Source organism: Longimicrobium sp., assembly GCF_035474595.1.
Classification (GTDB): domain Bacteria; phylum Gemmatimonadota; class Gemmatimonadetes; order Longimicrobiales; family Longimicrobiaceae; genus Longimicrobium.
The window spans coordinates 1-57671 of sequence record NZ_DATIND010000009.1 but is presented as its reverse complement, the minus strand read 5'-3'; the positions used below and the strand labels follow the sequence as shown (position 1 = coordinate 57671).

Sequence of the window (57671 nt, the reverse complement as noted above, 5' to 3'; positions counted from 1 at the left end):
CTGGCCGGGGTGCGCGAGCGCTTCGGGCGGCTGGTGCGCGAGCCGGGGAGCACGGCGGAAGCCGAGTTCCGCATGCGCCACCGCAACGGGCGCTACTGCGTGGTCGAGGTGGTCGCCCGCAACCTGCTGAACGACGCCTCGGTCAACGGCATCGTCTACAACACCCGCGACGTCACCGCGCGCCGCGAGAGCGAGGAGGCGCTGCGCCGCCGCGAGCGCCACTTCCGCTCGCTCATCGAGAACGCGCACGACATCATCACCGTGCTGGAAGGCGACGGCGACGTGCGCTTCGCCAGCCCGTCGGTAGAGCGCACGCTGGGGTACGACCGCCAGGAGCTGGCGGGAACGTACCTGTTCGAGCTGGTGCACCCCGACGACGTGCCCGCGGTGCTGGAGGTGTTCGACCGCGCCATCCGCGCGCCGGGCGAGCCGCAGTGGCTGGAGTTCCGCATGCGCGCGGCCGACGGCTCGTACCGCACGCTGGAGTCGATCGGCACCTCGCTGCTGCACGACCCGGCGGTCACGGGGATCGTGGTGAACTCGCGCGACGTGACCGAGCGGCGCGAGGCCGAGGAGGCGCTCCTGGCCTCGCAGCAGCAGCTGCTGCAGGCGCAGAAGATGGACGCGGTGGGGCGGCTGGCCGGGGGCGTGGCGCACGACTTCAACAACCTGCTCACCGCCATCCGCGGCAACGCCGAGCTCCTCCTCTTCGACATCCCCCCGGGCGACCCGCGGCGCGAGGACGTGGAGGAGATCCGCAAGGCATCGGACCGCGCGGCCACGCTCACGCGGCAGCTGCTGGCCTTCAGCCGGCGCCAGGTGCTGCAGCCGCGGGTGCTGGGGCTGAACGGCGTGGTGCGCGAGATGGAGCGCATGCTGCGCCGCCTGATCGGCGAGGACGTGGAGCTGGCCACGCGGCTGGACCCCGAGCTGGGGCAGGTGCGCGCCGACCCCGGGCAGGTGGAGCAGGTGATCCTGAACCTGGCCGTGAACGGGCGCGACGCCATGCCCGCCGGCGGGCGGCTGACGGTGGAGACGCGCAACGAGGAGCTGGGCGAGGACCTGAAGCGCGCCTATCCCTACGTGGTCCCCGGCCCGTACGTGCTGCTGGCGGTGAGCGACACCGGGCAGGGAATGGACGCCGAGACACGGGAGCGCGCCTTCGAGCCCTTCTTCACCACCAAGCCGGCGGGGCGCGGCACGGGGCTGGGGCTCTCCACCGTCTACGGGATCGTGAAGCAGAGCGGCGGCTTCATCTGGATCGACTCGGAGCTGGGGCGCGGCACCACCATCCGCATCTACCTCCCCCCCGTGGCCGAGCCCGCCACTTTGACGGCGGAGGCGGCGGCGCCCGCCCTGGCCGCGCGGGGGGCGGGGACGGTGCTGCTGGCCGAGGACGAGGTGACGGTGCGGCGGCTGGCGGTGCGCGTCCTGAGCCGTGCCGGCTATACCGTGCTCGAGGCCGCCGACGGCGAGGAGGCGCTGCGCGTCGCCTCCGCTCATTCGGGCCGCATCGACGTGCTGGTGACGGACGTGGTGATGCCGCGCCTCGGCGGGCGGCTGCTGGCCTCGCGCCTCCGCGAGGCGCGCGCGGGCGTCCCCGTGATCTACATGTCCGGCTACACCGAGGAGGCGGTGCAGCGCCACGGCGTGCTGGACCCCGGCACCGGCTTCCTGGGCAAGCCCTTCACCGCCGAGCAGCTCCTCGGCGCGGTCGCCAGTGCGCTGGGGAATGGGAAGGACTGACGGACGAGAAGTGCGGAAGTGCGTGAGTGCGGAAGTGCGGAAGTGCGTGAGTGCGTTGGACCCGCGTGGACCCAACACACTCACGCACTGTTCGTTTTCGCGATGTGGCCGAAGATGGGTCCGATCTCGCGCGTCACCGCCGCTCCGGCGCGGGCTGCAGCACCGTCAACTGCGTCATCAGAATGATGGTTGGTGCTCCTCCAACCATCCGTGCGTAACCGCGCCTGAGGCCGGCGACTGCGTAAGATGAGATGCGTTCCCGCGCGACGAAGACATCGATGCGGGTATGCGGATCGATATGTCGGAAATTCCCGACATATCACTTCGCGATTCAGGAGAGAGGGCAGACTCAACCCGTCCGCGGCACGATGGCGGCGGGTGGACGCGGAAGCCCGTCCAGCGCGACACCATCTTCCGATGACGCAGTTTGGGATCTCGCGGCTGCGCGGATGCCGTGGGCTCGCCCGGAAGCGGACGCGGGGCGGACCCGGAGGCCCAACCCCGCACAGACGCTCGTGGCGTGGATGCGCCTCGTCAGCCGATCGGCACGTGGCCGAAGATGCGCCCCATCTGGCGAACGACGGCGGCCTCGGCCTCGGCGAGGGTGACGGGGCGGCCAATCTCCTCGGAGATGGAGCCGACGCCGTGGTCGCGGATGCCGCAGGGCACGATCGCGCCGAAGAAGCTCAGGTCGGTGCTCACGTTCAGCGCAAAGCCGTGGCTGGTGATCCACCCGCTCGACACGCGCACGCCGATCGCGGCCACCTTCCGGTCGCCCACCCACGCGCCCGTCAGCCCCTCCTTCCGCCCGCCCACGAGCCCGAACTCGCCCAGCACGCCGATCAGCATCTCCTCCAGGTCGCGGAGGTAGCGGTGCAGGTCCTGGCGGTCGGGCTTCAGGTCCAGGATCGGGTAGCCGACGAGCTGGCCGGGGCCGTGGTAGGTCACGTCGCCGCCGCGGCCGGTCTCGAACAGCTCGATCCCGCGCGCCGCCCGCTCCTCGGGCGACACCAGCACGTTCTCGTCGTGCGCGCCGCTCCCCAGGGTGATGACGTGCGGGTGCTCCAGCAGCAGCAGCGTGTCGGGGATCTCGCCCGCGCGGCGCTGGGCGACGAGGTCGGCCTGCAGCGCCAGGGCGTCGGCGTACGAGATCAGCCCCAGCCGGCGCACGTCCAGCGCGCGCGGCGGGGCAGCGGGTTCAGTGATGACTGTGCTCATGCGGTGAAATGAAGAAAGAGCGGGCCCCGGGCGCAACCCCGGGTCCCGCTCTTCGGTTTCGCGCGACGATACGGAAAGTGCGCGAGTGCCTGGATCCGCGCGAGCCTAGCGCACTTCCGCACTCCCGCACTTCCGCACTTTCTTCCTACCGGCGCGAGAAGATGCGCAGGATGTACCAGAACATCAGCGCCACCGACGCGAACAGCTCCAGCGCCGCGGAGACGTAGCGGTCTTCCGGGTAGGTGCGCAGGATGCGGCTGGTGGTGAAGAGGATCGTGGCGCCCGCGAACACCACCATCGCGAACGAGAACAGCATTCCCAGCTGGAAGCCGAAGAGCACGCTGCCGGTGATCAGCATCAGCGCCGCCACGCCGATCCACCGCAGCATGGCGCCCATGAAGGTGAAGTCCTTCCCCGTGCTCATCGCGATCCCGGTCAGCCCGCCGAAGCCCACCAGCGTCAGCAGCCCCGCGCTGGCGATGGCGCCCGGCGCCTGGATCTCGGCGATCACCAGGATGGGGACGAAGATCACGGCCTCGGCCAGCACGTACCCCGCCAGCGCGCCGTACTGCGCGCCCTTCCCCTGCGCCCGCGCGGCGATCCCGCTGAACAGCCAACCCGCGACCATGAAGCCGCCCAGCACCAGCAGCCAGCTGGTGCCGAGCATCGCCTGCGCCATGGGGTACGCGATCCCGCTCTTGAAGATCGCCATCTCCACCAGCACGAAGCCCAGGATCGCGAAGAACAGGTGCTGGTAGGTGCGCGTGACGAACTGCGCCCGCCGTGCGCTGTCGATCTCGATGACCGGCCGCGGGCCGGCGTAGCCGTAGGCCTGCTGCTGCTCGTACATGGATTCGTCTCTGGATGGGGAGAAGGGCGAAGGAGCCTTGATGGAGAGGTATTACACGCCGGGAGCATAAACGAGCCACGCGGTAAACGCAAGCGACGGCGCCGCATCGCCATCATCCCCCAATCCCCCACACCTTACAAACGGTCATGCGGAGGAGCGAGAAGCAGAGACACCTCCTCATCGAGCCTCATGCCGTTGCGGTGAAGAACGAAGTGCGCCGGATCCGCTCCGGACCCGGCGCACTCACGCACTCACGCACTTCCGCACTTCGTCACGCCGTCTCGGGGAAGGTCTCCATCAGCTGCTTCACCCGGGCCAGGAACTGGTCGCCGTCGGCGCCGTTCACCAGGCGGTGGTCGTAGCCCAGCGAGATGTACCCGCGCTTGCGGGGGACGATGGCGTGGTTGCCGTACTCGTCGCTGATCACCGCCGGCCGCATCTCCACCCCGCCCACGCCCAGGATGGCCACCTGCGGCTGGGAGATGATGGGGAAGCCGATCGTCGTCCCGAAGATCCCCGGGTTGGTGATGGTGAAGGTTCCGCCCTGGATGTCGTCGGGCTTCAGCTGCCGGTTGCGCGCACGGGTCCCCACGTCGTTCACCCGCTTGGCCAGCCCCACCAGCGAAAGCTCGTCGGCGCCCTTCACCACCGGCACGATCAGCCCGTTGTCGATGGCCACCGCGATGCCCAGGTTCACGTCGGCGCGGTAGATGATCTCGTTGTTGCCGAAGCTGGCGTTCAGCTTGGGGTGCTCGCGCAGCGCCCGCGCCACCGCCCACGCGATGAAGTGCGTGTAGGTGACCTTCACCCCCTGCTCGTCCCACATCCGCTTGTTCTTCTTCCGCACCCCGTCGATGCGCGTGTAGTCGACCTCGAAATACGAGTGCACGTGCGGCGAGATGCGCCGCGACAGCACCATGTTCTGCGCGATGATCTGGGTGATGCGGTCGGCCGATTCGACGCGGTCGTTCGGCCCCGCCTTCACCTCGGGGTGATGGACGTGCGAGTAGAACTCGTCCCAGTCGAACGGCCCCTCGTCGCCCGACGGCGCCTTGGCGGGCGCGGCGGGGCGCTGCGCGGGCGGAGCCCCCGTCCCCGCGGAGGCCCCGGCGGTGGTCGGAGCGGCGGCGGGCGCGGCCTTCTGCTCCTCCACGTACTTGAGGATGTCTTCCTTGGTCACCCGCCCGGCGCGCCCGGTCCCCTGCACCGCCGCGACTTCGACCCCGTGCTCCGCGGCGATCTTGCGGACCAGCGGCGTGGAGCGCGTGCGCAGGCGCTCCTCGGCCGTCTGCGGCCCGCCGTTGCTCGACGCGCCGCCCGCCTGCGCCTGCTTGGATGCGGTCACGGCCTGCGCCGGCGCACCACCGGCGTTCGCCACCTCGCGCGCCTCCGGCTGCCCGGCGGCGGCCTCGGGAAGCGTGGTGGGCTGCTCGCCGGGAACGCCGGCGGCGGGATCCGACGGCGCCGCGGCGGAAACCGTGGCCATCGCGCCGGCCTCGGTCTCGATGAAGGCGACCACGGTGCCGACCTCCACGGTCTGCCCCTCGCTCACCACGATCTCGGCCAGCACGCCGGCTACGGGCGACGGGATCTCGGCGTCCACCTTGTCGGTGGAGATCTCCATGATCGGCTCGTCGCGCTCCACGCGGTCGCCCACCTTCTTGCGCCAGACGGAGACGGTCCCCTCGGCGATCGACTCGCCCATCTGGGGCATCGGGACTTCGACTCGGGCCATGATAGAACCAGGTTACAGGGTACAGGGGACAGGGTACAGCAAGAAAACCCGATCGGAGACGAGGATCAGGAGATGGACGAGTCTTCGTCCCTGTCCCCTGTACCCTGTCCCCTGTCCCCTAGTAGTTCGCCAGCCAGCGCGCCGCCTTCACGATGTCGTCGGTCTGCGGCAGGAAGTAGTCCTCCAGCGGCGGCGAGTAGGGGATCGGCGCGTCGATCGCGGTCACCCGCTGGATCGGCGCGTCCAGCCACTCGAACGCCTTCTCGCTCACGCGCATGGCGATCTCGCCCGCGATCCCGCCGGTGCGCGTGTCCTCGTGCACGATCAGCAGCCGGTTCGTCTTCTTCACCGACGCCACGATGGCCTCGTCGTCCAGCGGCAGGAGGGTGCGCAGGTCGATGATCTCCACCGAGAGCCCGTCCTCCTTCTCCAGCACCTCGGCCGCCTCGGCGCTCTTGTGCACCAGCGCCGCGTAGGTCACGATCGTCAGGTCCGTACCCTCGCGGTGCGTCCGGGCCTTGCCGATGGGAACCACGTAGTCCTCCTCCGGCAGCACCTCGCGCAGCTGCGGGCGGCGGTACAGCCACTTGTGCTCGAAGAAGAGCACCGGGTCGTCGTCGCGGATGGCCGCCTTGATCAGCCCCTTGGCGTCGTACGCGGTGGCCGGATAGACGATCTTGAGGCCGGGCGTGTGGAAGAACGCCGCCTCGGGGTTCTGCGAGTGGAAGGGCCCGCCGCGCACGTAGCCGCCGCTGGGGCCGCGGATCACCATCGGCACCGCGCCGCTGCCGCGGTAACGGCTGGTAGCCACGTAGTTGGTGATCATGTCGTAGGCGCAGGCGATGAAGTCGATGAACTGCATCTCCACCACCGGACGCATCCCCATGTGCGCCGCCCCCGCCGCCGCGCCGGTGAAGCCGATCTCGCTGATCGGCGTGTCCACCACGCGCAAGCTGCCGAAGGCGTCCAGCATCCCCTCGGTGACCTTGAAGGCGCCGCCGTACGCGCCGATGTCCTCGCCCATCAGGAACACGCTGGGGTCGCGCTCCATCTCCTCCCACAGCCCCTCGCGGATGGCCTCCAGCAGGGTGACGGGCTTGCGCTGCGTGGTGAGGCTCACGTGCTCGGGCTTGCTTCGGGTCGCGGTCGCCATCAGGCCTTCGTGGGGTCGGGTGGGGATAGGCGGTACCAGGGCGCGGCCACGGGGCCGCCGGAGACCACGTCGGTGCGCGCCTCCTCCGCGTCGGGCAGCGGCGAGGGCTCCACCCCGGCGATCATCTCGTCCAGCTCGCGGTCGATGCGGGCGTCGATGGTCGCCAGCTCCTTCGCCTGCGCCCAGCCGTTCTCGGTCAACGTCGCGACGTAGCGGTCGATCGGGTCGTTCGAGGTGGCCCAGCGATCGATCTCGGCCGGGTCCATGTAGCCGTGCGCGTCGTGCTGCGCGTGGCCCTTGCGGCGGTAGGTGTCCACCTGGATGAGGGTGACGCCGCCGCCCTGCCGCGCCCGGTCGACCGCGGCCTTCGCGGCGCCGTACACGGCCAGCATGTCGTTGCCGTCCACGCGGTCGGCCGCGACGCCGTACCCCGCCGCCTTGTCGGTGAAGCTCTTCGCGGCCGTCTGCATCCGCGTGGGCGTGGAGTAGGCCCAGCCGTTGTTCTCGACGATGACGACGAGCGGGCACTTCTGCACCGCGGCGAGGTTGATCCCCTCGTGGAAGGCGCCGGTGCTGGTGGCCCCGTCGCCGATGTACACCATTCCCACGCGGTCCTCGCCGCGCTGCTTGAACGTCAGCGTGACCCCCGCCATCACCGGCACCAGGTCGCCCAGCGGGCTGATCTGCCCGATGAAGCCGCGCTGGTAGTCGGTGAAGTGGATGTTCAGCTCCTTGCCGCGCGCGGGGCTGTCGCCCTTGGCCATGTACTGCCGCACCACCTCGTCGGGGCGCGCGCCAACGGTGAGCATGGAGCCCAGGTTGCGGATCAGCGGCGAGAGCACGTCGCCCGTCCCGTCGTCTCGCCGGCGCAGCGCGTAGGCGCTGGCCACCGACTCGCCCTCCTGCCCCAGGGAGCGGAAAAGGCCGCCGATCACCTTGGACTGCTTGAAGAGAAGCTCCAGCTTCTCCTCGAGCGCGCGGGTGAGCCGCACCAGCCTGTACATGTCCAGAAGCTGCTCGCGGTCCAGCCCGTGGGGGATGGCCGCGGCGCGCTTCGTGGGTGTCCGGTTCGCCATTCGTCCGCCGAATTCGCGTGGCCCGCGCGGGCGTCCTGCCCGGGCGGGTGGAAGCGTGACAACTTGGGTTTCCGCGCCGGACGCGTCAAGCAGGGATAGGGGACAGGGAACAGGGTACAGGGGCGGCAAGAACCAGAACAACGGCGGGGACAGAGACGGCAGCGCACATCCGCCGGTCGTCCCTGTCCCCATATCCCCTGTAACCTGTCCCCTGTTCTTCCTCAGCTCTTGGCGCCCGGGCGCTCCTGGCGCTGCGGCTCGGCCGCCGACGCGTTGCGGATTCCCGCGGGGACCAGGATGCGGCCCGCCGGGTCGAAGCCCTGCACCTTGCCGGCGCGCATCCGCTCGCCCCAGGTGGGGATCGGGTCGAACGGGTGGTGGTGCACGCGGTCCAGGTAGAAGTTCACGATCTTCGATCCCAGCGGCGCCGCGGCGTCGCCGTGAAGGCCGTGCTCCACGATCACCGCCACCACGATCTCCGGCGTCCCGTTCGGCACCCCGGCGAAGCCCACGAACCACCCGTGGTCGGGGCCCTGCGGGTTCTGCGCGGTCCCCGTCTTCCCGTACAGCTTGTAGCGGGCGAGCGACGACTGCACCGCCGTCCCGTCCTCCTCCGTCACCAACTGCAGCCCCGCCCAGATGTTGGTGAGCTGCTGCGGGTTCAGCCCCGTGGCGATGTTGGGGGTGCGGTTCTTCAGCGAGTCCAGGTCCACCAGGTGCGGCGGAACCCCCGAGCCATTGCCGGCGATGGCCGCGTAGAAGCTGGCCATGTTCAGCACCGTCTGCGAGTTGGGCCCCTGCCCGATGGCCAGCGACATCACGTCCGACGGCTGCGCCGGGACGCCGAAGTGCGGCTTGTACCACGCCTGGCTGGCCGGGAACACCGGGCTGATCTCGCCCGGGAGGTCCACCCCCGTGCGGTGCCCGAAGCCGATGCGGGTGGCCAGCTTGGCCAGGTTGTCCAGCCCGATGCGGATCCCCAGCTGGTAGAAGTACACGTTGCACGACTTCTCGATGGCGTGCGCCAGGTCCAGCGAGCCGTGCCCCGCGTGCCACCAGCACTTGGCGTAGCGCCCCGCGTACGCCATCCCCCCCGTGCAGGGGATGGGCATGTGCGAGTCCTTGGTCACCAGCCCCAGCCGCACCCCCATCACCGCCGTGGCCACCTTGAAGGTCGAGGCGGGGGGATACTGCGCCGTGATGGTGCGGTTCAGCAGCGGCTTGTTGGGGTCGGTGTTCAGCGCCCGCCACAGGTCCGGCGGAATGCGCCCCACGAAGGCGTTGGGGTCGAAGGTGGGATGGCTGTACATCGCCAGGATCTCGCCGGTCGACGGCGCCATCGCCACCACGGCCCCCTTCATGGTGTCGGGGAAGATGCTGTGGATGTACTCCTGCAGCCGCACGTCGATGGTCAGCCGCAGCGGCTTCCCCGGCTGCGGGTCGAGCGCGGGAACGGAGGCGCGCGGGTTCACCACGCGCCCCTTGGCGTCCACCTCCACGTACCGCGCGCCGTCGCGGCCGCGCAGGATGTCCTCGTACGCCTTCTCGATGCCGAACTGGCCGACCAGCTGCCCCTGCTTGTAGCCGTTGTTCTTGAAGCGCGGCTGGTTCAGCTGCTCGCGGGTGATCTCGGTCACGTATCCGGCGATGTGGCCGATGGCCGCGCCCGCCGGGTAGTAGCGCATCGGGCGCTCCACCACCATCAGGTTGGGGAACGCGGCGCGGCGCTCCTCGATGGCCGCGGCCTGCGAGTAGGTGGCCCGGTCGGTCACCTCCAGCAGGTCGTGCGGGCGGCGGTTGCGCGCGGCCATCAGCCGGTCCACGTCGCTCTGGGCCAGCCCGATGAACGGCCCCAGGTCCCGCAGCGTCTGCAGCACGGTCATGCTGTCGCCGGGGAGGAGCTGCATGGTGTACGAGGTGATGCTGGTGGCCACCACCTCGCCGTTGCGGTCCAGGATGGTCCCGCGCGGGGCGGGGATCACCACCGGGCGCAGGCGGTTCTCGCGCGCCTTGGCCTCGTAGGTGTGGCCGGCCACCACCTGCGTGGCGAAGAACGCGGTCAGCAGCACCGACATCACGAAGGTGATGGCGAACGTGAGCACGTGCATCCGGCGCTGCCGCCGGTCGGTCTGGAAGAGCTTCATTCTCGTAGCGGCGAAGTCGCCGGATGCTCGGGTAACGCGGACGTGGGACGGACCACGGAGGTGCAAGTCTCGCGCCCTTCACGGAGTGCGGAAGTGCGTGAGTGCGGAAGTGCGCTGGGCTCCGCGAGACTCACTACGTTCGCCGCAACTCGACATCAGCGCTGGAGATCCAGCGCCTCCCGAAGCTCCCGTCCGCGCGCGGCGACCCGCCAGCGCAGCGCCTCGACCGCCGATGCGGCGGCGGCGAGGCCGCCGGGGGGCGGGGGGACGGGTCCGTCGCCGTCGCGGCCGCCGGGGCCGAACGAGGCGGCGGCCCAGCGCAGCACCGGCGCCATCTCCCGCGGCGGCGCGTGGCGCGCGGCGAAGGCGGCGACGGCCTCGGAGCGGCGGGGGCGCGTGATGCCGTCCAGAAGCAGCATCGCCGTGCACATCCGCACCAGGTCGTCGCGGATGCGGCGGGCGGCCACCTGCGGCTCTCCGGCGTCCCACGCCTCCTCCACCTCGGCGCTTCCCTCCTCCACCCGGTCCAGCAGCGCGGCGGCGCAGAAGAGCGCGTCGTCGGGCGTGTAGTCGATCGCGACGGGCGGCGCGTCCGGCGGCCAGAGGGGGACGCCGTCGTCCAGCGAATCCACCAGCATCGGCGTGCGGTTGCCGCGCTCCAGGTCGATCCTCGACACCGACCAGACGGTGACGGGCACGCCCGTGTCCTCCGCCACCTCGTCGGCGATCCACTCCGCGATCCCCGCCTGCGGCTCGCGGTCCGGCGGCAGCGCGTGGAAGACGAGCAGGACGTCAAGATCCGAATCCGGGCGTCCTTCCCCCCGCGCCCGCGACCCGAACAGGAACGCGCGCCAGAGCTCCGCCGGCACCCCGATCCGGATGCGGCGCACCAGTTCCATCGCCGAAGCATGCTCGCGCGGCGCAAGGAGATGCATCAACCGTCGATCGATCCCGCCCGGCCCGCTTTCCGTCATCCCCCGATCCGTCTCTGGCTGTTCAGACTCGATCCTTCGTTCTGACCTGAAGACACAGAGCGGGCAAACGTCGTTCCGGCGCTGTCTGGGCGAGGGATGCTTCCGCACATCTCCGCAGCTCCGGCGCCGGCCGACACGCCCTCAAGTGCGTCATCGGGTGTTCCGGTGCTGCGCGAGCCATCGGTGCGTGTCCGCGTCGAAGGTGAGATGCGGATGATGGAGGACTTATCGCCCGGCGAGGTCGGAGATGCCGGCGGACGGGCACGAACGCCTGTCCATGCACGACCATCATCCGATGACGCAGTTAACGATCTTCCGGCCGCGGTTCCGCCGTGGGTTCGCCGCGACGTGGGAAGGAGGGCAGCGGGCGGCACGAACGCCCGTTCGCGCCCAACCATCTTCCGATGACGCAGTTGACGATGTCTCGGCCGCACGTTCGCCATCGGTTTGCCGAACGCAGACGCGGGGCGGACCCGAAGGCCCGCCCCGCGGCGGAATCACCATCTCCCGAAGCCGTTACCGTCCGGCGACGCTCTGCCCGGCAGGACGCAGCCCGGCGAACACCTCGCTCAGCTTCACCGTGTACGTGGTGCGGCTGGACGACGCGCGCTGCAGCACCTGGCGCACCGACGCGCGGTCGATGCTCGATGCGTCGTAGCCGGCGGCGATCAGCGCCTGGAACACGCCCTCGGCGTGGATGCGGCCGCGGTCGTACACGTCGCGGTAGATGCGCAACTCGCCGTCGCGCACCACGATCGGGTCGTAGCGGATGGTCACCGGCACGGGCACGGCCATGCGCGAACCGGTGGTCTGGCTCGGGCGCGCCAGCAGCCGGGTGATCTGCTGCTGGCTCAGCGACCCGCCGTTGTGCTCGTGGAGGATGCGCGCCAGCTCGATGACGTCGGGGTTCATCATGCGGATGCACCCGTGCGACGCCGGCGTGCCGATCTGCCGCACGTGCGGCGAGCCGTGGATGTAGTACAGCGGCGCGAAAAACAGCTTCACGCGGCCCATCGGGTTGTTGGGCCCTGGCGGTGTGACGTGGTCGTCACGGGCCCACGCGCGCCCCGGTGGCGGCCGCCACCACGGGTTCCACTCCGCGTGGTCTATGGTGAACTGCCCGTCGGGCGTGTCGTGCCCGGTCATCCCCACCGAGATGCGGTACACCTTCACCAGGCTGTCGCCGTCGTACAGCCACAGCCGGTTTTCGGGGATGTTGATGTCGATGCGCAGCGGCGACGCCGGCGCCATGGCCGTGTCCTGCGCGAGCGTCTGGGCCCGCGCGCCCGGCGCGAGCGCCGCCGCGAGCGAGAGCGCGGCGGCGAGAGTGCGGATCTTCAACGGATTGAATGGCAGAGGGGGATTCGTGCCGGACCGTTCGGCCGCGGGACCGCGGCGCCCCGGAAAGCTAACGCGCGAAAGCGCTTGCGCCAACCATGACGGGGCTCGTCAGCGCTTCCGGGCCAGCATGGTGCCGCGGCAGTTCGCGGCGCCGCAGTGGCAGGCGTGGCTCCGCTTAACCGCCGGCGTGTGCCGCCCGGCCACGATCAGGTGATAGTCGAAGCTGAGCTCCTCCCCCGGCTGGATGTCGCGGATCGCGTCGATGTAGATGCGGCGGTCCTCGATCACCGACGCGCAGTTGGGGTCGCACGAATGGTTGATGAAGCGCGACAGGTTGCCCCCGACGCCGCCGTCCACGACCAGATCGTCGTCCACGGTGAAGAGCAGCGTGTACGAGGGGGCCTCCGCGTCCCACGGATACCGCTCGTCGCTCTCGGCCTGCGTGATCCGCTCGCCCGTGTACTCGATCAGCCGCGTGCCCGCGGGAATGAACTCCCGCGCGAAGACGCCCTTGCCGTGCACGCCCGACCTCCGCACCGCCAGGCGCTGCCGCACCCCGAAGCTTTTTCTCGCCATCCCGCATTCTACCCACCCCGGCCCCCGCGAGAAAGGCGGAGGCGAACGCGCCTCGCATCCGCCCCCCGATCCCCGGGCCGCCGCCGCCCTCCCTCCCCCAGGTCTCCGCTCTGCAATCGGGAGCCGCCTCGCAGTCCCGCAGGGACTTGGTGCCGTTGTTGCCCCCGAATTCCATTCGGGGTCCTGCGAGGGCCCGCCGTGATGGTGAGCGATCGGACGCGAAAAGCCCCGCCGCGACAAGTGTCGCGGCGGGGCTTCGTGGAAGTGGTCGATCAGGGACTCGAACCCCGGACCTCTCGCATGTGAGGCGAGCGCTCTAACCAGCTGAGCTAATCGACCGTTATCGCGGGCCGGCTTGCACCGCGCCCGCGCCAGGGGGTGGGCTGCTGCCTGCGGGGCCCTGACCCTTTTTCCCCCAGTTCTCTCAAGTACCCCGTAGGGGAATCGAACCCCTGTTTACGCCGTGAGAGGGCGTTGTCCTAGGCCACTAGACGAACGGGGCGTGGCACTCCAACAACCGGTAAATTTACCGGCATTTGCTCGATCCGTCAACCCGTGGCCGCCCTTTTCCGGCGCTTCGGGCACTCCCGGCGAGAGGCGCCGCCCGGATTCGAACCGGGGGTGGAGGATTTGCAGTCCTCTGCCTTACCACTTGGCTACGGCGCCGGGATGCTGCGCAGGGCAGCGGGCGCTACAGAGCGGGCAACCGGGCTCGAACCGGCGACCTCAACCTTGGCAAGGTTGCGCTCTACCAACTGAGCTATGCCCGCGTTTCAGAGCCCCAAATGTATCCGCGCTCCCAACCACGGTCAACCCCCGGCGCCCCGCAGATCGCAGGATTAGCGAGCCGTGAGCCGCGCTCCGCCGCGTTGACACGGCCCCGGCGCCGCGCTAGCGTCCCGCTCTCACGCGCCCGCGCAGGCGGGCCCGCACCTCCGCGCTTTCCGCATTCGTTGATGACGCGATTCCGCACTGCCGCCGGTGCGTTCCTGCTCCTGGCCGCCGCCCTTCCCGCGCCCGTCCGCGCCCAGGTGATCGAGGACGCGCGCGTGCTCCCGCGCGGATGGGTGGAGCTGCGCGGCGGGGGCATCTACACGCAGTTCAACTCGCGCTTCGGCGGCGGGGGCGAGGAGCCGCTGGGCGCGCTCTTCTCCACCCAGCTGCAGCCGCTGGCCGAGCGCCTGCTGGACCCCATCCTCCCCCCGCTGCAGACCGGGCTCACGAGCTTCTTCACCGGCACGGCGGCGCAGGTGACCAACCCCGTGACCCCCGCGGCCATTACCGGCGGCGCGGTGCAGGCGCGGCTGGCGGGCGACTTCCGGCGGGCGCCGTTCACGCTCTCGTACGGCCTCACCCGGCGCATCATGGTGGGGGTGACGGTGCCCTTCGAGCGCAACGGCACGGCGGTCACCTCGCTCCTGCTGCGCGGCGGCGACGTGGGCCCCAACACCGAGGCCACGACCAACGCCGCCATCCTGGCGAAGATCGACCCCGCGTACGCCGCGCTGGGCGGCGGCGCGCTCCTCCCGGTGACGGGGACGCCGGCGGCGGTGGAGCTGCAGCGGCGCGCCCTGGCGCTGGCCGGCGACACGCTGAAGCTCCCCACTCGTCCGATCAACCTGAACGACCTGCTGGCCAGCCCGCCGCTGGCCGCGCTGCTGAACGAGGAGGAGACGGCGGCGCTCACGCAGGCATCGGCCGCCACCGGGTTCCAGCTGGGCGACGTGGAGGTGGGCGCGCGCATCCAGCTGGTGAACGGGATCCGCGGCTACCCCTTCGCCGACTCCGCCGACCGCAGGGGGATCCGCTCCACGCTGGCGGTGAGCGTGCGCCTGCCCACGGCACCGCGCGCCGACACGCTGTTCCTGCTGGTGATCCCGCGGAACGCCGGGCACTTCGGGTTCTCGGCGGACCTGTACAACGACTTCTTCCTGGCGCGGAAGTACTGGGTGACGGCGTCGGCCGGGTACACGCAGACGTTCGCGGCCAGCGTGCTGCGGCGCCCGTTCACGGTGGACCGGCCGTTCCCCAGCGACACGGCGGTGTTCCGCAGCGTGAGCAGCCACCCCGGCTCGCGCATCCGCGCGGCGGTGATGCCGCGCTACCGGCTGACGCGCGAGTGGAGCGTGGCCGCCGCCTACCAGTTCGAGCACGGCGGCGCGACGACCTACACCGCGTCCGACGAGCTGGGCGATGTGGTGCTGGGGCCGGTGGAGCAGACGGCGGCGTGGACGTCGCACTCGTTCGGGGTGGGCGCCAGCTACAGCACCATCGAGGCGAACCTGCAGGGGCGCACGCCGTTCCCGGTGGAGTTCTCGATCCTCTACCGCAACTCGTTCGCGGGAAGCGGGTTCGCGGCGCATTCGGGGACGATCGAGGCGGGCGGGCGCATCCTGTACCAGCTGGTCGGGCGCCCGCGCCGGCCGCGGGCGGACTCGGCGGCCACGGACAGCGCCCGCGCGCTCCCCGCGCCGCCCACGGCCCCGCCGGCGGTCACGCCGCCCGGCGAGCGCCCCGCCGTCACCGCGCCCGGCGAGCCGCAGCCCACTGTGCGTCCGCCCGCCGCGCCGCCCGCGCCGCCGACCTCCGCGCCGCCGGCGGAGCCGACCACGCGGCCGGCGCACCCCCAGCCGCAGCCGCGCCCGGTCCCGCCGCCGCCACCCGCGCCGCCGCCGACCAGCGTGCCGCCGCCGGAGTGACGCGGAACCAGAGGGCGGCCAACACGGAGAAAGCTCTCGCGCGGAGGAAGACTATTCGCGAGAATGCGAGTATTTTCGCGAAAATGCGAGTGAACTCGCGGCTACAACGGCACGCAGTCCGCCTTCGCGGACTTCCGGTGCGAGGGAGATTGCGGTGTGTTTACCTCTCCCAGGTTGTTTTGGGAGAGGTCGAAAAAACGAGCAGGGGCGAGACGGCAGTTTTGTCTCGCCCCTGCTCGTTTTTTCGGGTGAGGGCCCCGCGATGCCGAGCCCCAAATCAGCGGCGAATCGTCACGATTGCGTGAGGGATGCGCGCCCGGAGGGCCGGGACACCGCCGCGCGCGCACGGATGCGGCGGATTCGCATCGAGTCGAGGCGCGGCGGGGGCCCGGCGCGGTTGGGCACAGTCGTATCGTGCCCTACCGCGCGCGCAGCCCGTTTGGGCGCCTCAGCGCCCAACACGCCCAGGAAAAGCAGTGCGGAAGTGCGTGAGTGCGAAAGTGCGTCGGATTCTCGTGGGACCCACGCACTCCCGCACTTCCGCACTCACGCACTTCGGTACTTACTCGCCGAGGAAGCCCTCGCACGGGAACCGGCGCTCGCGGGCGTAGACGCCCTGCTCGCGGAGCTTGCGGCACTGCTCCAGGTCGGCGCGCGCCTTCTGCTCCTGCGCGTGGCGGGCCTGCGCTCCCGGGCTGGTGCCCTCCTGGAACGCGGTTACGACGGGTGCCTGGTCGGTGGCGGGCGCGTTCGGCCCGCAGGCAAGGACGAGGGGAAGGGCGAGGACGGCGGCGGCGAGGATGCCGGTGAAGCGCATGCGAACCCCCACGTGAGGGACCTGCCGGAGGCTGGAGGGGCCTCCGCTGCCGCCTACCGTAAACGTTCGTCCGCCCGTCCGCAAGTGTTTGCGGATGCTCGTCGGAACGACCACCCGCGTGCGACGAAACGCGGCCGCCCTCCTCCGGCGGAAGAGGGCGGCCATGCCGGTTCCCGACACGGATCGCGATGTCAGCTGACGGCGACGCCGCGCTCCAGCAGCTCGCGCGCGTGCTCCAGCGACACGGCGCTCTCCGGGTCGCCGCCCAGCATCCGGGCGATCTCGCGGACGCGGCCGTGGTCCTCCAGCATGGCCACCTCGGTGGCGGTGCGGCCGTCGCGCTCATGCTTGCTGACCAGCAGGTGCGTGGTGGCGCGCGACGCGATCTGCGGGAGGTGGGTGATGGCGAAGACCTGATGGCCGGCCGCCACCTCGCGCATCTTGTCGCCCACCTGCAGCGCCACGCGCCCGCCGATCCCCGCGTCCACCTCGTCGAACACCAGCGTGGGGATGGCGTCGAGCCGCGCCAGGATGGTCTTCAGCGCCAGCATGATGCGCGACATCTCGCCGCCCGAGGCCACGAACGAGAGCGCGCGCGGCTCGAAGCCGCGGTTCAGCGAGACGCGGAACTCGATCTCCTCCGCGCCGAAGGCCGACGGCTCGGCCAGCGGGAGGCGCGCGACCTCGAAGCGCCCGCCCGTCATCCCCAGATCGGGGAGGACGGCGCTCACCTCCTCCGCCAGCCGCGCGGCGGCTTCCGTGCGCCGCTCCGTCAGCTCGGCGGCCAGGCGCGCCAGCTCGTCGGCGGCGTGGCCCATCCGCTTCTGCAGCGCGCCCAGCTCGAAGTCGGCGCCGTCGGCCAGGTCCAGCTCCTGCCGCGCCGCCGCGCCGATCTGCAGCACCTCGTCGACCGTGCCGCCGTACTTGGTGCGCAGGCGGAAGATCACGTCCTGCCGGCGGCGGATCTCGTCCAGCCGCCGCGGGTCGTGCTCCACCGTCTGCGCGTAGCGCTCCATCCGCTCGCCCAGCTCCTGGAGGGTGTAGTACGCGGTGTCGTACAGCTCGCGCACCCCCTCCTGCGCCGGGTCGATGCGGATCAGGTGGTCGACCGCGCGGCTCAGGTGCCCCAGCTCGCCCAGGATGGAGCGGTCGGAGCCGGTGACGGCGTCGTAGAGCTGCGCGGAGAGCGAGGTGAGCTCCTCGGAGTGCGACAGGCGGCGCGCCTCGTCTTCCAGCGCGTCTTCCTCGCCCGGCTTCAGCGCCGCCTTCTCGATCTCGTCGGCCTGGAAGCGCAGGAAGTCGGCGCGCTGCAGCGCCTCGCGGCGGCGGCGCTCCAGGTCGGCCACCTCGCGCCGCAGGTCCGCCAGCGCGCCGTGCGCCGCGCGGACGCGGGCGACCAGGTCGCCGGTGCCTGCGTACGCGTCGAGAATGGCGCGCTGCTCGTCGCGGCGCAGCAGCGTCTGGTGCTCGTGCTGGCCGTGCAGGTCCACCAGCATCCGCCCGATCTCGCCCAGCAGCGACGCCGTCGCCGGCGAGCCGTTCACCCACGCGCGGCTGCGCCCCTCGGCGGCCACCTCGCGCTTCAGCACGATCACGCCGTCGTCGGCGTCGATCCCGCGCTCGTCCAGGAGCCGCGCCAGGTCCTCGCGCCCGTCCACCTCGAACACGCCCTCGATGGACGCGCGGTCCTCGCCGCTGCGCACGACCTCGCTGGACGCCCGCTCGCCCAGCAGCAGCGAAAGGGCGCCCACGATGATCGACTTCCCCGCCCCGGTCTCGCCCGTGAGCACGTTCAGGCCCGGGCCGAGGCGGACGGAGAGCCGATCGATCAGCGCGAAGTTGCGGATGCGCAGCTCGGACAGCATGGGCGAAAGTATACCGAAGATTACGGAGATTTGGAAGGATTCGGAAACGATAGGGGGTGAGGACGACCGCGCGAAAGTGGCGAAGGTGGCGGTGTTGTGGCGATCGGGAGATTTTGGCGAGGAACCCCGGCATCTCGCCCTCTCCGGCCGGCTTAGGCCGTCCATACCTAGACGCCATCAGCGCGGCGGGGCTGCACCCTGCCCACGTCGCCGGTTCGTCAGCGCGTCACGCGGACAACCTGGCCGGATGATAGAATTCGTTGCTTCATCTCCATCCAGCGCCGACCATCGATGTCGCGGAACGGCGTGGGGTGCGAGTAGAAGATGAAGACCACGTTCGTGTCGATGAGCGTGGCGAGGTAGCACATCGCGATGCGGCGCTCGCCCTGCCGGCCTTCGACGAACAGGGTGGGGATGCCGCTCACGTCATACCGCTCCACGGAGACGTCCTCGGCGCCCGCTCTCGCGAAATCCGCCGCCATCGTGGTCTCGTCGCCATCGCCCGCGCCGCCGCCGAAGAACAGATCGCGGGCGCGGTCGTACCCCACGTTCATGCTCAGCGTCACCGAGAAGAAGCCATCGCGCGGCGCGAGCGAGTCGTCCGCCTCCACCGCCACACGATCCTCGTCGCTCATCCACCACGTCCGTGCCGCGCCACTCTCGACCGCGACGAAGCCGGCGGGCACGCGGAAGCGCAGCGGCAGGTCCACCGCCATGCCGCCGCTCGTGAGCTCGCGGAATGAGAGATCGCGAAAGTCCGTCGCGCCGGTCGTCATCGCAAAGTTGAAGTTGGTTTGGATCTGGAGGCCCGCCCCGCCGTCACAGCAGCATCACCGTCGCCAGGTACAGCGTAAGGAAGAAGCCGCCCATGTCGGTGAACGTCGTCACCACCACGGACGAGCTGATCGCCGGGTCGACGCCCATCCGCTCCAGCACGAGGGGGACGAGGCCGCCGGCAACACCCGCGATCACCAGGTTTCCCCACATCGCCGCCATCACTACCACGCCCAGCATGGGGCCGGCGTGCATCCAGTACGTGGCGAACAGCGCGGCGATGGTGCCGGCGACGATCCCGTTGCCCAGCCCGTTCGCCAGGCCCACCAGCAGCTCCTTGCTCACGATCCCCCGCCGCCCGCCCGCGGCGGCGCCCTGCAGCGCCAGGCGCCGCACGGTGACCGCGAGCGCCTGCGAGGCCCCGTTGCCGCCCATCCCGGCCACGATCGTGGTCCACGCGGCGATCAGCGGCAGCTTCTCCAGCGTGTTGCGGAACGGCGTGTAGACGGCCGCGGCCAGGAACGCCGTCCCCAGGTTCAGCAGCAGCCAGGGAAAGCGCGTGCGCACCGCGCCCCACCAGCCGCCGCGCAGCTCCTCATCTTCCGACGTGCCGCCGAGCGCCAGGATGTCGCGCGTGGCCTCGGCCTCCACCACGTCGATCACGTCGTCGAACGTAACGCCGCCCAGCAGCCGCCCCCGCTCGTCCACCACCGGCACGACGGAGAGGTTGTAGCGCGAGAGGATACGCGCCACCTCGCCCTGATCGATGTCGGGGAGGACCGTGGCCACGGGCGGGAGCACCAGCTCGTCGACGGGCGCGTCGGGCGGCGCGGTAACCAGCGTCTGGAGCGGAAGATAGCCTTCGAGCAGCCCGGTGCGGTCCACCACGAAGACCACGTAGATCTCCGACACCTCCTGCGCCTGCCGCCGCACCTCGTCGATGGTCTGCGCCGCGGTCAGCGAGTTGGGCACCGCCACCAGCTCGGTGGTCATGATGCCGCCCGCCGACTCCTCGTCGTACCCCATCAGCTCCCGGATCTCGCCGGCCTCGGCGCGGGGGAGCGCGGCCAGCGCGCGGACCTGGTCGTCCGGGTCCATGTCGCCGATGATGTCGGCCGCGTCGTCGTCGGCCAGCTCGGCGATGATGTCGGCCATCTGCTCGCTGCCGAGCGCGGCCAGCGAGTCCTCGGGGTGCTCGTCGGGCTCCATCTCGGCCAGCGCCTCGGCCGCCAGCGCCGGCCGGTCGGCCAGCGACACGAGCACGCGCATCCGCTCGTCGTCGTCCAGCCCCTCCAGCAGGTCCGCCAGGTCGCTGGGGTGCAGCGCCGTCAGCAGCTCGTGCGCGCGGGCCTCGTCGCCGCGCTCAAGGAGCGCGCGGATCGGCTCCAGCGCCGCGCGCTCGTCCTGTGCGTCCGCCATCGGGGTCTACGGGAACGGGAGATGGATGGAGATGGAGATCGGCCGGGCCTTTACGGCTGAAGGCGAGACAACCCTACGTCTCGCCTTCGATGGATGCAATCGGATCGCGGGGATGAAGATGCGCCCGCCTACTCCCTCGCCCCGTCGAGGAACGCGCGCAGCAGCTCCTCCTGGCGCGCGAACATCTCGCTCTCCGTGCGCCCCGCATCGATCGGATGGTCGTAGCCGAGGACGTGGAGCGTGCCGTGGATGGCCAGCCGCAGCACCTCCTCCGCCGGAGTGGCGCCGAACTCGGCCGCCTGCCGCACCGCCTGGTCCACGCCGACGTAGACATCGCCCAGCGGCGGATCGCCATCCTCGTGCAGCGCGAAGGAGATGACGTCCGTGGGCCCCTCGTGCTGCAGGTAGTCCTGGTTCAGCGTCGCGATCTCCTCGTCCCCCACCAGCGCGACCGAGATCTCCGCCGCCGCGAGGCCTTCTGCGGCCAGCACGTGACGCACGGCGGCCCCCACGCGCTCCGGCTGCACCGGCGGCGTCACCCCTTCCCCGACGCTGACCTCCACCTCGATCTCGTTCATCGCGTATCCGTACAGCAGTCGCGGAAGTTTCCCGCCCGGGAGTTCCGGGTCACTCCCGGGGGTGATTTCCAGCCGATCCGTCGCGACGATCACACCGCGCGACCACTTTTTCGCGCGAACCCGGGTTCCGAGGAGACCGCAAGATCGCCAACTGCGTCATCAGGAGAGTGGTCGTCCTGGCACGGCGCTGGTGCTCTCCGACGTGATCGCTGCCCCGGGAGTGGAGTCGCCCCCTCCCGGCGATCCGATTCGACATGTCGGAAATTTCCGACGTGTCGATCTCGCAACGGCATCCCTAGCTCACGCTCGCGGTCGCGATGCGCTCGAATCTCCAATGTCGCCGCGGCGGCCACGGCCACGGACGATGGTTCGGCATGCACCGCGCTCATCCGATGACGCAGTTGAGAACGGTCCGGCATGCACCGATGCGGGAAGCACCCGGGCAGACCCGACGTGGCTCCGCTCACCGCGCGGATGCGGCGGGCTCGCTCGCGGCGGACGGAGCCGGCGGCGCGGGCGGAGCGGAATCGCCGCCGCCGTTCTTCTCCGCGGGGTAGTCCACGCGGTGGTGGTACATGCTGCCGAGCGCGCGGGCGAGCACCTCCTTCGCCGTCGCGATCTCCTTCAGCGTCAGCGGGCTCTGGTCCAGCTGCCCGGCCGCGATCTTGGCGTTCACGATCCGCTCCACCAGCTCGCGGATCCGCTCGGGCGACGGGTCCTGCATCGCCCGCGCGGCGCTCTCCACCGAGTCGGCGATCATCACCACCGCCGTCTCGCGCGTCTGCGGCTTGGGGCCCCCGTACGCGAAGTCGCGCGCCTCCACACGGCAGTTGGGGTCGCTCTCCTTCGCCTGCTGGAGGAAGAAGGAGATCGGCTGCGTCCCGTGGTGCTGCGCGATGAACGCCTTCACCGCGTCCGGCAGCTTGTGCTGCTCGGCCAGCTTCATCCCCTCCACCACGTGGCTGCGCACGATGGCCGCGCTCATCGCCGGCTTCAGCTTGTCGTGCGGGTTGCGGCCGCGCGGCTGGTTCTCGATGAAGTACTGCGGCTTCACCACCTTGCCGATGTCGTGGTAGTACACGCCCACGCGGGCCAGCAGCGCGTTGGCGCCGATCGCCGTGCACACCGCCTCGGCCAGGTTCGCGACGGAGATGGTGTGCGCGTACGTCCCCGGCGCCTCCATCTGCAGCCGCTGCAGCAGCGGGTGCTTGGGGTCGGCCAGCTCCTGCAGCGTCTGGTTGGTGGTCACCCGCGTGAACCACTCGGCCACGGGAAGGAAGCCCACGGCCAGCAGCGACGAGCCGGTCGCGTTCACCGCGCCCCAGAGCGCCGACCAGCCGATCTCGTGCAGCGTCCACCCCCGCAGCAGGCCGACGGAGAGCGCGGCCGCCGCGAACGCCGTGGCGATCATCCCCACCACGATCCAGGTCTGCACCCGGCGCTGGGCCACGCGCACCCCGAACGCCGCCGCCGCGCCGCCGATCGCCGCCGTGAAGGGCACCGCCACCCCCAGGAACGGCGCCTGCCCGCCCAGCAGCAGCGCCAGCACCAGGGCCACGGGAAGCGCCAGCCGCCCGCCCCACAGCACCGCGATCAGCATCGCCGCGAAGGGGACGGGGATGAGCTCCGGCGGCAGGTCCAGCCGCGCGATCGTCGCCGCCAGCGCGGCCACGACCACCACCAGCAGGGCCACGAAGGCGACGGAGCGCAGGTCGCGGTACAGGTGCAGGCGCGAGTAGCGCAGCAGCAGCGCCACGATGGAGAGCAGCAGCAGGTTGTAGAGGATGGATCCCGCCGCGCGCGCCGGCGTGGGCCGCGCCCGCTCGCCGCCGCCGCTCGCCGAGAGCGCGGCCTGGTAGGCGCGCAGCCGCTCCTCCTCGCGCTCGCCCACCTGCTCGCGCGCGCCCACGATCTTCTCCCCCGCCAGCACGCGCGACTTCACCCGGTCCACCGCCGAGCGCGCCCGCGCCCGCGCCGCCTCGGTGGCCCCCTGGTTCACCGCCAGCGACGGCTGGAACCAGCGCACCAGCAGCAGCCGCTGCAATTCCGCCGCGTCCGCCCCCGCGTCGGCGGGGAGATAGGTCTGCGCGGCGCGGAAGAACTCGTCCGCCGTCACCAGCGAGTCGGCCGGCAGCAGCCGCTCGCCGCCGGCGATCCCGCGCACCCGCACCGCGCTGATCCCGCTCCGCCCCGGCGACCCCGCCGCGATCCCGCGCGGAAGCTGCTCGCGCACCGCCCGCTCCGTCGCCACCTGCAGCGCCGTCCGCCGCGCCGAGTCGGAGAGCACCTCGATCCCCCCCAGCGTGGTGGGCACCCCGCTGCGCGCGAGCACCGCCCGCACCGCCGCGTCGCGCTCGGGAACCGGCAGCGCCGCCGCCTGCGCCGCGGCCGCGAAGAAGCCGCGGATCGCGCCGGCCAGACTGTCCGCCGCCTGCGCCGCGTAGTCGTACACGGGGGGAACGCCGCGCGCCGCCTCGTCCTGCTCGTGGCGCAGCTCTTCCTCGGTCTTGGGGATCTGGAAGGGGATGCGGGCGATGACGTCGGCCGGGGCGACCACGCCGCGCTCGAGGACCACGGGCCCCGGCGAGGCGCCCGAGGGAAAGAGCAGGTAGATGGCGGCCGCCGCGGCCAGGAAGATGGCGGCGCGGGTGGCGTGGTGCAGCAGGCGCGTGCGGCGGCGCCGGGGGTGGTGGGGCTCCCCCGGGTCGCGCGGCACCGCGCGGCGGTCTACGGGCGGCCGTTCGCCGGTGGGCATCAGGCCTCGCCGGCCTCCGGCTCGTGGCCGCTGTGGGCCGCGTACGCCTTGATGATCTCCTTCACCAGCCGGTGCCGGATCACGTCGGTGCCCTTCATGTAGGCGAACGCGATCCCGGGGATCCCCTTCAGCACCTGCTCGATCTCCAGCAGCCCGCTGTCCTCGCGGCGCGGCAGGTCGATCTGCGTCTTGTCGCCCGTGATCACCGCCTTGCTGTTCAGCCCCAGGCGCGTGAGGAACATCTTCATCTGCGCGTTGGTGGCGTTCTGCGCCTCGTCCAGGATCACGAACGCGTCCTGCAGCGTGCGCCCGCGCATGTAGGCCAGCGGGGCGATCTCGATCGCCCGGCTCTCCATCGCTCTCCGCAGCCGGTCGTGGGGGATCATGTCCTCCAGGGCGTCGTACAGCGGGCGGAGATAGGGGTCGATCTTCTCCTGCAGGTCGCCCGGGAGGAAGCCCAGGTTCTCGCCGGCCTCCACCGCGGGACGCGCCAGGATGATGCGCTTCACCCGCTTCTTGAACAGCGCGTCCACCGCCATGGCGACGGCGAGATACGTCTTCCCCGTCCCCGCGGGGCCGATGCCGACCACGATGTCGTTGTCCTCGATGGCCGCGAGGTACTTCGCCTGCCCCTCGCTCTTGGCGCTGATGGTCTTCTTGGGCCCGGGAACGACCACGCGGCCGGCGTCGGCCAGGCGCTCCAGCCCGCCGCCGCCGTCCTGCCGGGCGGTGTCGAACAGGCGGTGGACGTCGTCGGTGCCCACGGGCACGCCGCGGCGCGCCAGCTCGATCATGTGCTGCGCCACGGGCACGGCGCGCTCCACCCCCTCCAGCGGCCCGCTGAGCAGGAGGTGGTCGTCGCGCAGGAAAACGCGGAGGCCGGCCAGGCGGCCGAGCTCCGTCAGGTTCTGGTCGTTCACCCCGCTGAGCGCCAGCGGATCGGCGCCCTCCACGGGAATCCGGTGCTGCACGGCCTGGTCAGGCATCTATCTCAAGTCCTCGTTCTAGCCGATTCACCAATCAACAAAGCAGGGAGACTTACGGCGGTGCGCGCCCGCACCTGCCCTCTCCCCGCGCCTTGGAGCGCTCGCCCTCTCCCGTTCCGGGCGAGGGGGTGCTCCCTCAGCATCCACGCGCCCTGCGGAGCATGGCTCACGAAGATGGCTCCGGCGTGCCGGAATGCCCGCCCAGCTACCTCTCCCGGTACGGGAGAGGTGGACGGCCTGAGCCGGCCGGAGAGGGCGCGATGCCGGACCGGCGCGCCGAAGCCCTCGCCTCCGCCCTTCCCTGTCCCCTGTCCCCTCTACCCTGCCCTCAGGCCAGCACCGTGCCAAAAGCCACGGGGCGAGGCCCGGCCCTGCGCCGGTGCCCCGCCCGCTTCGGTTGCTTCGCCGGAGTCGCAGGAATTGTTACGTCGCAGCGCTGCGAATGTTCACCTCGCGGAGCTGCTCGTCGGCCACCGGCGTGGGCGCGTTCTCGAACAGCGCCCGCGCGCTGGCCGTCTTGGGGAACGCGATCACGTCGCGCAGGCTCTGCCCGCCGGCCAGCAGCATCACCAGCCGGTCGAACCCGAAGGCCACCCCCGCGTGCGGCGGCGCGCCGTAGCGGAAGGCCTCGAGCAGGAAGCCGAACTTGGTCTGCGCCTCCTCGGCCCCGATCCCCAGCGTGCGGAAGATGGCCCCCTGCAGCTCCGGCTCGTGGATGCGCACCGAGCCGCTGGACATCTCCATCCCGTTCCACACCGCGTCGTACGCCAGCGACCGCACCGGCCGCCGGTACAGAGCCCGCGCCGCCTCGGCCGACGGCGTCCCCTCCCGCGCCGCCTCCAGGATCAGCGGGATGTCGTCGGGGTGCGGGCGGGTGAAGGGATGGTGCTCGGACACCAGCCGGTTCGCGTCCGCGTCCCACCCGAAGAGCGGGAACTCCGTCACCCACAGCCACGCCTGCCTGGTCGTGTCGACCAGGTCGAGCTTGCGGGCCAGGTGGCGGCGCAGCTCGTCCAGCGCCGGCTCCAGCCCCGCGCGCACCTCGTGCGTCTCCTCCACCACCGGCGCGCTCCCGCCCGTAGAACCTACGACGGGTCCCACCGCCTCCGGGTCACCGACGCGGAACTCGCCGACGACCGCGACGAACAGGTCGCCGCTCTCCATCCCCACGGCAGAGTAGAACGCGTCGCGCGCGGAGTCGTCCAGCGCCCTGGCGAACTGGCCGCCGAGGCCGTCCTCGCCGCGCTTCACCCACAGCGCGCCGGCCGCCCCCCCGCGCTTCGCCACCTCCTGCAGCTCGTCCAGCTCCTTGCGCGACAGCCGCGCGCCGCCGGGCACGCGGATCCCGCGGATGCGCTGCGCGGTGCCCTGCGTGGCCTGGAAGAGGCGGAAGTCCGCCCCCTGCAAGACAGCCGTCACGTCCACGATGGGCAGGTCGAAGCGCAGGTCGGGCTTGTCGCTCCCGTAGCGCGCCATCGCCTGGGCGTAGGTCAGCCGCGGGAAGGGCGTGGGGATCTCGATCCCCCCCACCTCGCGCAGGACGGCCGCCATCAGCTCCTCGCCCACGCGGAACACGTCCTCCGCGTCGGCGAAGGCCATCTCCATGTCGATCTGCGTGAACTCGGGCTGGCGGTCGGCGCGCAGGTCCTCGTCGCGGAGGCAGCGGGCGATCTGGTAGTACCGGTCGAACCCGCTCACCATCAGCAGCTGCTTGTACAGCTGCGGGCTCTGCGGCAGCGCGTAGAACTCGCCGGGCCAGTTGCGGCTGGGGACCAGGAAGTCGCGCGCGCCCTCGGGCGTGGGCTTGGTCAGCAGCGGCGTCTCGATCTCCAGGAACCCCTGCGCGTTCAGGAACTGCCGCGCGGCCGCCGCCGCCTGGTGGCGGATGCGGATGGCGTGCTGCAGCTCCGGGCGCCGCAGGTCCAGCGAGCGGTAGCGGAGACGGAGATCCTCCGACGGAAGCTCGTCCTTCGCGCCGTAGAACACCTGGATCGGCAGCGGCTCGGCGCGCGTCAGCACCGTCAGCCCCGTCGCACGCACCTCCACGTCGCCCGTGGGCAGGTCCTCGTTGTGCTGCCCGGCGATGCGGGGGAAGACGGTCCCCTCCACCTGGATCACGTCCTCGGGCCCCAGGCGGCGCGCCTCCTCCAGCACCTCGGGCGGCGTCCACGCGGGGTCGAACGACACCTGCGCCAGCCCCTCTCGGTCGCGCAGGTCCACGAAGCACAGGCCGCCCAGGTCGCGGCGGCGGTGCACCCAGCCGGCCAGCGTCACGGCGTTTCCCGCGTCGCCCGCGCGCAGCGAGCCGGCCAGGGACGATCGGTACGAAGTCGGGTTCTCGAAGCTCATGTCGCCGAAGCCTCCGCCGTCCGGTGCGCGGCGCCGTTGCCGCCGCGGCCGCGCCGCAGAGTGAAGAATCGTTGGATGAAGACGCCCGCCAGCACGCCCGTGGCGTCGGCGAGCCAGTCGTGCACGTCGCTGTTGCGGCCGGGAACGAACACCTGGTGCACCTCGTCGCTCGCGCCGTACAGAAGGCCCAGGGCGATGGCGATCCACATCCCCCGCCCGCGCACCCCCGCCGCCCGCGCGAGCAGGAAGCCGCCCGCGGCGTACCCCAGCGCGTGCTGCAGCTTGTCCCACCCCAGCGGCCCCGGCGGCTCGGGCAGCGTCTGCCGGGACGAGAGGAAGAAGATCAGCGCGGCCCACAGGGCCGCGGGAAGCCAGCGCGCGGCGATGCGTTTCACGCGCTCTCCGACTCGGCCACCACGGCCATGAACTCGTCCGCCGTGGCCGCCGCGTTCAGCCGCTCGCGCAGGTCGTCGCGCCGCACCAGCCGGGAGATGCGCGACAGCGCCTTCACGTGCGCCCCCGCGGCGCTCTCGGGGCCGACGAGCAGGAAGAAGAGGCGCACCGGCTGCCCGTCCAGCGCCGCGAAGTCGATCGGCGCCGATGCCACGCCGGCGGCCACCACCAGCTCGCCCACGCCGTCGACCTTCCCGTGGGGAATGGCCACGCCGCCGCCGATCGCGGTGGTCAGCTCGTCCTCGCGCCTGTGCACGGCGCGGAGCACCGCGGCCGGGTCGGCCACCACGCCCGCGGCCGCCAGCACCCCCACCAGCTCCTCCAGCACGGCGTCCTTGGTCCGTGCGGCAAGGGGCACCTTCACGCGCTCGGGGGTCAGCAGCTCCGTCAGCAGCACTCTTCGGTTCGGCGGCGTGGTGGATGCCGGAAACGGTCCGGCCACGCCTGGGAGCGTGGCCGGTGCGGACCTTGCAAACCTAACGCCCGCCCGGTGCCGCATCAAGCACGCCCGGAACCGTTTCGCCCCCGCGGGGAATCAGGGGAAACGAAGTGCGTGAGTGCGGAAGTGCGTGAGTGCGTTCGCCTGTGATAGATTTGTCTCGCGGCACTCGGCCGGCATCACTTGGGACTTGGGACTCAGGACTTAGGACTTCTTTCGTCGATGACCGTCACCGCCACGATCAAGCCCGACCTCGCCGGCCTTCTTCCCGAAGACGCCGAGGCCATGCTGAAGCAGCACTTCGCCGAGCGCGGCCAGGCCAAATACCGGGCCGGGCAGGTCGCGAAGTGGCTGTACGAGCGGCTGGCGTCCGGCTTCGACGAGATGACGGACCTTCCCGCGGCCGAGCGCGAGGCGCTGAAGGAGAAGTTCGAGCTCTCCTCGCCCGCCGTGGCCAAGCTCTCGCGCTCGGTGGACGGCACCGCCAAGCACCTGTGGCGGCTGAAGGACGGCGAGCTGATCGAATCGGTCCTCATCCCCACCCCTTCGCGGCTGACGCTCTGCATCTCGTCGCAGGCGGGGTGTGCCATGGCGTGCTCGTTCTGCGCCACCGGGTGGGCCGGGTACCGCCGCCAGCTCGGCGCGGGCGAGATCGTGAGCCAGTACCGCGGCGCCCGCCGCTGGGCGCGCGAGAACGGCTACGGCGAGATCAGCAACATCGTGTTCATGGGGATGGGCGAGCCGCTCATGAACCCGAAGTCGCTCTTTCCCACGCTGGCCATCCTGAACCGCGGCTACGGAGTGGGCGCGCGCCGCATCACCGTCTCCACCGTGGGCGTGGTCCCCGGCATCCTGCAGATGGCGGAGATGCCGGAGCAGTACCGGCTGGCCGTCAGCCTCCACGCGCCCAACCACGAGCTGCGCCAGAAGCTGATCCCCCTGGAGAAGAAGTATCCGCTCCCGGTCCTGCTCGACGCGCTGCGCAAGTTCGACGAGGCGGGGGGGAAGCGGATCACCTTCGAGTACGTGATGATCGACGGCGTCACCGACCTTCCCGGCCTGGCCGAGGAGCTGGCCGGCGTCATCGGCGAGTTCAACGCGTTCGTGAACCTGATCCCCTTCAACCCCATCCCGGGGACCGACTGGCAGCCGTCGAAGCGCGCGCGGCTGACCGAGTTCGTCGACGTGCTGGAGGCGCGCGGCATTCCCGCCGCCGTGCGCGAGAGCCGCGGCCGTGACATCGCCGCCGCCTGCGGCCAGCTCCGCGCCGAGGCCACCGAGGGCCGCAAGCCGGTGCAGATGGGCTCCATCTGACGCCGCCGCGGGCGTGGACGGGCGGCGCTTCGCGTCTCCCGCTCCCGCCGCCTGCCGCGGTTGACGTCGTCCGCGGCCATTTCCAGATTCCGCGCACCCGCCCCCCACCCTTTGATCCCGCGCGCGATCCCCATGTCCCGGCTTCTCCGCTCCCCTGGATCGAGATGTCGATGAAGCGCCGGGTCGTGGTCGTCACGCGCGGCGGCGTGCAGGTCGCGCGCATGCTGGCGCGGCTGGACGCGCGCGGCGCCCGCCCCGCGGCCGTGCTCGTCTACGTGGACGGGCCCGCGCGCACGGGCGCACCCGGCGCGATCCGCCGCGCGCTGCGGTGGGCGCGCCGCCGGCTGCGGGCGTGGCGCGCGGCGCGAGAGCTCCGGGGGGCCGCGACGGTTTCCGTCACCGGACCGCTGAACGGGGCGCGGATGGTCCGCGACCTCCGCTCCCTGGCGCCCGACGTCCTCCTCCTCGCCGGCTGCGGCGTGGTGGGCGACGAGATCCTCGCGGTTCCGCGTGAAGGAACGGTGAACGTCCATCCCGCGCTCCTCCCGTGGATCCGCGGGAACGGCCCGGTGGAGAACTCCGTCCTCCGCGCGGTGCCGCCCGGCTGCACCGCGCACCGGGTGGATGCGGGGATCGACACCGGGCCCATCATCTCCCGCCGCCTGGTCCGCCTCGCGGGCGGCGAGACGCTGGGCGACCTCCGCCGCGCGGCCGGCGCGCTGTGGGTGGAGATGGCGGCGGAGATCGCGGCGGCCGCGGCGGCGGGGCCCCTCCCCGCGGGAACGCCCCAGCACGAGCGGCACCCGCTCTGCCGCGCGGTGACCGACCCCGCCGCGCTCGCCGCCGCCGAAGCGGCCGCCGCCGCGGGCGCGCCGAAGATCGTCTTCGACCGGTGGGCCGCGCGCTGCGACCCCGGCGACCTTTCCCTCGCTCCGGATGCCCTCGCGCCGGGGCCCACCGATCTCCATCCCGCCGGCACCCCAGCCCGATGACGGCCACGCTCCCCCCCGACGCTCCGCCCGCCGCGGCCCAGGCGCTGCTGGAAGACGGCTCGCTCGCCATCGTCGCCGATCCCGGCCTGCGCGAGCTGGCGGAGCCGTGGATGCCGCGGCTGGACCGCCCGCTCGTCTCCGCCGCCTCCGCCGCCGCGCTGATCCGCGTGGAGGCCGGAGAGCCGGAGGTGGCCCGCCCCGGCGGCGAGCCCAACATGGAGATGTGGGGGGTGGGGGGATGGGTGCTGGACGGCGAAGTCGTGATCGCCGGGGCGGAGGGGCGAATCGGGGGGCGCGTGGAGCTCGCCGCCGGCCGCGCCACCCTCCACATCGATGCCCGCGGCGAGGCACCGGCGATCGTGGAGGTTTCCTCCGCGCTGACCATCGCTGCGGCGCTCCTGCTGGGGCGCCTGGGCCGCCCGCTGGTGCACGGCGCCGCGGTGGTCGCCCGGGGAGGCGGCGCCTGGCTGCTGGCCGGCGGGAGCTTCAGCGGCAAGACCACCACCTGCGTGAACCTCATCCGCGCCGGGTGGGACTGGCTCTCCGACGACCACGTGGTGCTGCAGCACGCCCCCGGCGGCGCCCTCCGCGCCGAGGGGTGGCCGCGCCGCTTCAACCTGGACCACGGATACGCGGCGGGAAGCTCGGCCGGCGTCCGCTCGCGGGTGGACCCGGAGGGGTTCGGCCCGGGGCGGTGGCGCCGCACCGCCCCGCTGGCCGGGCTCATCTTCCCGCGGGTCGAGGCGGATCTGCCCACGGCGGTCGAGCCGCTGCACCCGGCCGCCGCGCTGGCCCAACTCCTGCGGCACACGCCCTGGCTGCTCGCCGACGCCGGCGCGGCGGGTCCGCTGCTGGGCCTGCTCCAGGCCGCCGCACGCCTCCCGGCGTTCGACCTGCGGCTCGGCCGCGACAGCTACTGCAACGTGAAAACGTTGCAGATGGCGCTTTCCCCGGTGTTCGGCGTCTCCTGACGTCGTGCGAAGTCGCAAAGGGGCGCCCGCAGGTGCACCCGAGCTTGACCGCGGCCCAATCTGTTCCTAATGTTGGAGTTGGACTTGTGCCCCGCCCGTTGGACTCCGTTCGCGCAGTACAGTATTCACTTCCTTCGTTGTGAGCTGAGATGCCCGAACAGCACGCCCATGCACCCGTCGTACAGCGCGCCCCGGCGCAGGCTCGCAAGCCGTTCGTGCGGCCCTCGGTCGAGGACCTGGGTGGCCTCACGCTGGTCACGCTGACCGTAAGCGTTCCGGTCGGCCCCTGACGCGCTGCTTCAGCGGGCGGTAGCGTACGCCGCTGCCGCCCGCCTCTGGTTCTCGCCTCTCTCCTTCTGACCGGCGCTTCTGCGCTGTCGCTCGTGGTGCTCGGAGAGCACACCCGCAACCGATGGTAAACCCCATGCGCTTCGCCTCGATCCGTGCCGCGTTCGTCCTGGTGGCGTTCGCCGCGGCGGCCTGCACGCAGGACCGCACGCTCACGGGCACCACTCCTCCCGACACGGGCGGCCCCAAGACGCCGCGCGTGCTGGGGGTGTACGAGATCACCATCACCGGCATCGGCACCGACCAGATGACCTCCACGGCCACGCCCATGCGCCTTCCGGGCGAAACCGGCGCGATCTCGGCGTCGCTGAACCCGGTGGCCTCGGGGGTGGGCCTCGAGTCGGTGAACACGGGCTCGTTCTCGGACGGCAGCCGCACCGGCGGCGGCCAGCGCTACCTGGTATCGACTTTCCGGGTGCGCAACGGCACCGCCGCGCCGCTGAACAACCTCACCCTCATCATGGCCAGCACCACGGGAACCATCGCCGGCACCCCCGTGTCGGTGCTGCGCAAGTTCGACAACACCAACGCCGACCCCACCATCGCGCCGTTCATCGCGCCCTCGGGCGCGGTGGCGCTGGGGACCGACTTCGTGACCATGCTGGCGCCGTATCCCGACGTGCTGCAGGCGTTCACCGAGGCCGAGGTGGCCGCCATCGCCCCGCCCGCCGGGGTCACCAGCATCTTCCCGTACGGCTTCGTGGTCCGCAACAAGAACACGAACGCCAACCGCACCCTCCCGTCGGCCGCCGCCGACCCCAACCAGTGGGACGGGCTGCTCACGGTGGCGTTCCGCGTTCCGCTGCAGTCCGTGGCCGCGAACGACGTGTTCACGCTCTCGTTCCAGGCGGTGATCGTCGAGGACACCGAGACGCGGATGACCGAGAGCATCGAGGAGGGCCAGGACACGGCCGCCGTGCGCCGCCTGCGCGACCGCGCCACGTCGCTGGGGGCCACCACGGTCACGGTGCTGAACGGGAGCCCGGTGATGGACGCGGCGGTTCCCGACTACCCCGGGCAGCGGCAGATCTGCGGCCTGCGCATCGCCGGCACCGCGGCGTCGCCCACCCGCACCATCGTGACGCCGGGGGCGTACGCCGGGCTCATGATCCTGCGCCCGAGCGAGACCGTGGACGCCTGCGCCGCGTACTTCCGCGGAGGCACCCCGGGGCGCCCGGCCACCAACGTGCCCTTCACCGTGACGGTGAAGGCGATGGACCGCTACGGCAACGTGAAGACCGCGCAGGCCGACACGGTGCACCTGACCGAGTTGGGCCCGCCGGCCACCCTGGGCGCCGCGGCCGCGCTGGTGTCGGGGAGCGCCAACCAGGTGGTCACCTACACCGGCTACGGCAGCAGCACGCTGAGCGCCGTGGGCCGCCGCCTGACGGGCACGCAGCTCATCGACGTGGCGGGCGTCACGCGCACCTGGACGGCCGGCGCGGGGACCACCGACTGGTTCACCAACAACAACTGGAGCCCGGCCGCGGTGCCCATGTCGCTGGACTCGGTGGTGATCCCGGTGGCCGCGCCGCTGGACCCGTCGCTCGCGGCCAACGTGCAGATCGGCGGCGTGACGGTGGAGGACGGGGCCCTGATCGCGCTGAACGCCTTCGACATGAACGCCAGCGCCAACGTGACCGCGGGGCTTACCGGCGGGATCACGAACACCTCGGGGCGGCTGTTCCTGTCCGGCGTCGCGCGCACGGTGCAGGGGAAGGTGCCCACCCTGCGGGTCACGGGCACCTACTCGCTCACCGGCAACGTGAACGCGCGCGCCGCCATCCAGGTGGATGCCGGACGGCTGACGGTGTCGGGCTTCCGCCTGCAGGCGGACTCCAACTGAACCTTTCGGCGCGCGGGCCCCGCCGCCCGCGCGCCTCCCCCATTCCCCTCGCAGCGACCATGAAGACGTTCACCCAGCTTCGCATGGCGGCCCTCGGCGCCGTCCTTCTCGCGGCGGTCCAGGCCACGCCGGCCGCCGCACAGTCCGACATCCTCCTGCGCCTGCGCTCCGGCTCGCCGCTGGGCGACCGCTTCCGCGTGGACAGCGCCAGCGGCTTCGTGGCCAAGGGCTTCATCGGCATCGGCATCATCCCGTTCACCGGCGCGGGCGACCGCACCATGTGGCACCCGTTCAAGGCCGGGTTCCGCACCGGCGGCGTGGACGGCACCCAGTGGGACGACGGCAGCTTCGGATTCTACTCGCTGGCCTCGGGCTTCAACACCATCGCCCAGGGCAACTACTCGATCGCCGCCGGCTACGGCTCGTGGGCGCTGCAGTCGTACGGCGTGGGGCTGGGATACAGCGCACGCTCCGACGGCGTGGGCGCGGTGGCGCTCGGCTACCTGAGCACCGCCAACGGCAACTACTCGGTGGCCATCGGGCAGCGCGCCAGCACCAACGGCTTCAACGGCGCCATCGTGCTCTCCGACCAGTCGAGCACCGACAGCGTGCTGGCCAGCGCGGCCAACCAGTTCTCGCTGCGCGCGGCCGGCGGCGTGCGGCTGTACACCAACGCCACCAAGACCACGGGCGTGTCGCTGAACGCCGGCGGCAGCTCGTGGAACGTGATCTCGGACGTGAACCGCAAGGAAGGCTTCCGCGCGATCAACGGCGAGGACCTGCTCCTGCGGCTGCGCGGCGTGCCGGTGACCACCTGGCGCTACCGCGAAGAGGCCGACCGCTCCACCCTGCACATCGGGCCCATGGCGCAGGACTGGCACCGCGCCTTCGGCTTCACCGCCGACGACCGCACCATCAACATGAGCGACCTGGACGGCGTGAACCTGGCCGGCGTGCAGGCGCTGGAGCGCCGCACCGCGGCGCAGGGCCAGCAGGTGAAGGCGCTCCAGGCCGAGAACGCCTCGCTGCGCGCCGACCTGGCCGCGCTGCGCGAGCAGAACGCGCGCTTCGAGGAGCGGCTGCGGCAGCTGGAGCAGGCCGCGCACGCTCCGCGGTAGGACTTTCCCGCCGCGGCACCCCCGGGGTGCCGCGCATTCCCCGCACCGGACGAGTGTGCATATGAAAGCGAAGATCGGAGTGGCCCTCCTGGCCTCTGCCCTCGTGGGCGCCGTGCTCGCACCGGCGAGCGCGTCCGCGCAGTCCGACATCCTCCTGCGCCTGCGCTCCGGCTCGCCGCTGGGCGACCGCTTCCGGGTGGACAGCGCCAGCGGCTTCGTGGCCAAGGGCGTGCTGGGGGTCGGGATCATTCCGTTCACCGGTGCGGGCGAGCGGCTGATGTGGCACCCCAACAAGGCGGCTTTCCGCGCGGGCTCGATCGGCTCGGCGGGCACGCAGTGGGACGACCCCAACACGGGCTACTACACCTGGGCGGGCGGCTACAACACCATCGCCCTGGGCCTCGCTTCGTTCGCCATGGGGTACCAGAGCACGGCGCTGGGCAGCTACAGCAACGCGCTGGGCTACACCGCCAACGCCGACGGCACCGGCGCGGTGGCCCTCGGCTACCGCACCACCGCCGACGCCGACTACTCGGTGGCCATCGGGCAGCGCGCGTCCACCAACGGCCACGCCGGCGCCATCGTGTTCTCCGACGGGTCCACCACCGACAGCACGCAGGCCAGCGCGAACAACCAGTTCACGGTGCGCGCGGCGGGCGGCATCCGCCTGTTCAGCAACGCCACCATGACCACGGGCGTGCAGGTGTCGGCCGGCGGCAGCTCGTGGGCGGTGATCTCGGACCGCAACCGGAAGAACGACTTCCTTTCGGTCGACGGCGAGGACATCCTGGCGCGGCTGCGGCTCCTGCCGGTGACTACCTGGCGCTACCGCGACGAGGCCGACCGCTCGACCTTCCACATCGGGCCCATGGCGCAGGACTGGCACCGCGCCTTCGGGTTCACGAGCGACGACCACACCATCAACATGAGCGACTTCGACGGCGTGAACCTGGCGGCCATCAAGGCGCTGGAGACCCGCACCGCCGAGCTGCAGGCGCGCACCGCCGAGGTGGCGCAGCTGCGCTCCGAGCTGAACGCCACCCGCCAGCGCCTGGACGACCTCGAGGCCGCCGTCCGCCGCCTGCAGGAGCAGCGGCATTGAGGCTCGGGCACACCCTGGCGGCCGCCGCGCCCGCTCTTCGCGGCGCGCGGCGGCTGGCCGTTCTGCCACTGCTGGCCGGCGCGCTCCTGGGCGCCTGCCGCGGCAACGGCGACGAGGACGACGATGCGCAGGCCCCGCCCGCGGCGGCGGCGAGCCCGGCACCGGTGGACGCGGGCTCGGACCCGGCCCAGCCGGCCGCGGCCCCCGCCCCGGCGGCCCCGATGACGGTGGAAGACTCGATCCGCATCGCGCGCGACGACTCCATCGCGCTGGCGAAGGACTACAACCAGCGGCTCGGGTCGATGGAGAGCTACGCCAGCTGCATGCAGAAGGCGAAGGCCGGCGATGCGCAGGTGCGGCCGGTTCTCGAGGCCGCCTGCAAGCGCGCACGAGGCGGTCCCCAGTAACGCTCCGGATCACGCCAACCCGTCCCGGACAGCAGCCCGGCCGCACGACGCGGCCGGGTTGCTCGTTTCATGGCGAGACGCGATCCCGCGCGCGCCGAGGAACGGAGCCTCGGGAGCGACGGTCGCTTTCGTCCCCCCGTCTCCGATGCCTGGTGAGGCATCTCCGCTTCGGGCGAGCTGCGGGAGATTCAGCAGGTGGGACACGGCTGTCCCATTCTGGACGGTCCGGCCTATCTACTCCGTTCTCCCCGTTGCCGGGCGGTACGCAACCCGTCGTGGTGAGAGGAGTCTCCTCCCCATCCGTTTCCGACGCTTTGAAGTCGCGAGACATCGATGTGCAGCGACTCCGGAAGCCGGCGGGGAGGAGTCCGATGTGACGGTTTTCTCCCTACGAATGTCTGATTGGAAGCGGGAGGTCGGCGATTTGTCGGCTCTGCTCCGTGGCGATGGAGCAGTCCTCGCTCGGGGCGCTGGACGGCGGCCTGGCGGCCACCGGGCGAGAGCGGGCTCTTTTCGGGAAACACAGGGTGGCCTCATCGCCAGCTGTTCACGTCCGAAACTCCAATGTCGTTGCGCCCTCCGGCAGGGGCGGCTATCATTTTCCCAGCGGCGCCGGCCGGGATGATTCCCGCCGTGCGTTCCCGTGAGGGCCGGAGCCGCGCCCACGCCGAAGCTTCAATCACGCGCCAGACCTCCGGCGCGACCCGAGCACTACCGCCGCCCGTTCGGGGCCGGCAGCCGCTGCCGCGGCAGTCTCGCGGCGCTTGAACGAGTTTCCACCGAGTTCCCGCCCGAGCGGACGGCCCTGGCCGCCCCGCCTCGGCCTGTTTTCCTCTCCTACCGGAGGACCGACATGGGCACACGTCCATCGTCCGCGGCACGGGCGGCTCCGCCCGCCGCACGCCGTCCCTGGATCGCCCCCGCGGTGGCCGACCTGCCGCGCCTGACCGAGCTCACGCTGGCCACCGGCCCCGCCATTCCCGGCGGCGGCGGCCCCGGCGGCGGCGGCAGCACCGTCGTTCCCTGAAATTCAGCGCAAGGCAAACACCCGCATGCTTCTCGGCTTCGCCATCACCGAACACTGCAACCTGCGTTGTCCGCACTGCATCCGCGACGACGTGACCACGGTTCGCAACCTGGACCCCGGCCTCATCGCCCGCACCGTGGACGAGGCCCGGGCCCTGTTCGGCGAGGTGGGCGTGAGCATGACCGGCGGCGAGCCCACCATCCACCCGCAGTGGGAGCGCATCATCGCCTCGCTGCACGAGCGCGGGGTGAGCTACCGCTTCGTGACCAACGGGTGGCACATGCGCCGGCTGATGCCGGGGCTGGACCGCCATCCTCCCACAGCCGTGCGGCTCTCGCTGTCGGGCGCGGACGAGGCGGTGCACGACGCCGAGCGCGGGCGCGGCTCGTTCCGGCGCGTGCTGCTGGCGGTGGCGCTGCTCACCAGCCGGCAGGTCCCCACCTCGCTGGGGTTCGTGGTGGACCGCCGCGACCGGCACCAGCTGCGGCAGGCGGCCGACCTGGCCGAGGCGCTGGGGGCGGTGAGCCTGCACTTCGCGCTGGCGCAGCCGGTTCCCGGGAGCGCCGGGCGCGACAGCGACCTGGCCCCGCGCGAGTGGTACGGCGCGCGGGACGAGATCCTGGCGCTGGGCACCGAGGGACGCCGCACCGGGGTGTACCTTGACTACGGCGCGCCCTTCGACGGCCCCGAGCCCGCCTGCGACACCTTCGAGCACCGCCGCGTCTACGTGGACGCGCGCGGGCGGCTGTCGCTGTGCTGCCAGCTTTCGGAGTACGGCGACAACGAGGCCGACGTGGTGGCCGACCTGACCCGCGGCTCGTTCACCGCGGCGTGGGAGCGGTACACCGGGCGGCTGGCGGCGCTGCGGCAGGCGAGCGCGCGGCTGGCGGCCGGCGGCGGCGAGCTGGACCGCTTTCCCTGCATCCGCTGCGCGCGGGCGCTGGGGAAGATGGAGTGGATCCGCGAGTTCCCAGGCAGTCCATGGCACGGTGCGGCCGGGCCCCACGGCCCCGCGGCGCCGCGACGCCTCGTCGCGCTCACCTACGCCGGGCGCGTCCCATAACCCCGCTTGATCCGAGGTTCACCATGCAACTCCCCAGGCGTTACCCAGGCCGGCTGGCCGCGGCGCTGGCAGTGCTGGTCGTAGCCGCGGCATGCACGGACCGGGCGAACCCGGTAACCCCCACCCCGCCATCCGGCCCCGGCACCCCCACCACGCCGGGTAACCCCATCCCCATCGCAGCGCTGGAGTGCACGGGCAACGTGGCGCAGCGCACCGTGAGCTGCGGCCCCGCCACCCAGGCCAACGACCGGATCCGCGGCCTGATCGTGGGAAGCCAGAACGTGTACGTGAAGCTGACCTCGACCAACGCAAGCTACAACGCGGGGACGCAGGCCTTCACCTTCGACGTGACCATCCGCAACCTGATCCCGCAGGCGCTGGGCACCACCGACGGCGTGACGCCCGACCCCAACGGGGTGCGGATCTTCTTCTACAGCGGGCCCACCGTGACGGCGGGAACGGGCACCATCTCGGTGGTGGGCGACGGGGTGGGCACCTTCCTGGCCGCCGGCGAGCCGTTCTACCAGTACAGCACGGTGCTGCAGCAATTCCAGGTGTCGGCGCCCAAGACCTGGCAGCTGAACATGCCCAGCACCGTGACCACGTTCAGCTTCCTGCTGTACGTGGCCGCGCCGGTGAAGTACGAGAACGGCTACATCGACGTGCAGGCGAACCCCAACATCCGCGAGGGCACGCTGCGCACGCTGACGGCCGTGGTGCGCAGCCCCGTGGGCAACATCGACTCGCTGGCCACCGCGATCGACTGGACCGTGACCCCGGCCGACGCGCTGCTCGCCGACTACATCTCCGAGACCGGCGACCAGGCCGTGGTGCACGGCTACCGCTTCGGCGCGCCGGTGATGAGCGTCACCGCCAACCGGGTGAACATCTCGGGCGCCACCGTGGCGGTGGGCGGCTCGATCACCCTGAACGTGCAGCCCATCCGCCGCACCTGGACGGGCGCCACCAGCAACGTGTGGGAAACGGGGAGCAACTGGCTTCCCGACAGCATCGCCCCGGTGCCGCAGGACACGGCGCTGGTTCCCGACACCACCTCGGCCACGAACTTCCCGAACCTCACCGCGAACGAGGCCGTGGCGGGGCTGGAGGTGCTGGACCTTACGCCGGGCGGGGTGGTGCCCACGGTGCACCTGGGCGCCTTCAACCTGAACGCCTCGGGCGACGTGCTGACCACCAACTCGGCCTCGATCACCAACACCGTGGGTGTGCTGGAGCTGTCGGGGATCGCGCGCACGGTGGCGGGAACGGTTCCGTTCCTGAGGGTCTCCGGCACCTATTCGCTGATCGGCAACCTCACGGTGCGCGCGCCGCTCAGGGTGGACCTGGGCCGGCTCACCAACACCTCGTTCCGCATCCAGGCGCAGTCGTTCTGACGCCACGGCCACCGCCAGCGCCGCGCGGCACGGCCGCCGCGGCGCCAGACAAGGAGACTGAAAGATGATGCATCGGATGAGAACCCTCGCTCTCGCGGCCCTGGCGACGCTCGCGGCCGTTTCGCAGGCCCCCGCGCAGTCCGACATCCTGCTGCGCCTGCGCTCCGGCTCGCCCCCGGGCGACCGCTTCCGCGTGGACAGCGCGGGCGGGGTGGTGGCCGTGACCAACCTGGGAATCGGCATCATCCCCGCCACCGGCGCGGGATACCGGATGATGTACTACCCCTTCAAGGCCGCCTTCCGGCTGGGGCACGCCAACGGCACGGAGTGGGACGACGCCAACATCGGCTTCTACTCGTGGGCCGGCGGCGAGAGCTCGATGGCGACCGCGTTCGGGACCTTCGCCTTCGGCGACCAGACCAAGGTCACGGGCGTGGACGGCGCCGCCTTCGGCGGGAGCAACGAGGTGGGCGGGACGGCCGGGTTCTCGGCGGGCGCCAGCAACAACGCCTGCGGCTTCGGCTCGGTGGCCATCGGCTTCACCAACACCACCGGCTCCATCGACGCTTCGGGGAACTGCCTGGCCGGCAACGGGCAGGGCGCCGTGGCCATCGGCTACCGCGTGACCGCCGACGCCGACTACGCGGTGGCGCTGGGGCACCGGGCCAGCGCCAACGGGCACGACGGCGTGTTCGTGGCGGGTGACGAGAGCACCACCGACTCGATCGAGGCGGTGGCCAACAACGAGTTCGCGGCGCGCTACGCGGGCGGCTTCCGCTTCCGCACCAACGCCACGCTGACCACCGGGTGCAACCTGCCCGCCGGCTCGGGCGTGTTCAGCTGCTCGTCGAGCCGCACCCTGAAGGACCACTTCGGCAGCGTGGACGGCGAGGAGCTGCTGGCGCGGCTGCGCGGCGTGCCGGTGTCGACCTGGAGCTACATCTCCGAGGGGGCGCAGGTGCGGCACATGGGGCCCTTCGCCGAGGACTTCCGCGCGGCATTCGGCCTGGGCACCGACGACAAGGCCATCGGCCTTCTCGACATCGACGGGGTGAACTTCGCGGCGGTGAAGGCGCTGGAGAACCGGACGGCCGAGCTGCAGCGGCAGGTGGCCGAGCGCGACCGGCGCATCTCCGACCTTGAGGCGCGGCTCGCGCGGATCGAGGCGGCGCTGGCGGCGAAGCCGTCGAACTGACCGCGATCGCCGACGCTGGACTGGCGGGGAGCGGCTTCGGCTGCTCCCCGTCTTCTTTTCTCCCCATTCCCTATGCTTTTCTCGCACGCGACGGGCTTCGCGGGATCTCCACGCGGAGACGCGGAGACGCGGCGGTGAATCCAACGACGCCCGCTGTCCCCCCGGACCCGGATCAGGGGAGCGGGAAAACGAAAGGGGCGTGGAAGGGGCGAAGTGGGCTATCCCCTTCCCATTTCATCATTTCTGAGTATTTTCCATGCGGCCCCGTCGCCGTTCTGAGGCGCCGGAGCGTAGCAGCCGCCCTCTGCCTTTCCGCGGTTCGCGCCCTCTTCCGGAACACATCGATGACGAAGCTCCGCATCCGCCGCGCACAGGCGGCGGCTTTCGCGATCCTGGCCCTCGCCGCGTGCTCGGAGAACGGCGGCGGGATCACCCCCGCCGATCCGCCCGCGATCACGCCGCCCAACACCGTGGCGGCCATCTCCTGCAACGCGGACGTGCGGTCGAAGCGGCTCTCCTGCGCCGACGCGGCGCCCGGGGGGTTGCGCGGCGACCGCATCATCGGCGGACAGCGGCAGTACGTGTTCGTGCAGTCCAGCAACGTGGCGTACGGCGCCGACTCGATCTTTTCGGCCGACGTGACCGTGCAGAACCTGCTCACGCAGCGGATGGGCTCCGACGGCACCACGGTCAGCGGCATCTCGGTGTTCTTCGCCACCGGGCCCAACGTTACGGCGGGCACGGGCTTCGTGGAGATGGCGGGCGGCGACGTGGGAACGTTCAGCGCCTCGGGGCAGCCCTTCTTCTTCTACCCGGGCACGCTGGCGCCGGACTCGGTGACGCCGCCGCAGCGCTGGAAGTGGAAGATGCCGCCCTCGGTGGTCTCGTTCGCCTTCACCGTGTACGTCTCCACCCCGATCGTTCCCACCATCGTCTTCGAGATGGCGCCGGGCGGGAACCGCGACATCTACCGGATGGGCGTGGACGGCAACGACCTGAAGAAGCTGAGCACCAGCGCGCTGACCGACGCGAACCCCACGGTGGCGCAGGGGACGGTGGTGTTCACCAGCTACCGCGACGGGAACGCCGAGCTGTACTCCGTGCCCCTGAAGGGTGGGACGGAGACCCGGCTGACGGCGACGACGGGGCTGAACGAGACCAGCCCGGCGCTCTCGCCCGACGGCAGGCGCCTGGCCTGGGCGCAGGGGGCGCCCGGCGGGGTCACCAAGATCTGGTACGGCCGCCCCACCGCCGACAGCGCGGCCGCGGCCAACCCGGGCTCGGGCGACGCCATCGAGGCCAGCCCCAACTGGGCGGACTCGTCGCGGCTGGCGTTCACCTCGGCGGCCGGCGGGTCGGCGGACATCTACTCGGTGAGCGGGATCTTCCCGCTGAAGACCGGCGGGACGGCCTCGCTGCTGACCGGCGGCACCTCCGCCGACGTGGAGGCGGCGTGGAGCCCGGACCGCACGCGGGTGGTGTTCGCCTCCAACCGCTCGGGCGACACCGAGCTGTACATGCTGACGGTGGGCACCGGCACGGTCACGCGGCTGACCACGCGCACCGGCAGCGACGGCGCGCCGACGTGGGTGTACGACGGCTCCAGCCGCTCCAGGGCCCTGATCGTGTACACCTGCGTGCAGGGCGGGGTGTTCCACCTGTGCATGCTGGACCCGGACAGCCCGGCGACGGTGAAGTCGATCACCACGCCGTTCGCGGCCGACCACGCGTCGGGGGTGCGGTTCTAGACCGAAGTGCGGAAGTGCGTGAATGCGGAAGTGCGCCGGATCCCTGTGATCCGGCGCACTTTCGCGTTCGGGACGAGGCCTCACGAATGCTCGGAGGTCACGGAGAGCACCGGCGCAAGCCGACAGCTTCGTGACCTCCGTGCGTGTTGGCGGGATCACCGGCCGAGCGCGCGCCTACGACTCACGCACTTCCGCACTTCCTCGCGGGACTGGTGCAAATCGCCTCATCCCCCCAAATTTTCAGTGTTCGGTGTGATCTTCCCGGACTCCTTCTCCCGACCCCCGCCGGCAGGGCTCGCATGTCCACTCTCCGCTTCCGCCCCACCCGCGCCCTGGCCGCACTGGCTACCGCGTCGCTGCTCCTTGCCGCCTGCGACGGCGGCGGCGGGCCCACCGACATCGCGTCGCCGCTGGCGGTGACCACCTCGGGGCGGCTGGAGCGCGGCTCCACCATCACCCTCAGCGTCACCTCCGCGGGGCAGCCGCTGGCGCCGGGGGACTACACGCTCACGGTGCGCCCGGCCGACGCCGCGCAGGTGGTGGACAACGCCACGGTGAAGCTGCTGCGCGCCGGCGCCGTCTCCATCACCGCCAGCGCGCCGAAGAAGGTGGGGACGGCGGAGCTGACGGTGGCCGCGCCGCCGGTGGTGGTGTTCGAGCGGGTGGTGGCGGGCAACCGCGACATCTGGCGGGTGGACCTGGACGGGCAGAACCTGACGGCGCTGACCACCGACCCGGGCGACGACCAGGACCCCACGGTGGCAGGGTCGAACGTGGTGTTCGTGAGCTACCGCAGCGGCAACGGCGACCTGTGGAGCGTGCCGCTCGCGGGCGGCGCCAACACGCGCCTGACCACCACCCCGCGCGACGAGACCACGCCGGCGCTTTCGGCCGACGGGCAGCGGCTGGCGTACGCCTACCTGGAGAGCGACGTCACCAAGGTGTACGTGGCCGGCGCGAACGCCTCGAACCCCCAGCGCGCCGCCCCCGCCTTCGGCTTCGACGGCTCCATCGAGACGTACCCGTCGTGGGCGCCGTCGAGCACGCTGGCCTTCGTGGCCACCGCCAACGGCACCGCCGACATCTTCGAGCAGGTGGGCAACGCGGCCCCGTCGCTGCTGGCGGGGGGGAACACCGCCGAGGTGGAGCCCGCCTTCAGCCCCGACGGGAAGACGCTGGCCTTCGTATCCAACCGCACCGGCTCGGTGGAGATCTTCCTCCTCACCATCTCCGGCGGCGCGGTACAGCAGCTGACCTCGGGCGCGGGAAGCAAGTCGCAGCCGGCGTGGACGCCGGACGGACGGCTGGTGTACCTGGAGACCGCGGGCGGCGTTACGCACCTGCGCTGGACCGACCCGGCCACGCCGGCAGCCAGCACCCTGATCGATACCGGCACCGGCACCGTGGGGCACCCCGCGGTGGCCGCGGCGCCGTGACGAAAGAGCGCATGAACGAGAACGCGAGGTACAGCGTGCCCGCCGACGTGCTGGCGGCGCACCTGGAGGGCGAGGCGGTGCTCCTGAACATGGACACCAAGGACTACTTCCGCCTGAACGCCACCGCGGCGTGCGTGTGGAAGGGACTGGAGCGGGGGATGGACCGGCAGGGGCTGGTGGACGAGCTGTGCGCGAACTTCGAGGTGGAGCCGCACGAGGCCGCCGGCGAGCTGGACCGGCTGCTGGAGGAGCTGGAGCGGCGCCGGCTGATCGTGGCGGCGGCGTGATCCGCACGGCGGGGGCGGTGCTGGCGGGCGCGCGGGCCGCGCTGGCGGCGCCGCGCTGGATCGAGGGGCCGCGGCTCACCGAGCTGCTGCGGCCCCCCGCGCGCTCGCGTGCGGAGACCCGCGTTCCCCGCGGCGCGACGGGCTCGGCCATGCGGCTGCTGCGGCTGCTGGCGCGCGTTCCCGGCCGGCGCTGGCGGAACACCTGCCTGTACCGCAGCGTGGCCGAGTGCCTGGTGCTGCGCCGCTACGGCATCCCCGCCATCGTGAAGATCGGGGTGAAGAGCGGCGAGGGCGACATCGAGGCGCACGCCTGGGTGGTCCGCGCCGACCGCGAGCGGCAGGACTCCGGCGACGGCCACGAGCCGCTGGTGCTGCGCGCTTGAGCCCCTCTCCATCGATCTTTCCCCTGCTGGCCGACGGCGGGCTCCGCGTGGAAGCGGAGCCCGCGCTCGCTGTGCTCCTGGAGCGCTGGCTCCCGCTTCTTCCCTACGACGATCCGGCTCCGTCCGGCGGCGGCGCGGTGATCCGCCTCGCCTCGGGCGATCCCGCGGCGGCCGAGGCGACCGGCGGGGCGCCGGCGCTGCGGCTGGGCGCGGCGGACGCGTGGGTGGACGCGGCCGCGGGACGCGCCGTCTTCCGCTGCACCGCGGGCTCGGGGGGATGGACGGACCTGGCGCGCGGGACCGCCGGGCTCGTTCCCGCCGCGTTCGGCGAGGAGACGCGGGAGGCGGTGGCCTGGGACGTGTACTCGATGTGCACCATCGCCTGCGCGCTGCTGCTGGGGCGGATGCACCGGGCGCTGGCCCACGCGGCCGCCGTGGTGGCGCCCGGCGGCGGCGCATGGCTGCTGGCGGGCGATACGCACGCAGGGAAGTCGACCACGTCGGTGAACCTGATCGAGGCCGGGTGGCGCTTCGTCAGCGACGACCATGTGGTTTTGTTTCGGGATGAGGATGGGGGGATCCGGGTCGAAGGCTGGCCGCGGCGCTTCCACCTGGACGAGGGGTGGGCCGGCGGCAGTCCCCTGCACCGCCGCGGCGAGGTCGATCCGCACCGGCGCTGGCCCGGGCGCTGGCAGCGGACCGCCCCGCTCGCCGGCCTCCTCTTCCCGCGCGTGGATGCGAATCTCCCGACCGTGCTGTCGCCGCTCCCCGCGGCGGAGGCGCTGGCGGGGCTGATGCGGCAGTCGCCCTGGCTGCTGGCCGACCGCGCCTGCGCCGCCGAGGTCCTCGCGTTCCTCCGCTCCGCCTGCGAGCGCCCCGCGTACACGCTGCGCCTGGGGCTGGACACCTACCGCGACACCGACCGCCTGCTGGAGGTGCTGCGGCCGCTCTCGTCCGAATCATGGCCGTGAGCTCGGGCTGATCGAAGAAGGATCACACGGAGGGAACGGAGGGAACATCGCGATCCCTCCGTTTTCTCGGTTTCTCCAGGATCGCTGGATCTTACGCGGAGACGCGGAGGTGGCTCGGCATGCACCTCCGCGTCTCCGCGTCTCCGCGTGAGACCGGCGAGATTCGTGGCCGCGCGAGTGTCGCGGGGACGAGCAGGTGTCTCGCGGCGATACGCGCCGGGGAGCGCAAATCCGCGCCGATACAGGAGTTCGGACGGGTACGGGGAGTGAAGGCGGTTGCCGCATCCGCGGGGGCGCCCACCCTCCGCCGCGGAGGCGGGCCGGTATGGCCCGATCTTCGAACCCGTGCGGAGGTGGAACATGCGACGCTTCATCCTTTCCCTGGCGCCCGCGCTGGTGCTGGCCGCGGCATGCTCGGACTCCAGCGGCACGCCGGGAACCATCTCCCTGCGGGACGACTGCGATCCGGCCTCGTTCAACGCCGCGCTCGGGGCGGGAACCTGCCTGCACAGCACGACCACGGCCGGCACGACGCTCACCAGCTTCAACGCGGAGCTGCAGGCCAGCGGGAAAGTGGCGGCCTGGCGAATCGTGCCGCCCACGCTCACGGTGAGTGAAGGCACCGTGCTGCCGGTGGTGAACCTCGGAGGCGAGACGCACACCTACACCGAGGTGGAGGAGTTCGGGGGCGGCGTGGTGCCCGCGCTGAACCAGGCCTCCGGCAACCCCACGCCGGCGCCCGAGTGCCTAGACAACGGCGAGTTCGCCAGTTCCACCGTGGCTTCCGGGCAGACCATGCAGCACACCTTCGACGAGTCGGGGACGGAGAAGTACCAGTGCTGCATCCACCCCTGGATGCGGCAGACCGTCACCGTCCGCTGAACGGCATCGCACAACGTCCGCGCGGGCGGGAGGGGACGCCGATCCCGCCGCCCGCGCGGACGTTTTCGCTTCCGATCTTCTGGACGCTCCGTTTGTTTATGTTTAGATTGTCCTCTCCCTCCCCGCCTCCGCTCACCTCCACCCCGCGAGGAACGACATGCCCACGCTCACGGCGATCGCGCCGGGAACCTTCTGCTGGCTGGAGCTGGCCGCGCACGACCCGGCCGCGGCCCGGCGCTTCTACACGGAGATGTTCGGGTGGACGGCGTTCGACACCAGGTTCGGGCCGGGCGAGAACGACATCTACACGATCTACCGGCTGGACGGGCAGGACGTCGGTGCGTCGTACGCGATGCAGGCGGAGCATCCGGTGCCCGGAGCGCCGTCGAGCTGGATGTCGTACGTGGCGGTGGAGAAGGTGGACGACGCGGCGGCCCGGGTGCGGGATCTCGGCGGGACCGTGCTGGGCGGGCCGTTGGACGTGATGGACGTGGGGCGGATGGCGATGGTGCGGGACCCCGGCGGCGCCACGCTCGCGCTCTGGGAGGCGCGCAAGCACGCGGGGATCGGCGTGCGCGGCGAGCCCGGCTCGCTGGGGTGGAACGAGCTGGCCACGCCCGACACCGCGCAGGCGCAGGCGTTCTACCGCGGCCTGTTCGGATGGGAGCCGCAGACCACGCAGATGGGGGATCAGGAGTACACCGTGTTCAGCGGCCCTTCGGGGATGGTGGGCGGGATGTACGCGCTGCGGCCGGAGATGGCGGGAATGCCGCCGTGCTGGCTGCCGTACTTCGTGGTGAGCGACACCGACGCGGCCGCGGAGAAGGCCCGCTCGCTCGGCGCGACCATCCACATGGAGCCGGACGACATTCCCACCATCGGGCGGTTCGCGCTGCTGCAGGACCCGCAGGGCGCGATGTTCTACATCATCCGCTTCGAGATGCCCGGCTCGTCGAGCTGACCGGCGGGGAAGTTTTCACGCACAGGGGAGAGAGGCCGCTGAGGATTGGTTCCTCCGCGGCCTCTACGCTTATGTGATGAAACAGCATACGCCAATCTCCCGCACACTCGTCGACACGCAGAGAGACGTCATCCTGAGGCCGGTCACGACAAAATCCGGGCACTCACGAAAGGTTGCAGGCCGAAGGATCCATAGCCGGTCCCGCACGTGCGCTCCGCATCGCGCAGCACCTCCCGGATCCGGGGAAGGTCTTCGCGCGTATTTCCGACGGACGTGCTGGAACGCTATAAGATCCTTCGGCCTGCAACCACCTGTGCGGATTCCGTTTACGGAGTGGCCGGCCTCAGGATGACGTCCGGGTGAAAGGGCGCCATGCGGTCGTCTCTCGGGGGTGTCTCTCTGGCGGCACGCACCAAACACGGAGGCCGCGGAGGAATCTTCCTCTGCGGCCTCTGCGCCCCCTGCTCGATCCCCGTCTTTTCCCCCGAACTACTCGATCTTTCCCAGCGCCCAGGCGGCGGCGCGGCGGACGGTGGGGTCGGGGTCGCCGCCGAGGAGCTGCGCGAGCGCGGGGACGGCGGCGGGGTCCTCCAGCCGCCCCAGCGCGCGGGCGGCGGCGCGGCGCACGCGCGCCTCGCGGTCGCGGAGGACGCGGGCGAGCGCGGGCGTGGCCTCCTTCTTCTCCAGGTGCCCCAGCGCCCAGGCCGCGCCGCCGCGCACCTCCGCGTCCCCGTCGTCGAGCATCGACACCAGCGGGGCCACGGCACGCGCGTCGTCGGTGAAGGCGATGCCGAAGATGGCGGCGTCGCGGCGGGTGGCGTCACCGGAGCGGAGGGCGTCCAGTAGCGCGTCCGTTCCCGCCTGCGTCCGCCCCCGCCCCAGCAGCCGCGCCGAGACGCGGCGCACGCAGGCGTCCGCGTCCGCCAGCCCCTCGCGCAGCACGGCCACCTCCGCGGGCGAGCTCACGTCGCGCGACAGCCAGTCCAGCGCGGCGTGCGACGGCTCGCCGCGGCGGGCCAGCGACGGCGCGTCCTCGTCGTCGCCCGATCCCCATCCCCAGCCGTTGCCGACCGAGGCGGAGACCAGGTCGCACAGCACCGGGTTCGCGCCGCGGACGGCGGTGACCAGCGCGCGGGCGCCGCTCCCGTCCTGTGCCGCCGCGGACACGCTGGCGGCGGCGCGGACTCGATCTCCATCTCCCGCAGGATGGCGCACCGGGCGCGGGAGGAGGGTGGCGGGGAGCGCCAGAAGGGCGAGCCCGGCCATCGCGGCGGTCCCCGCAGGGTGGCGCCGCGCGAAGCGTTCGATTCGGGTCATGGCTCCCTCCGCCGTCAGTTGAGGGGGCGGGGGCGCGGCTGCGGACGGGGCCGTGGCCGGGGTTGCGGGCGCGGCTCCACGAACCCGCCGCGGCCGCTCATGGCCGCCGCGGCCGCGGCGCGCAGCTGCGGATCGGGGTCGTGCAGCATCTCGGCGATGGCGGCGGCCGCGGCCTCGTCGCCGGTGCGGGCCAGCGCGCGCAGCGCCTGCCGCTTCACCTCCGGGTCGGCGTCGCGCAGCGCGGCGCGGAGCGCGGTGACGGTGGACGGATCGTCGTCGATCTGCCCCAGCGCCCACGCGGCGGTGCGGCGCACCGCCAGGTCGTCGTCGCGGAGCGCGGCCAGGATCGCGGGCGGCGCGCGGTCCGGGCTCACCTGGCCGATGGCCCACGCGGACTGCGCGCGCACCTTCGGCGAGCGGTCGTGCAGCGCGGCGGAGAGGATGGCGAGGGAAGACTCCTTCCCGATCTGCCCCAGCGCCCACGCGGCGGTCTGGCGCACGTCCGCGTCCGCGTCGCCCTGCAGGACGGCACCCAGCGGCTGCACGGCGGACTCGGACTCGATCTGCCCGAGGGCCCAAACGGCTTCCTTGCGCACGGTGGCGTTTCCGTCGCGCAGCAGTCCGGCCAGCGCGGGCACGGCCTCGGGAGATTCGATCTGCCCCAGCGCCCACACCGCCGTCCCGCGCACCTCGGCATCGCTGTCGCGCAGCGCCGCCACCAGCGCGGAAGCCGAGCCACGGTCCTCGATCTGGCCCAGCGCCCACGCGGCCTGCCGCCGGATCCCCGGGTCGCCCTCGCGCAGCGCGGCGGAAAGGCCGGGGACGGCGCGGCGGTCCTCGATCTGTCCCAGCGCCCAGACGGCGGTGGAGCGAATCTCCGCATCCGCGTCGCGAATGGCGCGCACCAGCCCGTCCACCGCGGCGGGATCTTCGATCTGCCCCAGCGCCCACGCGGAGTTGCGGCGCACGGCGAGCGAGCGGTCGGCCGACAGCGCCTGCAGCAGCGCGGGAACGGCCGCGCGCGCCTCCAGCTGCCCCAGCGCCCAGGCGGCGGTCACGCGCACCGTCTCGTCCTGGTCCGTCCGCAGCGCCTCGATCAGCGCCGCCACCCCGCGCGGGTCCTCCAGCATCCCCAGCGCCCGCGCCGAGGCGACGCGGACCTCCACGCTGGAATCGTGGATCGACGCCGAAAGCTGCGTCACCGCCACCGTGCGCTCGGCCGTGTGCTCGACGGTGTGCTGGCTCACCCGCTGCACCACGACGGAGCGGACGGTCGCGTCCGCAGGCGGCGCCAGCGCGGCGACCGCGGCGGCGGCTTCGGGCGCGGCCTTCGCCAGCGCCTCGCGCGTCGCCGCGGAGACTTCCTCCTTCGAAACGACCGCGGGCGCGCGGCCCGTCTCCCCCGCGACCACGGCGGGCATCGGCGGCGCGGTTTCGTTCGCCATCTCCGGTACCTCCAGCCAGTCCCCGCCCGCGGCGGCAACCGCAGCGGGCGCCGGCGCCGGTCGCATGGCGCCGAGCACGACGACCAGCCCGGCGAGGCCGAGCGCGGTGAGCGCGGCCTGCCCGCGGCGCAGGAGGCCGCGGTCCACGCCGGGCTCAAGGATGGCCAGCAGCCGCCCCTCGAAGGTGGAGCGCTGCGCCATCGGCAGCGCCAGCGCGGCCGGCACGCGCGCCCGGCCGACGGAGCGCACCATGTCCAGCAGGTGCCCGGCGTAGGTGGAGGCGCGGGTGCCGGCGCGCAGCACGTAGTCGTCGCAGCAGCGCTCGGCCTCCGCCCGCAGCTGGCGCAGCGCGATCCAGCTCAGCGGGTTGAACCAGTGCAGGGCGACGGCGACCTGGGCGACGGCCAGCGTGAGCACGTCGCGCCGGACCACGTGCGCCAGCTCGTGCGTCAGCACCAGCTCGCGGCGCTCCCGCGGCCACTCGTCCGCGCCGTGGGGGAGGAGGACGATGGGACGCAGCACGCCCCACGTCATCGGCATCTCCGTCCACCGGGTGCGGATCAGGCGCACGCCGCTCCGCAGCCAGAAGTCGCGCGAGAGGCGTGAAGCGAGCGACATCCACTCCTCATCCGTCACCGGCTCGCCCGTGCGCGCCAGCCACCACACCGTCGCCATCCCCACCAGCAGGCGGGCGACCAGCAGCGCCGCGCCGGCGAGCCAGAGCGCGACGAGCAGATTGGGCCACCCGAAGTCCGACACGACGTGCCACGACATCGCCGGTGCGGCCGGTGGCGCCTCGGACGCGACCGCCGGCTGCATGGGAGAGTCCGGCGCGGGCGCGGCGGGAGCGAAGGCGGGCGTCACGGCGGCGTCCGCGGGCGGCGCCAGCGGAGCGGGCACGGCGTCAGCCGTCCACGTCCGCGCCGCCGGGGCGTCCGCGCGGAAGAAGGCGGGGAGGATGCCGAAGCGGAGCGGGAGGAGCGAGCAGAACGGCAGCGCCACCACGCCGGCGACGGCCACCGCCCAGACCAGGTGGCGGGCGGCGGCGGGGGCGCGGCGTAGCGAAAGCGCCAGCGCGCCCGCGGCGGCCAGCACCAGCGTGGCCTTCAGGAACAGCTCCAGCAGCAGGCGCGCGTCGGCGCCCGGGAAGTGCGCAAGAGCAGCGGGCATCGTCTATCTCCCCTCGTCGCGGGCGGATTCTACCCTGGCGGCCAGGCGCTGGAGGTCGCTTTCGGGCAGGCGGGTCTCGTTCAGGCGCAGGAGCGCGGCGGCGGCCGCTTCGGCGCTGCCGCCGAAGAAGGTGCGCACCAGGTGGCGCAAAGCCGCCGTCCGCGCGCTGTCCTGCGGCGTCACGGGCTTGTACAGGTAGCGCGGGCCGTCCTGGAGATGGACGATCTCGCCCTTCTCCTCCAGCACGCGCATGGTGGCCCGCACGGCGCTGTAGCTGGGGGGATCGGGGATGCGCTCTAGGACTTCGCTTACGGTGGCCTGCCCCAGCGCGTAGAGAACGTCCATGATCTGGCGTTCGCGCCGGCTGAGGCCGGAGGTGAGCTCGGGACCCATGCGGGGTCTCCTGCGGGTTCGGGTGGGGCCGCCCTGCCCGGGCGGTGTCCGCGGTGCGATGGGGAGGTTGCTGGAAATCTAGCACCGTGCTGGAATTCTAGCAGCGGGTACGGAGGGTGTCAACGATCTTGATTTCCGCGGGACGAAGCGGGATTTCTGGAAAGATGCAAGTCGTTGCGGCGCAGGATACTGGCGCAGTCGGAGGCGGAGATGCGCGAGCCCGGCTGTCTCCCGCGAATGGAATTCGCGGGCAACAACGGCACGAAGTCCCTGCGGGACTGCTGCCATGCCGCCCCGGCGCGAGGCAGCCGCCGCTCATGCCGCGGCGTTGGATTCCTCGGGCGCCGCTTGGAATGACGTGGCTGGTTGACGGACCACCCGAAGACTGGAGATGGGGGATGACGGAGGATTGGGCGGAGGATGGGATCGACTTCGACGACCCGCGCGTGGTGGCGGCGTACGACGAGCTGCCGCTGTGGTCCGCACCGTTCGGGATGCTGCTGCTGGAGCGGGTGCCGCTGGCGCCGGGGATGAGCGTCCTCGACGTCGGCTGCGGGACGGGGTTTCCGCTGCTGGAGCTGGCGCAGCGGCTGGGGCCGTCGTCCACCGTCCACGGCATCGACCCGTGGCGGCCGGCACTGGAGCGCGCGCGGGAGAAGCTGGCGTGGTACGGCGCCGGCCACGTCCACCTGGCCGAGGGCGACGCCGCGGCGATGCCGTTCGGCGACGCGTCGTTCGACCTCGTCGTCTCCAACCTCGGCATCAACAACTTCGCGGATGCGAACGCGGCGCTGCGCGAGTGCCTGCGCGTCGCGAAGCCCGGCGCGCGGTTGTTGACGACCAGCAACTACCGCGGCCACATGGACGAGTTCTACCGCGTCTTCGCCGGTGTGCTGCGCGAGGCGGCGCCGGAAGCGCTCGGCGCGCTGGAGGCCCACGTCGCCCACCGCACTACGCCCGGGGAGCTCTCCGCCCGGCTGGAGCGCGCGGGGTGGCGCGTCACGGGGACGACGGAGCGCGAGTTCCGCATGCGGTTCGCGGACGGCGCGGCGCTGATGCGGCACTACTTCATCCGGCTGGGATTCAAGCCCGGCTGGCGCGACGTGGTTCCCGCGGAGAAGCGGGGCGACGTGTATCGCCGCCTCGTCGCCGCGCTGGACGAGGCCGCGCGGCGCGAGGGGGAGCTGTCGCTCACCATCCCCTACGGCTGCGTGGAGGCGGTGAAACCGGGCTGACGTTCCACTTCCCGGAACGGCGAAGGCCGGGGCGGCACATGGCTCGCCCCGGCCTCCGGCATCCGTCCCGCGATTCCGTCTACTGCTTCACCATCGAGACGGTGTAGCCGCCCTGCTGCAGGCTGATGTTCGTGGGGGCCGCCTCGTGGGTGTACATGTTGAACATCACGTCACCGTAGTCGTATTCGCCGCGCGACGAGGTCCGGCCGTGCAGGTGAACCGCCACGTGCACCCAGGCGGAATCGCCCACCATGATCACCTGCGCGGTGGTGGACGGCTGCACCAGCGCCGTCGCGGAGCCGTCGCAGTAGCCGATCCTGCCCGTGCCGGTGGCATCGTTGATCGGGTAGTCGTACTCCTTGCCCCATGCGTCCGAATCGCGGGAGGTCGGCGTACCCAGCGTCGCGTCGACCGTGAACGCGGTGGTCGTGGTAAGGTTCGAGTTCGGGCAGGTCTGGGTGTCGCTGTAGGTCAGGTGCCACTTCCCGACGAGCGAGCTCGAGACGAACGCGGGAGCGCGGGGCGCGTCGGAGCCGGTCGCGCTGCCGCAGGCGGCGCCGGCCGCGAGCAGGGCCGCGCCCAGGATGCCCTTCAGGGGGATTCGCATGGATGGTCCTTCGTGGTTCGATGATACCGCCTGGAGCGGAAGGGACAGCGTGGAGCCGCTGGATTTTTCAATTCTCGCGCCACGGAGGGGAGCCTGCCACCGCCGCGCGGAATCCCGCTAGCATCCAGAAGAACAGCCGATCACGAGGGGTACGGGGGAAATCCGGCGTGAATCAGATGTTTGCAAATCGCGCGATTGCGGGCGAGGTGCCGGGCCGGTTCGCCGCCCGCGCCGCCGGGGCCGGAGAAGCCGCGTGACGCGAGGCTCTTGCCCTTCGCACCCTCGGTAATCATCCTTTCCTGTCGCTTCATCCCCACACGCGCGAGCACCGTCCCGGGAGAGGGACCGGTTCCCTTCCCCGCCGGGCTCGCGCGCGCCGACAACCAGCCGTACGCAGGCGCGGCCGCCGCGCGGGCACGAGCCCGGCTCCGGCCGCCACCCAGTTCCCCGCTCCACCGGGAGACAGGCAGCGATGGCGACGTCCCTTCCCGTGGTCCAATCCCCCGCGCCCGCGCGCTTCGGCGAAACGCTGCGCCGCGACCGGTGGTGGACCTCGCCCCTGATCGCCGCGGCCACGCTGCTGGGCGCCGGCGGCTACGCCACCTGGGCCATCGTCTTCGGCACGCACAACTGGTCGCCGCCGTACCTGTCGCCCTTCTACTCGCCCTGCCTGGGGGCGAGCTGCCCCGACGAGTTCCGCATCGCCAGCATTCCCACCTTCGGCCTCAGCCCGGCCATCCTGGTGATGATCGTGGTGTTCGGCTTCCGCACCACCTGCTACTACTATCGCAAGACGTACTACCGCTCGCTCTTCTTCGACCCGCCCGCCTGCGCCGTGGGCGAGCCGTGGGGAAAGGGGTACCGCGGCGAGACCTTCTTTCCGCTCGTCCTGCAGAACTTCCACCGCTACTTCCTGTACCTGGCCCTGGTCGTCCTGGCCTTCCTGTGGTTCGACACGGCCAAGGCGTTCGACTTCGGCGGGCGCTTCGGCGTCGGCCTGGGCAGCATCCTCCTCGTCGTCAACGCCGTGCTGCTGAGCGGATATCTCCTCGGCTGCCACTCCTTCCGCCACCTGATCGGCGGGAGCGTGGACTGCACCAGCTGCAGCCGCTTCGGGCAGGCGCGGCACTCCGCGTGGAAGAAGTCCAGCTGGTTCAACGCCCTGCACGGCAACTGGGCGTGGGCGAGCCTGGTCTTCGTCTGCATCGCCGACATCTACGTGCGCCTGTGCTCGATGGGCGTGATCCACGACCCCCACCTCGTGTTCTGACCCCATGGCATCGCATCTCGAACACGAGCACGACGTTCTGGTGATCGGCGCGGGCGGGGCGGGGTTGCGCGCGGCCATCGAGGCCAGTGCCCGCGGCGCGGACGTGGGCCTGGTCTGCAAGAGCCTCCTCGGCAAGGCCCACACGGTGATGGCCGAGGGCGGCGTGGCGGCGGCGCTGTCCAACGTGGACGACCGCGACAGCTGGCGCGTGCACTTCGCCGACACCATGCGCGGCGGGCAGTACGTGAACAACTGGCGGATGGCCGAGCTGCACGCCAGGGAGGCGCCGGAGCGGGTCCGCGAGCTGGAGGCGTGGGGCGCGCTCTTCGACCGCACGGCCGACGGGCGCATCCTGCAGCGCAACTTCGGCGGGCACCGCTATCCGCGCCTGGCCCACGTGGGCGACCGCACGGGGCTGGAGATGATCCGCGTGCTGCAGGACCGCGGGGTGCACGCGGGGATGCAGGTGTACATGGAGACCAGCGTCACCACGCTGCTGATGGACGGCGGGCGGGTGGCCGGCGCCTTCGCGTACGACCGCGAGCGCGGGCGCTTCCGCGTCTTCCGCGCGAAGGCCGTCGTCCTGGCCACGGGGGGGATCGGGCGCGCGTACAAGATCACGAGCAACAGCTGGGAGTACACGGGAGATGGGCACGCCCTGGCCTACCACGCCGGCGCGGACCTGATCGACATGGAGTTCGTGCAGTTCCACCCCACGGGGATGATCTGGCCGCCCAGCGTGCGCGGCATCCTGGTCACCGAGGGCGTGCGCGGCGAGGGCGGCGTGCTGAAGAACCGCGACGGGCGGCGCTTCATGTTCGACGACATCCCCGAGAACTACCGCGCGCAGACGGCCGACAACGAGGAAGAGGGGTGGCGCTACACGCAGGGCGACAAGGCCGCCCGCCGCCCGCCCGAGCTGCTCACGCGCGACCACGTGGCGCGCTGCATCGTGCGCGAGGTGCGCGAGGGGCGCGGGAGCCCGCACGGCGGCGTGTTCCTCGACATCTCGTGGATCAGGACGAAGCTGCCGGACAGCGAAGAGCGGATCAGGAAGAAGCTCCCGTCGATGTACCACCAGTTCAAGCAATTGGCCGACATCGACATCACCCGCGAGCCGATGGAGATCGGGCCCACCACGCACTACGTGATGGGCGGCATCCGGGTGGACGGCGACACCCAGATGTCCACCGTTCCCGGCCTGTTCGCCTGCGGCGAGTGCGCGGCGGGGCTGCACGGCGCCAACCGGCTGGGCGGCAACTCGCTCAGCGACCTCCTGGTCTTCGGCAAGCGCGCGGGCGAGCACGCCGCGGCCTTCGCGAGCTCGAATGGCGCGACGTCGGTCGACGCGGCACAGGTGGACGCGGCGGCGCGGCGGGCGCTGGCGCCGTTCGACCGCCCGGGGAGCGGCGAGGGCGCGTACCAGGTGCAGCACGACCTGCAGGAGAGCATGCAGGACCTGGCGGGGATCGTCCGCAACGAGGGCGACCTGCGCGAGGCACTGGCCCGGGTGCAGGCGCTGCGCGAGCGCGCGGAGACGGTCGGCGTCCCCGGGAACCGCGAGTACAACCCGGGATGGCACACCGCGCTGGACCTGCACAACCTGATGACGGTGAGCGAGGCGGTGGTCCGCTCGGCCATCGACCGCAAGGAAAGCCGCGGCGGCCACTTCCGCGAGGACTACCCGGACAAGGACCCCGCCGCCGCGAAGTACAACATCGCCGTCCGCCGCGCGGAAGACGGGTCGATGGCGATGGAGCACGTCCCCATCCCCCCGCTCCCGCCCGAGCTGCAGGCGATCGTGGAGGAGATGGCGGGATGAACCGGAGGGCGGCGGATGGACACGCGCGTCGAACGCGTCCTGGAGCTGGACGCGCCGGTCGAGCGCCTGGCGGCGCGGATGACGGAGTGGGCGAAGTGGTCCGGCTTCTCCTGCACCGAGCGCGGCCCCGTGCGCTGGACGTTTCGCCGGGGGGGCTTCCTGCGCGCGCTGGTCAGCTGGGACCTGGAGGTCCTGCCCACGCGCGCGGTGGTCGAGATCATCCGCGACCACCCGTTGACCGTGCGGGCCTCGGTGCAGGTGGATTTCGGCAACCGGATGTCGTCGCCCGCCGTGAACGAGGCGGAGGTGGGCGAGCAGACCGGCCGGCTGGCGGCGTACCTGAGCGGCGTCTACGACTTCTGAAGCGCACGCCCGGCGGCTCGGCCGGCGGGAGCCTGTACGAGAGAGTGGTGCGGCGCGGGACCCTCGTCGTGATCGCCGCCCTGCCCCTGCTCGGCTGCACGCACGCCGGATCGGCCACGGCCACGCTGCGGCCGGTCTGCGCGCCGAACGACGCGGCCGCGGTGCTGCTGGAGGTGCTCGCCGCCGCGCCGGAGCAGCCGCGGTTCCGGCTGCGGCTCTCCCGCCCGCTGGGCGAGGTCACCGGACGGCGGGTGGAGGTGCGCGACCCCGGCGATCCCGACGTGGACGCGCAGTGGTGCGACGCGGACGGATGCAGCGTGATCCGCTCCGCCATGCCCACGACCGCCGACTTCGGCGCGCTGCAGGGCGACTCGTCCGTCTCCGTCCGCGTCCGGGCGGCGCGTCCGGACGGAACACCCTTCGCCTGGGCCGGCGTGGCGCGCTGGAAAGGCGAGACGCTGGTCTGCGGGTAATGCCGGATCCGGCAATCACCTGTGCATTGCAAACGCACAGAGAGACGTCATCCTGAGTCGAACACCGCGCTGCGCGCGACCACGGCGGATGAAAGGAGATTGGTCGTGAGCGCTGATGCCACAGAATGAGCGGATCAGCCTCGCGCAGTTTGCGAGGCTTCCCGTAGTTGTTGCTGCGACTTCA

At 71.8% G+C, this 57671-nt stretch carries 48 protein-coding genes and 4 tRNA genes (1 of these 52 running past the window's edge); 25 read left to right on the top strand and 27 right to left on the bottom strand.

From position 1 onward, the window contains the following. Positions 1-1746: the 3' end of a PAS domain S-box protein gene (locus VLK66_RS01845; RefSeq protein ID WP_325307392.1), read on the top strand. The gene continues 1905 nt to the left of window position 1, outside the view; 1746 of the gene's 3651 nt are visible here — the last part of the coding sequence; its start codon lies off the left edge, out of view; its stop codon occupies positions 1744-1746. Positions 1747-2280: 534 nt separating this feature from the next. Here VLK66_RS01845 and lipB read toward each other — a convergent pair. The 13 genes from lipB to VLK66_RS01780 form a co-directional block, all read right to left on the bottom strand. Further along, the gene (lipB, locus tag VLK66_RS01840) at positions 2281-2964 is read right to left on the bottom strand and encodes a lipoyl(octanoyl) transferase LipB (protein ID WP_325307390.1); all 684 of its coding nucleotides are present in this window, start codon (positions 2962-2964) and stop codon (positions 2281-2283) included. Positions 2965-3109: 145 nt separating this feature from the next. After that, on the bottom strand, positions 3110-3814 hold the full coding sequence (locus VLK66_RS01835; protein ID WP_325307388.1) for a Bax inhibitor-1 family protein: 705 nt from the start codon (positions 3812-3814) through the stop codon (positions 3110-3112). Positions 3815-4085: 271 nt separating this feature from the next. Further along, entirely contained in the window at positions 4086-5528 is a 1443-nt protein-coding gene (locus VLK66_RS01830) for a dihydrolipoamide acetyltransferase family protein (RefSeq protein WP_325307386.1), read from the bottom strand. 139 nt (positions 5529-5667) lie between these two features. After that, positions 5668-6702, bottom strand: a complete 1035-nt coding sequence (locus VLK66_RS01825; protein WP_325307384.1) for an alpha-ketoacid dehydrogenase subunit beta — start codon at positions 6700-6702, stop codon at positions 5668-5670. Further along, positions 6702-7778: a thiamine pyrophosphate-dependent dehydrogenase E1 component subunit alpha gene (locus tag VLK66_RS01820; protein ID WP_325307381.1), complete on the bottom strand. Its 1077-nt coding sequence runs from the start codon at positions 7776-7778 to the stop codon at positions 6702-6704. The genes VLK66_RS01825 and VLK66_RS01820 overlap by 1 nt, the downstream gene beginning before the upstream one ends. A gap of 221 nt (positions 7779-7999) precedes the next feature. Then, positions 8000-9922: a penicillin-binding protein 2 gene (mrdA, locus tag VLK66_RS01815; protein WP_325307379.1), complete on the bottom strand. Its 1923-nt coding sequence runs from the start codon at positions 9920-9922 to the stop codon at positions 8000-8002. 155 nt (positions 9923-10077) lie between these two features. After that, positions 10078-10812 carry a nucleotidyltransferase domain-containing protein gene (locus VLK66_RS01810; RefSeq protein WP_325307377.1) on the bottom strand — a complete coding sequence of 245 codons (735 nt, stop codon included), beginning with the start codon at positions 10810-10812 and terminating at the stop codon, positions 10078-10080. Between the two features lie 600 nt (positions 10813-11412). Continuing rightward, positions 11413-12237: a L,D-transpeptidase gene (locus VLK66_RS01805; protein WP_325307375.1), complete on the bottom strand. Its 825-nt coding sequence runs from the start codon at positions 12235-12237 to the stop codon at positions 11413-11415. Between the two features lie 108 nt (positions 12238-12345). After that, complete coding sequence (locus VLK66_RS01800) at positions 12346-12813, bottom strand: SET domain-containing protein (RefSeq protein WP_325307373.1); 468 nt, start codon at positions 12811-12813, stop codon at positions 12346-12348. Positions 12814-13078: 265 nt separating this feature from the next. Beyond that, positions 13079-13152, bottom strand: a tRNA-Val gene (locus VLK66_RS01795). Positions 13153-13242: 90 nt separating this feature from the next. Continuing rightward, positions 13243-13315 (bottom strand) — tRNA-Glu (locus tag VLK66_RS01790). Positions 13316-13408: 93 nt separating this feature from the next. After that, a tRNA-Cys gene (locus tag VLK66_RS01785) sits at positions 13409-13479 on the bottom strand. A gap of 31 nt (positions 13480-13510) precedes the next feature. Beyond that, positions 13511-13583 (bottom strand) — tRNA-Gly (locus VLK66_RS01780). Between the two features lie 186 nt (positions 13584-13769). On the opposite strand from VLK66_RS01780, the gene VLK66_RS01775 reads away from it, so the two are divergent. Beyond that, complete coding sequence (locus VLK66_RS01775; RefSeq protein ID WP_325307371.1) at positions 13770-15512, top strand: hypothetical protein; 1743 nt, start codon at positions 13770-13772, stop codon at positions 15510-15512. A 562-nt stretch (positions 15513-16074) separates the two neighbouring features. Here VLK66_RS01775 and VLK66_RS01770 read toward each other — a convergent pair. The 10 genes from VLK66_RS01770 to VLK66_RS01725 all read right to left on the bottom strand — a co-directional run bounded on the left by VLK66_RS01770 (position 16075) and on the right by VLK66_RS01725 (position 27905). Further along, positions 16075-16329 (bottom strand): hypothetical protein, encoded by a 255-nt coding sequence (locus VLK66_RS01770; RefSeq protein ID WP_325307368.1) that lies wholly within the window; start codon positions 16327-16329, stop codon positions 16075-16077. A gap of 191 nt (positions 16330-16520) precedes the next feature. Then, positions 16521-18194: a DNA repair protein RecN gene (gene recN / locus VLK66_RS01765; RefSeq protein ID WP_325307366.1), complete on the bottom strand. Its 1674-nt coding sequence runs from the start codon at positions 18192-18194 to the stop codon at positions 16521-16523. A 218-nt stretch (positions 18195-18412) separates the two neighbouring features. Continuing rightward, positions 18413-18910, bottom strand: coding sequence for a hypothetical protein (locus VLK66_RS01760; protein ID WP_325307364.1), 498 nt, complete (start codon positions 18908-18910; stop codon positions 18413-18415). A 103-nt stretch (positions 18911-19013) separates the two neighbouring features. Next, entirely contained in the window at positions 19014-20387 is a 1374-nt protein-coding gene (gene mgtE, locus VLK66_RS01755) for a magnesium transporter (protein WP_325307362.1), read from the bottom strand. A gap of 128 nt (positions 20388-20515) precedes the next feature. After that, positions 20516-20965, bottom strand: a complete 450-nt coding sequence (ybeY, locus tag VLK66_RS01750) for an rRNA maturation RNase YbeY (protein WP_325307360.1) — start codon at positions 20963-20965, stop codon at positions 20516-20518. A gap of 463 nt (positions 20966-21428) precedes the next feature. Then, positions 21429-23720, bottom strand: a complete 2292-nt coding sequence (locus VLK66_RS01745; protein WP_325307359.1) for an HDIG domain-containing metalloprotein — start codon at positions 23718-23720, stop codon at positions 21429-21431. Then, a complete protein-coding gene (locus VLK66_RS01740; protein WP_325307358.1) occupies positions 23720-24706 on the bottom strand; it encodes a PhoH family protein in 987 nt (328 codons plus the stop codon). The genes VLK66_RS01745 and VLK66_RS01740 overlap by 1 nt, the downstream gene beginning before the upstream one ends. A gap of 423 nt (positions 24707-25129) precedes the next feature. Next, the gene (aspS, locus tag VLK66_RS01735; protein ID WP_325307357.1) at positions 25130-27055 is read right to left on the bottom strand and encodes an aspartate--tRNA ligase; all 1926 of its coding nucleotides are present in this window, start codon (positions 27053-27055) and stop codon (positions 25130-25132) included. Further along, positions 27052-27450: a VanZ family protein gene (locus VLK66_RS01730; protein ID WP_325307356.1), complete on the bottom strand. Its 399-nt coding sequence runs from the start codon at positions 27448-27450 to the stop codon at positions 27052-27054. Before VLK66_RS01730 ends, aspS begins: the two co-directional genes overlap by 4 nt. After that, a complete protein-coding gene (locus VLK66_RS01725) occupies positions 27447-27905 on the bottom strand; it encodes a PTS sugar transporter subunit IIA (protein WP_325307354.1) in 459 nt (152 codons plus the stop codon). The genes VLK66_RS01730 and VLK66_RS01725 overlap by 4 nt, the downstream gene beginning before the upstream one ends. 264 nt (positions 27906-28169) lie before the next feature. Here VLK66_RS01725 and rlmN point away from each other — a divergent pair, with 264 nt between their 5' ends. From rlmN to VLK66_RS01635, 18 genes are all read left to right on the top strand, one after another. After that, positions 28170-29261, top strand: coding sequence for a 23S rRNA (adenine(2503)-C(2))-methyltransferase RlmN (rlmN, locus tag VLK66_RS01720; protein WP_325307352.1), 1092 nt, complete (start codon positions 28170-28172; stop codon positions 29259-29261). A gap of 170 nt (positions 29262-29431) precedes the next feature. Next, positions 29432-30253 carry a formyltransferase family protein gene (locus VLK66_RS01715; protein ID WP_325307350.1) on the top strand — a complete coding sequence of 274 codons (822 nt, stop codon included), beginning with the start codon at positions 29432-29434 and terminating at the stop codon, positions 30251-30253. Beyond that, positions 30250-31224: a hypothetical protein gene (locus VLK66_RS01710; RefSeq protein WP_325307348.1), complete on the top strand. Its 975-nt coding sequence runs from the start codon at positions 30250-30252 to the stop codon at positions 31222-31224. Before VLK66_RS01715 ends, VLK66_RS01710 begins: the two co-directional genes overlap by 4 nt. A 424-nt stretch (positions 31225-31648) precedes the next feature. Then, positions 31649-33418 (top strand): hypothetical protein, encoded by a 1770-nt coding sequence (locus VLK66_RS01705; protein ID WP_325307347.1) that lies wholly within the window; start codon positions 31649-31651, stop codon positions 33416-33418. 59 nt (positions 33419-33477) lie between these two features. Then, the gene (locus VLK66_RS01700; protein WP_325307345.1) at positions 33478-34536 is read left to right on the top strand and encodes a tail fiber domain-containing protein; all 1059 of its coding nucleotides are present in this window, start codon (positions 33478-33480) and stop codon (positions 34534-34536) included. A 61-nt stretch (positions 34537-34597) separates the two neighbouring features. After that, entirely contained in the window at positions 34598-35638 is a 1041-nt protein-coding gene (locus VLK66_RS01695) for a tail fiber domain-containing protein (protein WP_325307343.1), read from the top strand. Then, complete coding sequence (locus VLK66_RS01690; protein WP_325307341.1) at positions 35635-36045, top strand: hypothetical protein; 411 nt, start codon at positions 35635-35637, stop codon at positions 36043-36045. Before VLK66_RS01695 ends, VLK66_RS01690 begins: the two co-directional genes overlap by 4 nt. 853 nt (positions 36046-36898) lie before the next feature. Continuing rightward, positions 36899-37072: a hypothetical protein gene (locus tag VLK66_RS01685; protein ID WP_325307339.1), complete on the top strand. Its 174-nt coding sequence runs from the start codon at positions 36899-36901 to the stop codon at positions 37070-37072. Positions 37073-37097: 25 nt separating this feature from the next. After that, the gene (locus VLK66_RS01680; RefSeq protein WP_325307338.1) at positions 37098-38135 is read left to right on the top strand and encodes a radical SAM protein; all 1038 of its coding nucleotides are present in this window, start codon (positions 37098-37100) and stop codon (positions 38133-38135) included. Positions 38136-38158: 23 nt separating this feature from the next. Beyond that, positions 38159-39529, top strand: a complete 1371-nt coding sequence (locus VLK66_RS01675; protein ID WP_325307336.1) for a hypothetical protein — start codon at positions 38159-38161, stop codon at positions 39527-39529. Positions 39530-39605: 76 nt separating this feature from the next. Continuing rightward, complete coding sequence (locus VLK66_RS01670; protein WP_325307335.1) at positions 39606-40724, top strand: tail fiber domain-containing protein; 1119 nt, start codon at positions 39606-39608, stop codon at positions 40722-40724. A gap of 344 nt (positions 40725-41068) precedes the next feature. Further along, the gene (locus VLK66_RS01665) at positions 41069-42472 is read left to right on the top strand and encodes a hypothetical protein (protein WP_325307333.1); all 1404 of its coding nucleotides are present in this window, start codon (positions 41069-41071) and stop codon (positions 42470-42472) included. Between the two features lie 299 nt (positions 42473-42771). Continuing rightward, on the top strand, positions 42772-43908 hold the full coding sequence (locus VLK66_RS01660; protein ID WP_325307331.1) for a hypothetical protein: 1137 nt from the start codon (positions 42772-42774) through the stop codon (positions 43906-43908). Between the two features lie 11 nt (positions 43909-43919). Further along, positions 43920-44195, top strand: coding sequence for a PqqD family protein (locus VLK66_RS01655; RefSeq protein WP_325307330.1), 276 nt, complete (start codon positions 43920-43922; stop codon positions 44193-44195). Beyond that, the gene (locus VLK66_RS01650; RefSeq protein ID WP_325307328.1) at positions 44192-44578 is read left to right on the top strand and encodes a lasso peptide biosynthesis B2 protein; all 387 of its coding nucleotides are present in this window, start codon (positions 44192-44194) and stop codon (positions 44576-44578) included. Before VLK66_RS01655 ends, VLK66_RS01650 begins: the two co-directional genes overlap by 4 nt. Further along, on the top strand, positions 44575-45549 hold the full coding sequence (locus VLK66_RS01645; protein ID WP_325307326.1) for a hypothetical protein: 975 nt from the start codon (positions 44575-44577) through the stop codon (positions 45547-45549). The genes VLK66_RS01650 and VLK66_RS01645 overlap by 4 nt, the downstream gene beginning before the upstream one ends. A 360-nt stretch (positions 45550-45909) precedes the next feature. Further along, a complete protein-coding gene (locus VLK66_RS01640) occupies positions 45910-46431 on the top strand; it encodes a hypothetical protein (protein WP_325307324.1) in 522 nt (173 codons plus the stop codon). 157 nt (positions 46432-46588) lie between these two features. Next, positions 46589-47392, top strand: coding sequence for a VOC family protein (locus tag VLK66_RS01635; RefSeq protein ID WP_325307322.1), 804 nt, complete (start codon positions 46589-46591; stop codon positions 47390-47392). Positions 47393-47881: 489 nt separating this feature from the next. On the opposite strand, the gene VLK66_RS01630 is transcribed toward VLK66_RS01635, so the two are convergent. The 3 genes from VLK66_RS01630 to VLK66_RS01620 are packed head-to-tail and all read right to left on the bottom strand — an operon-like array spanning position 47882 to position 51717. Continuing rightward, positions 47882-48709 (bottom strand): HEAT repeat domain-containing protein, encoded by an 828-nt coding sequence (locus VLK66_RS01630; RefSeq protein ID WP_325307320.1) that lies wholly within the window; start codon positions 48707-48709, stop codon positions 47882-47884. Positions 48710-48723: 14 nt separating this feature from the next. Then, a complete protein-coding gene (locus VLK66_RS01625; RefSeq protein ID WP_325307318.1) occupies positions 48724-51324 on the bottom strand; it encodes a HEAT repeat domain-containing protein in 2601 nt (866 codons plus the stop codon). 3 nt (positions 51325-51327) lie between these two features. Next, a complete protein-coding gene (locus tag VLK66_RS01620; protein WP_325307317.1) occupies positions 51328-51717 on the bottom strand; it encodes a BlaI/MecI/CopY family transcriptional regulator in 390 nt (129 codons plus the stop codon). Between the two features lie 398 nt (positions 51718-52115). On the opposite strand from VLK66_RS01620, the gene VLK66_RS01615 reads away from it, so the two are divergent. Then, entirely contained in the window at positions 52116-52952 is an 837-nt protein-coding gene (locus VLK66_RS01615) for a class I SAM-dependent methyltransferase (protein ID WP_325307315.1), read from the top strand. 79 nt (positions 52953-53031) lie between these two features. Here the strand turns inward: VLK66_RS01615 and VLK66_RS01610 are convergent, their stop codons facing one another. Continuing rightward, entirely contained in the window at positions 53032-53559 is a 528-nt protein-coding gene (locus tag VLK66_RS01610) for a hypothetical protein (RefSeq protein WP_325307313.1), read from the bottom strand. Between the two features lie 472 nt (positions 53560-54031). Between VLK66_RS01610 and VLK66_RS01605 the strand changes: the two genes are divergently transcribed. From VLK66_RS01605 to VLK66_RS01590, 4 genes are read left to right on the top strand one after another with little or no spacing between them, the layout of a single operon-like run. After that, a complete protein-coding gene (locus VLK66_RS01605; protein ID WP_325307311.1) occupies positions 54032-54829 on the top strand; it encodes a hypothetical protein in 798 nt (265 codons plus the stop codon). 4 nt (positions 54830-54833) lie between these two features. Continuing rightward, positions 54834-56651, top strand: coding sequence for a fumarate reductase/succinate dehydrogenase flavoprotein subunit (locus tag VLK66_RS01600; RefSeq protein WP_325307310.1), 1818 nt, complete (start codon positions 54834-54836; stop codon positions 56649-56651). Between the two features lie 15 nt (positions 56652-56666). Continuing rightward, positions 56667-57014 (top strand): hypothetical protein, encoded by a 348-nt coding sequence (locus tag VLK66_RS01595; RefSeq protein WP_325307309.1) that lies wholly within the window; start codon positions 56667-56669, stop codon positions 57012-57014. Positions 57015-57061: 47 nt separating this feature from the next. Further along, positions 57062-57487 (top strand): hypothetical protein, encoded by a 426-nt coding sequence (locus VLK66_RS01590; RefSeq protein ID WP_325307308.1) that lies wholly within the window; start codon positions 57062-57064, stop codon positions 57485-57487. Positions 57488-57671: the final 184 nt, after the last annotated feature.

What these genes read in the sequence shown, in the direction of transcription:
- lipB (WP_325307390.1), bottom strand. Translation starts at nt 2,964, where the DNA reads ATGAGCACAGTCATCACTGAACCCGCTGCCCCGCCGCGCGCGCTGGAC.
- VLK66_RS01835 (WP_325307388.1), bottom strand. Translation starts at nt 3,814, where the DNA reads ATGTACGAGCAGCAGCAGGCCTACGGCTACGCCGGCCCGCGGCCGGTC.
- VLK66_RS01830 (WP_325307386.1), bottom strand. Translation starts at nt 5,528, where the DNA reads ATGCCCCAGATGGGCGAGTCGATCGCCGAGGGGACCGTCTCCGTCTGG.
- VLK66_RS01825 (WP_325307384.1), bottom strand. Translation starts at nt 6,702, where the DNA reads ATGGCGACCGCGACCCGAAGCAAGCCCGAGCACGTGAGCCTCACCACG.
- VLK66_RS01820 (WP_325307381.1), bottom strand. Translation starts at nt 7,778, where the DNA reads ATGGCGAACCGGACACCCACGAAGCGCGCCGCGGCCATCCCCCACGGG.
- mrdA (WP_325307379.1), bottom strand. Translation starts at nt 9,922, where the DNA reads ATGAAGCTCTTCCAGACCGACCGGCGGCAGCGCCGGATGCACGTGCTC.
- VLK66_RS01800 (WP_325307373.1), bottom strand. Translation starts at nt 12,813, where the DNA reads ATGGCGAGAAAAAGCTTCGGGGTGCGGCAGCGCCTGGCGGTGCGGAGG.
- VLK66_RS01775 (WP_325307371.1), top strand. Translation starts at nt 13,770, where the DNA reads ATGACGCGATTCCGCACTGCCGCCGGTGCGTTCCTGCTCCTGGCCGCC.
- VLK66_RS01770 (WP_325307368.1), bottom strand. Translation starts at nt 16,329, where the DNA reads ATGCGCTTCACCGGCATCCTCGCCGCCGCCGTCCTCGCCCTTCCCCTC.
- recN (WP_325307366.1), bottom strand. Translation starts at nt 18,194, where the DNA reads ATGCTGTCCGAGCTGCGCATCCGCAACTTCGCGCTGATCGATCGGCTC.
- VLK66_RS01760 (WP_325307364.1), bottom strand. Translation starts at nt 18,910, where the DNA reads ATGGCGGTGGACCTGCCGCTGCGCTTCCGCGTGCCCGCCGGCTTCGTC.
- mgtE (WP_325307362.1), bottom strand. Translation starts at nt 20,387, where the DNA reads ATGGCGGACGCACAGGACGAGCGCGCGGCGCTGGAGCCGATCCGCGCG.
- ybeY (WP_325307360.1), bottom strand. Translation starts at nt 20,965, where the DNA reads ATGAACGAGATCGAGGTGGAGGTCAGCGTCGGGGAAGGGGTGACGCCG.
- VLK66_RS01745 (WP_325307359.1), bottom strand. Translation starts at nt 23,720, where the DNA reads ATGCCCACCGGCGAACGGCCGCCCGTAGACCGCCGCGCGGTGCCGCGC.
- VLK66_RS01740 (WP_325307358.1), bottom strand. Translation starts at nt 24,706, where the DNA reads ATGCCTGACCAGGCCGTGCAGCACCGGATTCCCGTGGAGGGCGCCGAT.
- aspS (WP_325307357.1), bottom strand. Translation starts at nt 27,055, where the DNA reads ATGAGCTTCGAGAACCCGACTTCGTACCGATCGTCCCTGGCCGGCTCG.
- rlmN (WP_325307352.1), top strand. Translation starts at nt 28,170, where the DNA reads ATGACCGTCACCGCCACGATCAAGCCCGACCTCGCCGGCCTTCTTCCC.
- VLK66_RS01715 (WP_325307350.1), top strand. Translation starts at nt 29,432, where the DNA reads ATGAAGCGCCGGGTCGTGGTCGTCACGCGCGGCGGCGTGCAGGTCGCG.
- VLK66_RS01710 (WP_325307348.1), top strand. Translation starts at nt 30,250, where the DNA reads ATGACGGCCACGCTCCCCCCCGACGCTCCGCCCGCCGCGGCCCAGGCG.
- VLK66_RS01705 (WP_325307347.1), top strand. Translation starts at nt 31,649, where the DNA reads ATGCGCTTCGCCTCGATCCGTGCCGCGTTCGTCCTGGTGGCGTTCGCC.
- VLK66_RS01700 (WP_325307345.1), top strand. Translation starts at nt 33,478, where the DNA reads ATGAAGACGTTCACCCAGCTTCGCATGGCGGCCCTCGGCGCCGTCCTT.
- VLK66_RS01695 (WP_325307343.1), top strand. Translation starts at nt 34,598, where the DNA reads ATGAAAGCGAAGATCGGAGTGGCCCTCCTGGCCTCTGCCCTCGTGGGC.
- VLK66_RS01685 (WP_325307339.1), top strand. Translation starts at nt 36,899, where the DNA reads ATGGGCACACGTCCATCGTCCGCGGCACGGGCGGCTCCGCCCGCCGCA.
- VLK66_RS01680 (WP_325307338.1), top strand. Translation starts at nt 37,098, where the DNA reads ATGCTTCTCGGCTTCGCCATCACCGAACACTGCAACCTGCGTTGTCCG.
- VLK66_RS01675 (WP_325307336.1), top strand. Translation starts at nt 38,159, where the DNA reads ATGCAACTCCCCAGGCGTTACCCAGGCCGGCTGGCCGCGGCGCTGGCA.
- VLK66_RS01670 (WP_325307335.1), top strand. Translation starts at nt 39,606, where the DNA reads ATGAGAACCCTCGCTCTCGCGGCCCTGGCGACGCTCGCGGCCGTTTCG.
- VLK66_RS01665 (WP_325307333.1), top strand. Translation starts at nt 41,069, where the DNA reads ATGACGAAGCTCCGCATCCGCCGCGCACAGGCGGCGGCTTTCGCGATC.
- VLK66_RS01660 (WP_325307331.1), top strand. Translation starts at nt 42,772, where the DNA reads ATGTCCACTCTCCGCTTCCGCCCCACCCGCGCCCTGGCCGCACTGGCT.
- VLK66_RS01655 (WP_325307330.1), top strand. Translation starts at nt 43,920, where the DNA reads ATGAACGAGAACGCGAGGTACAGCGTGCCCGCCGACGTGCTGGCGGCG.
- VLK66_RS01640 (WP_325307324.1), top strand. Translation starts at nt 45,910, where the DNA reads ATGCGACGCTTCATCCTTTCCCTGGCGCCCGCGCTGGTGCTGGCCGCG.
- VLK66_RS01635 (WP_325307322.1), top strand. Translation starts at nt 46,589, where the DNA reads ATGCCCACGCTCACGGCGATCGCGCCGGGAACCTTCTGCTGGCTGGAG.
- VLK66_RS01630 (WP_325307320.1), bottom strand. Translation starts at nt 48,709, where the DNA reads ATGACCCGAATCGAACGCTTCGCGCGGCGCCACCCTGCGGGGACCGCC.
- VLK66_RS01625 (WP_325307318.1), bottom strand. Translation starts at nt 51,324, where the DNA reads ATGCCCGCTGCTCTTGCGCACTTCCCGGGCGCCGACGCGCGCCTGCTG.
- VLK66_RS01620 (WP_325307317.1), bottom strand. Translation starts at nt 51,717, where the DNA reads ATGGGTCCCGAGCTCACCTCCGGCCTCAGCCGGCGCGAACGCCAGATC.
- VLK66_RS01615 (WP_325307315.1), top strand. Translation starts at nt 52,116, where the DNA reads ATGACGGAGGATTGGGCGGAGGATGGGATCGACTTCGACGACCCGCGC.
- VLK66_RS01610 (WP_325307313.1), bottom strand. Translation starts at nt 53,559, where the DNA reads ATGCGAATCCCCCTGAAGGGCATCCTGGGCGCGGCCCTGCTCGCGGCC.
- VLK66_RS01605 (WP_325307311.1), top strand. Translation starts at nt 54,032, where the DNA reads ATGGCGACGTCCCTTCCCGTGGTCCAATCCCCCGCGCCCGCGCGCTTC.
- VLK66_RS01600 (WP_325307310.1), top strand. Translation starts at nt 54,834, where the DNA reads ATGGCATCGCATCTCGAACACGAGCACGACGTTCTGGTGATCGGCGCG.
- VLK66_RS01595 (WP_325307309.1), top strand. Translation starts at nt 56,667, where the DNA reads ATGGACACGCGCGTCGAACGCGTCCTGGAGCTGGACGCGCCGGTCGAG.